Source organism: Actinosynnema sp. NPDC050436 (genome assembly GCF_040655415.1).
Taxonomy (GTDB): Bacteria; Actinomycetota; Actinomycetes; order Mycobacteriales; family Pseudonocardiaceae; genus Actinosynnema.
Window position 1 is genome coordinate 168,940 of the sequence record NZ_JBFAJV010000006.1, and the last position, 57,671, is coordinate 226,610.

Consider the following 57,671-nt stretch of genomic DNA (forward strand, 5'->3'; position numbering starts at 1 on the left):
AGGAAGTTCCGGTCGTAGCCGCTCCAGTTGGTGTAGTACCCGACGGTGCGCGGCTGGTGCCGGTCACCGTGGGCCTGCGCCACCTGGGGCGCGAGCGACACGGTGAGGGCCGAGGCGAGGAGTGCGGGGAGCACCCATCTCCTGCTTGACATGCTTCTCCTCGCGGTGGCAGGGACTGCGAAGTGTGGTCCAGACCACGGTAGGGGTGAGGTCTAGACCACCTCTACGGCCGAACGGCCGAATCCGCGCATACCGGCGAGTTCGCTGCGGACTCACTTTTCACAGAGGTTGCAAAAGTTTGCATGTGCGCCCAGCGGGGCGGTCGCGCTAACGTCACCTTGTTCAAGTTTGAATAAGCGTCTGACTAGGGGGAATCGTGACGATCCTGGTGACCGGGGCGACCGGCAACGTCGGCCGGCAGGTGGTCGGCCGACTGGTGACGGAGGGGGTGCCGTTCCGGGCGCTGACCCGCAACCCGGACAAAGCGGGGCTGCCCGCCGGCGTCGAGACTGTGAAAGGGGACCTCGCCCGCCCCTCGGAACTCCCGCTGGACGGCATCACGTCGGTGTTCCTGCTGGCCGTGCTCGACGCCGACGACGCGGCCGGCCTCGCGCGGCAGCTCCTGGCCGCCGCACCGGACCTGCGGCGGGTGGTGTTCCTGTCCAGCGACGCGGTGACCGCGCGACGACCCGGCAGCTACGAACTCCACCTGGCCGTCGAGCAGGCGGTCGAGGCCGCCGGCGTCGAGTGGACCCACCTGCGGCCCGGCGAGTTCATGGCCAACAAGATGATGTGGGCGGGGGACGTCCGCGCCCACGACGCGGTCCGGTGGGCGTTCCCGGACGCGCCGGGCTCGCCGGTGCACGAGGCCGACATCGCGGAGGTCGCGGTGCGCGCCCTGCTCGACGGCGGCCACGCGGGCCGCGCCTACTCGCTGACCGGGCCGGAGCTGCTCACCCACCGGCAGCAGGCCGAGGCGATCGGCCGGGGCCTCGGCCGCCCGATCCGGTTCGAGGCGCTGACCTACGGCCGGGCGCGCGCGGCGCTGATCCGGGACGTCGGCGTGCCGTCGGACGTCGCGGAGTACGTCCTCGGCTACGCGGCCCAGCACAACGAGGAGCCGCCGGCGGTCTCCCCCGACTTCGAACGGGTCGTGGGCAGGCGCGGCCGGACCCTCGCCGACTGGGCGCGGGACCACGCCGCCGAACTGTCCCCCGCGCGCCCGGACGAAGCCTGACGGGCGGCTAGACCGCGCCGTACTGGCGGTCGCCGGCGTCGCCGAGCCCCGGGACGATGAACCCCGAGTCGTTCAGGCGCTCGTCGACGCTGGCGGTCACCAGGCGCACCGGCAGCCCGGACTCCTCCAAGTGCCCGATGCCCTCGGGCGCGGCCAGCGCGCACACCGCCGTCACGTCCGTCGCGCCGCGATCGGTGAGCAACCGGATCGTGTGGACCATGGACCCACCGGTGGCCAGCATCGGGTCCAGCACCAGGACCGGCCGCCCGGCCAACGACTCGGGCAGCGACTCCATATAAGGCGTCGGCCGCAGCGTCTCCTCGTCGCGGGCGAGGCCGACGAACCCCATCTGCGCGTCCGGGATGAGCTTGTGCGCCTCGTCCGCCATGCCCAGGCCGGCGCGCAGCACCGGGACCAGCAGCGGCGGGTTCGCCAGCCGGTAGCCGGTCGTGCGCGCGACCGGCGTGTGCACCTTCTCCTCCGCGACCGGTGCCGCCCGGGTGGCCTCGTACACCAGCATCACGGTCAGCTCGTGCAGTGCCGCGCGGAACGCCGCGTTGTCGGTGCGCGCGTCGCGCATGGTCGTGAGCCGTGCCCTGGCCAGGGGGTGTTCGACGACGAGGACGTCCATGGTCGAACAGTATGTGGTACGAGTACGCGATGCCCGACGGCTCGTTACCGACCTCGGTGGTGCGTTTCACGGACAGCTCGGGCCGCACGGTCGGCGCGGGCGTGGTGACCGGTCCCACCCGGCTCGTGACCTGCGCGCACGTGGTCAACCTGGCGCTGGACCGCGAGCACCGCGAGGCGGCCCGGCCGACCGGTGCGGTGCGGGTCGAGTTCCCGGCGCTGCCCGGGGTCGCCGCGACCGCGAGCGTCCACCTGTGGCTGCCGCCCCCGGCGCGCGAGGGGGGCGCGGGCGAGGACGTGTGCGTGCTGCGGCTGGACGTGCCCGCCGGCGTCACCCCGGCGAAGCTGATCACCACGCCGCCGCGCCCCGGCCACCCGGTGGACGTGTTCGGCTTCCCGGCCACCCGCCCGGACGGCGCGTGGGTGCGGGCGGCGGTGCGCGGCCAGGTCGCCGGGCGGCTGCTCCAGCTCGACAGCGAGTCGGCGCTGCGGGTGCAGCCGGGCTACAGCGGGGCACCGGTCTGGGACGCCGAGACCGAGCGCGTGGTGGGCATCGTCGCCACCTCCGCCGCGCAGGACAGCTACGCCGTCCCGGCCGACCGGCTGCGCACGGCGTGGGAGCACCAGCGCGACCAGGTCACCGGCCGGGTCGACGTGCTGCACGTGGCCGGCACCCGGTTCGGCGACGGCGACCGGTGGTTCGGGCCGCTGCACCGCGCGCTGGGCGACGCCCGGCCGGACCTCGTGGTGTGCACCGGTGACCTGACCGCGAACGGCCGGCCCAGCGAGTGCGAGCGGGGCTTCCGGTTCCTGGCGCACCTGGCCGAGGCGGTGGAGCTGCCCCGCGACCGGGTCGTCGTGGTGCCGGGCGCGGCGGACGTGAACCTGCTCGCGTGCCGGGCCTACTTCGACCAGGAGGAGGCGCTGGAGCAGCGGCCGACACCGCCGTACTGGCCGAAGTGGGGACCGTTCGCGGCGGCCTTCGCCGAGTTCTACGGGGACCGGGCCACCTTCACGCCGGACGAGCCGTGGTCGCTGTTCGAGGTGCCCGACCTGGCGGTCGTGGTGGCCGGGCTGAACTCGACGTTCCACGACTCGCACGCGGAGTCCCGGGCCGACCTGGGGCAGCGGCAGGTGGAGCGGTTCGGCGCGCTGCTGCGCGACTACCAGCGGCGCGGGTGGTTCCGGCTGGGCGCGGTGCACCGCCGGGCCACCGGGTTCGACCCGCGCGCGCTGAACCTGTGCCTGTCCGGCGACCGCCGGGGCGGCCTGGGCGAGGAGCTGCCGCTGCTGCCCGTCGCGCCCGGCTCGTTCCAGCTCGTCACGGTGGACGTGTTCGGCTTCGGCCGCGCGGTGCACGCGTTCCGCGACGGCTGGACCGACCTGGGCACCGACCGCTCGCTGGTGCGGTGGGACGGCGCGCGGGCGACGTTCGGGTCGGTCGCGTCGGCGGAGCCCCGGCGCACCCCGGCCCGGGGCGCGTTCTTCGAGCGGGTGCACGAGGCGACCGTGGTGTCGCACCCGACCGCGACCGTCACGCCGCGCGCCGACCAGGCGTACCTGCGGGTGTCGAAACCGCGCGAGGGCGGCGGCTTCGAGCAGTGGCCGGTCGGCGTGGCCACCGGGGCGGCCCTGGCCGAGGACCTCGACCGGTTCGTGGAGCTGGTGCACTCGCCGTTCGCCTCGGCGGACCCGGCCGTGCCGTCGGAGCTGGTCTACGGCGGCCCGCCCGCCGCCTCGGACGTGGTGGCGAGCGCGCAGCGCCGGGGCGTGCGGCTGCGCAGCTTCGTGGAGTACCAGGGGTTGCTGGACCTGCGACCGCTGGTGGAGCGGCAGGCGCAGCGGCTCGCGCGCGACCAGGTGTACCCGCCGGAGCTGTACGTGCCGCAGCGGTTCACCGTCGTCGGCGCGCACGAGGTGCAGGACGACGTGCTGGGCCAGGTGGTCGAGTGGCTGGGCCGCGAGGCCGCCCGGTTCGTCATGGTGCTGGGCGACTTCGGGCGCGGCAAGTCGTTCCTGCTGCGCCAGCTCACCCGGCGCCTGCCCGAGCACCTGCCCGGCCTGCTGCCGGTGCTGGTCGAGCTGCGCAGCCTGGAGAAGGCACCGACGCTGGACGAGCTGCTGGCGCAGCACCTGGTCCGCGAGGGCGTCGACGTCGTCGACATCGCCAAGCTGCGGTACATGATCCGCAGCGGCCGGCTGGCGCTGCTGTTCGACGGCTTCGACGAGCTGGAGCTGCGGGTCGGCTACGACAATGCCACCGACTACCTGGGCACCCTGCTGCACGCCGTCACCGACCGCGCGAAGGTCGTGCTGACCAGCCGCACCCAGCACTTCCGGTCCGCGAACCAGGTGCTGACCGCGCTGGGGCAGCAGGTCTCCGCGCTCACCGCCGGCCGGGGCGTGGTGATCGAGGACTTCACCGACGGGCAGATCCGGGACTTCCTGACCCGCCACTACCAGGGCGACGTCGACCGCGCGGCGCGGCGGTTCGGGCTGATCGGCGCGATCAGCGACCTGCTCGGGCTTTCCCGCAACCCCCGGATGCTGTCGTTCATCGCCGACCTGGACGAGGACCGGCTGCTGGAGGTGCGCGGCGAGCGCGGCCGGATCAGCGCCGCCGAGCTGTACCGGGAGCTGGTGGACTACTGGCTGGTCCTGGAGGCGTCCCGGCAGGAGCACCGGTTCGGCACGCCGTCGTTCGACGCCGCCGAGCGGCTGGCCGCGTGCACGTCGCTGGCGCTGCGGCTGTGGGAGACCACCGCCGCCACCATCCAGACCTCCGACCTGGCGGAGGCGGTGGTCGCCACGCTGACCCGGCTCGCCGAGCGCGGCTACTCCATCGACCAGGCCGCGCAGGCGGTCGGCTCCGGGACGCTGCTGGTGCGCACGGAGGACGGCTTCGCGTTCGTCCACCAGTCGGTGATGGAGTGGCTGGTGGCCAAGGTCGCGGCGGACGACCTGGTCGCCGGCCGCTCCGACGTGCCGGTGGTGGCGCGCAAGATGTCCCGGCTGATGGTGGACTTCTTCTGCGACCTGGCCGGGCACGACGTCGTGGTGCCGTGGGCGCGGGCCGCGCTGGCCGACCCGGCCGCGAACGACGTGGTCAAGCAGAACGCGGCGGCCGTGGTGGAACGGCTCGACGCCGAGGTCAGCTGGGAGCTGTCCGGCGTCGACCTGCGCACCACCGACGTCGGCTCGCTCGACCTGAGCGGGGCCAACCTGACCGGGGTCGACCTGAGCGGGTTCCGCCTGGTGGACCAGGACTTCAGCGGTGCGAACCTGACCGGCGCCGACCTGGCCGGCGTGCGGATGTTCGGCGGCGACCTCACCGGCGCGGTGCTGACCGGGAGCCGGTGGGACGGCGCGGTGCTGCTCGGCGTGACCGGCGCGGACCACCCGGAGCTGGCCCGCGCGGCGGTCGGCGAGCGGGACCGCGCGGAGGTGGTGGTCCGGCCGGTCGGCGTGGACGTGACCGCGGTGGCGTTCGCGCCCGGCGGCGGGCTGGTGGCGCTGGCGCGCGAGCACGTGGTGGAGCTGGTCGACCTCCGGACGGGCCGGCCGGTCCGGGTGTGGCGGCGGCGGGACCGCCCCGTGGAGCAGGTCGCTTTCTCAGCCGACGGCGCGCTGCTGGCCACCGTGGAGTCGAACCGGTGCGCGTACGTGTGGGACGCCGCCACCGGCGAACTCCGCTACGCCGTGCCGGAACCGGTGCAGGCGCTCGCCTTCAGGTCCGCGACGCACGTGGTCGTGCTGGGCGCGGACGGCAGGTCCCGGGTGCACACCGCCGACGTCGGGCCGGTGCACGTGGTCCCGCACGACCCGGGCGACGTGGCCGCCCTGTCCCCCGGCGGTTCCTGGCTGGCCGTCGTGCGCGGCACCGACGTGTCGGTGTGGTCCACCGGCCCGTCGGAGAGCGGCGTGGTCGTGCGGGTCACCACCGCCGTCGACCGCCTGGCCGTGTCGCCGGACGGCGCGCGGGTCGCGGTCGGCCGGACCGACGGGGCGGTGGAGGTGGTCGAGGTCGGCACCGGGGAGGTGCTCCACCTGCTGCCGGTGGGCAGCCGGCCGGACGCCCTGGTGTTCTCCCCGGACGGGTCGCGGCTGGCCACCGTCGACCGGTCGCTGCGGATCACCGTCTGGGACGTCGGCGGCGGTGACGACGACGTGTCGTTCCCCGGCACCGCGCTCGGCCGGTCGACCCTGGTGTTCTCGCCGGACGGCACGCAACTCGCGGTGAGCTCCGAGGACGGCGAGGCCCACCTCCACGACGCCCGCACCGGGCAGTCGCTGACCCGCTTCTCCAGCGACTGGCAGCCCGTCACCGGGGTGGCGTTCACCGCCTGGGGCCTGGCGACCGCGCACGGGACGTCGTTGCGGCACTGGGACCTCGACCAGTGGGCGGTCGACTCCGAGCACCTCGACGACGCGGAGGTCACCGACGTCGCCGTGACGCCGGACGGCCGGCGGCTCGTGGTCGCCCGGTCGGACGGGGACTCCACGGCGCTGGTCCCGCTGCGCCGGGGACCGGAGCTGCGCATCCCGACCGGGGTGGCGTTCCGGTCCTCGTCGTTCAAGGCGGACGGCGCGACCCTGCTCGCGGTGACCGACGCCGGCCGGCTGGTCGAGTGGGCGACGGCCCGGCACGCGGTCCAGTCCCTGCCGCCGGCGGTGGACGGCGAGCGCGCGACGTGCGTGGCGTGCTCCCCGGTGGAGGACCGGTTCGCCGTCGGCTACGAGGACGGCACCGTGCGGATGTGGCACTGGCGCCGGCGCACCGAGCTGTTCCCGCACACGCTGGACGTGACGTCGGTGGCGTTCTCGCCGGACGGCCAACTGGTCGTCACCGGGTCGATGGACGGCACCGTCGCCCTGCTGACGGCCACGGGCGAGCTGCTGCGGACGATCAGCATCGGGCGCACGGTGTGGGCGGTGGAGTTCACGCCCGACGGCGACCGCTTCGCCACCGCCACGTCGGACGGCGTCGCCCGGACGTGGACCCGCGACGGGCGGCACCTGGTCACGTTCACCGGCCACACCGCGCTGGTCGGCGGCCTGTCGTTCACCGGGGACGGCACGCGGCTGGCCACGGCGTCCGACGACGGCACCGCCCGCATCTGGAACTCGTTCACCGGGGCGGAGCTGGCCACGCTCGTGCACGTCGACCCGGCGACCGACGTCGTGGTGCTGCCGGACGGCTGCTACACCGGCCGTGGCCAGACCGACGCCGTGTTCTGGGCGGTCCGGCAGTGCCGGTTCGAGGCGGGCGAGCTGGACCCGTACTACCCCGGCATCCGCCGGCTGGACACCGTGGCCCCGTGAGGCCGCGCGGAGGACCGGGGGCCGTTTCGCGCTCAAACGCGCGCGAACCTCCTAAACTCATCCGGGTGAGTGACGAGCTGGTGCCGGACCCCAGTCAGATGCGCGCCTCGGACGCCGACCGCGAGCAGGTCGCCCGGGTGCTCCAGCAGGCCCACGGCGAGGGCCGGTTGGACCTGCACGAGCTGGACGAGCGGCTCGGGGCGGTGTACGCCGCCAAGACCTACGGCGAGCTGGCCCCGCTGACCTCCGACCTGGGCCTGGCGCTGCCCGCCGCCGCCCTGCCGGCGCCGGCCGCGCAGAACCTGCCCGCGTCGCGGATCGGCAGCGGCGGGCTGAGCGGGCCGAGCACGTCCATCGCCTTCTGGTCGGGGGTCGACCGCAAGGGCGAGTGGGTCGTGCCGGCCAACCACACCGTGGTCGCGGTGATGGGCGGGGTCGTGCTCGACCTGTCCCGGGCGCGGTTCGAGTCCGCCGAGACGACGATCAACGTGTTCGCCTTCTGGGGCGGCGTGGAGATCTTCGTGCCGGAGGAGGTCACCGTGCGGGTGGACGGGGCCGGGATCATGGGCGCGTTCGACGACACCACCCACAAGACGCCGACCGTCCCGGGAGGCCCGGTGGTCCGGATCACCGGTGTCGCCATCATGGCCGGGGTGGACGTGCGCCGCCCCAAGCGCAAGAAGATCAAGGGCTCCAAGCACCCCGAGCTGGAGGACTGACCTGCGCGGACGGCTTCACTTGGGACGGTCGTCCCAGTCCGCCTAGACTCGGTCGCATGGCTGCCACATCGACTGCCGCGCCGACCGCGCTGCCGCCGGCGCTCGCGGACGCGGTGCGCGACGACGCGTCGTTGCGCCGCTTCCTGCACGGGCTTCCCGGCGTCGACCAGGTCGGGGTGGAGCAGCGCGCGGCCGGCCTCGCCACGCGCAGCATCAAGAAGGCCGCCAAGCTGTGGGCGATCGACACGGCGATCTCGATGGTCGACCTGACCACGCTGGAGGGTGCCGACACCGCCGGGAAGGTGCGCTCGCTGGCCGCCAAGGCCCGCCGGCCCGACCCGGAGCGGCCCGAGGTGCCCCGGGTCGCGGCGGTCTGCGTGTACCCGGACATGGTGGCCACCGCCGTCGGCGAGCTGGCCGGGACCGGCGTCGGCGTCGCGTCCGTGGCCACCGCGTTCCCGTCCGGTCGCTCGTCGCTCAAGGTCAAGCTGGAGGACACCGCGTTCGCGGTCGACGCCGGGGCCGGCGAGATCGACATGGTGATCGACCGGGGCGCGTTCCTGTCCGGCCGCTACGGCCAGGTCTTCGACGAGATCGCGCAGGTCAAGCGCGCCTGCGGGGACGCGCACCTGAAGGTGATCCTGGAGACCGGCGAGCTGGCGACCTACGACAACGTGCGGCGCGCGTCGTGGCTGGCGCTGCTCGCCGGCGGCGACTTCATCAAGACCTCCACCGGCAAGGTGACGCCCGCCGCCACCCTCCCGGTGACGCACGTGATGCTCCAGGCGGTGCGCGACTGGCACGCCCAGACCGGCGAGCTGCGCGGCGTGAAGCCCGCCGGCGGCATCCGCACCACCAAGGACGCCGTCAAGTACCTGGTGGCGGTGCACGAGGTGGCCGGGCCCGAATGGCTGACCCCGAGCCTGTTCCGGTTCGGCGCCTCGACGCTGCTCAACGACCTGCTGATGCAGCGGCGCACCCAGTTGGACGGCCACTACAGCGGCCCCGATTACGTGACGGTGGACTGAGCCATGTGGGAATACGCGCCCGCGCCCGAGTCGCGCGACATCGCCAACCTCAAGCCGAACTACCGGATGTTCGTGGACGGGCAGTTCGTCGAGGGCGGCGGCGAGCCGCTCAAGACGGTCAACCCCGGCACCGAGGAGGTCCTGGCCGAGGTCTCCACGGCCGCGCCCGCCGACGTGGACAAGGCGGTCAAGGCCGCCCGCCGGGCCTACGACCGGGTCTGGGGCCGGATGCCCGGCTCCGAGCGCGCCAAGTACCTCTTCCGCATCGCGCGGCTGGTCCAGGAGCGCGCGCGGGAACTGGCCGTGCTGGAGACGCTGGACAACGGCAAGCCGATCAAGGAGTCGCGGGACGTCGACGTGCCCACGGCCGCCGCGCACTTCTTCCACCACGCCGGGTGGGCCGACAAGCTCGGCTACGCGGGGTTCGGCCCGGACCCGAAACCGCTGGGCGTCGCGGGCCAGGTGATCCCGTGGAACTTCCCGCTGCTGATGGCCGCGTGGAAGATCGCGCCCGCGCTGGCGTGCGGCAACACCGTCGTGCTCAAGCCCGCCGAGACCACGCCGCTGACCGCGCTGGTGCTCGCCGAGATCGTCCAGCAGGCCGACCTGCCGCCGGGCGTGGTCAACATCCTCCCGGGCGCGGGTGACGTCGGCGCGGCCGTCGTGTCGCACCCGGACGTGGACAAGGTCGCGTTCACCGGCTCCACCGAGGTCGGCAAGACCATCCAGCGGCAGCTCGCGGGCACCGGCCGGAAGCTCACCCTGGAGCTGGGCGGCAAGGCGGCCAACGTCGTGTTCGACGACGCGCCGCTGGACCAGGCCGTCGAGGGCATCGTCAACGGCATCTTCTTCAACCAGGGCCACGTGTGCTGCGCGGGCTCCCGGCTGCTGGTGCAGGAGTCGGTGGCCGACGAGCTGCTGGACAAGCTGCGGGCCCGGATCTCGACGCTGCGGGTGGGCGACCCGCTGGACAAGAACACCGACGTCGGCGCGATCAACTCGCGCGAGCAGCTCGCGAAGATCCAGGAGCTGACCGCGTCCGGAGAGGCCGAGGGCGCGCAGCGCTGGACGTCGTCGTGCCCGCTGCCCGACAAGGGCTTCTACTTCGCGCCCACGGTGTTCTCCAACGTGTCGCAGGCGATGCGGATCGCCCGCGAGGAGATCTTCGGGCCGGTGCTGTCGGTGCTCACCTTCCGCACGCCGGACGAGGCCGTGGCGAAGGCGAACAACACGCCCTACGGGCTGTCGGCGGGCATCTGGACCGAGAAGGGCTCCCGGATCCTGTGGGCGGCGCAGAAGATGCGCGCCGGCGTGGTGTGGGCGAACACGTTCAACCGCTTCGACCCCACCGCCCCGTTCGGCGGCTACCAGGAGTCGGGTTTCGGCCGCGAGGGCGGTCGCACGGGGCTGGAGGCGTACCTCGATGTCTGAGAACCGGATCGCCGTGGCGAAGACGTACAAGCTCTACATCGGCGGGGCGTTCCCCCGGTCCGAGTCGGGCCGGTCGTACCCGGTGACCGACGCCAAGGGCGCGTTCCTGGCCAACGCCGCCCAGGGCTCGCGCAAGGACGCCCGGGACGCCGTCGCTGCGGCGCGCAAGGCGTTCGGCGGGTGGTCCGGCGCGACGGCCTACAACCGGGGACAGGTCCTGTACCGGGTGGCCGAGGTGCTGGAGGGCCGGCGCGAGCAGTTCGCGGCGGAGGTCGCCGCCGCCGAGGGCGTCGCGGTGAAGAAGGCCCAGTCCCTGGTGGACGCGGCGATCGACCGGTGGGTCTGGTACGCCGGGTGGACCGACAAGGTCGCCGCCGTGCTGGGCTCGTCGAACCCGGTGGCGGGCCCGTACTTCTCGTTCTCGGTGCCGGAGCCGACCGGCGTGGTCGCGGTGCTCGCGCCGCAGCAGTCCTCGCTGCTGGGCCTGGTCAGCGTGGTCGCGCCGGTGGTCGCGGGCGGGAACACGGCCGTGGTGGTGAGCTCCCAGGACCGGCCGCTGCCGGCGGTGACGCTGTCCGAGGTGCTGGCGACGTCCGACCTGCCGGGCGGGGTGGTCAACGTGCTGACCGGCCGCACGGCGGAGATCGCGCCCTGGCTGGCCTCGCACGCCGACGTGAACGCCCTGGACCTGACCGGTGCGCCGGAGTCGCTGCGCGCGGACCTGGAGCGGTCGGCGGCGGGCACGGTGAAGCGGGTGCCGCGCACGCGGCCGTCCGAGGACTTCACCCGCGAACCCGACCTCGCGCGGCTGCGCTCGTTCCTGGAGATGAAGACCGTCTGGCACCCCATAGGAGTCTGACCCAGTCGGAGTCTGACGCAGCAGGGGTCTGGCACGGGCGGACCGGCACCGTGGGGTTCAGGCCGGGGTGGTCACGGCGTCCAGGAGGACGCGCAGCGGCTCCGGGGAGCCGGTCATGCTCTCCCGGCACGCCCGCGCGTACTTCTCCGCGTCCACCAGCGCGAAGTCCACCTGCCAGCCCGCGTGCAACGCCAACTGCCGGAAGAACGCCCGTTGCGCGCGGCCGTTGCCCTCGCGGAACGGGTGCAGGGCGTTGGTCTCGGCGAAGTAGTGCGTGAACCGGTCGCCGAAGTCCTCGCGGCCCAGGCCCACCAGGTGCTGTTCCGCGCGCAGCCCGCCGAACAGGTCGGCCGAGTACGAGTCGATGTGCCGCCAGTGCGCGAACGCCGCCGTCCGCGCGATGTCCACCCGTCGCACCTCGCCCGCCCACGGGTAGAGGTCGCCGAAGATGTGCCGGTGAAACGCCCTCAGGTGCGCCAGGTCGTACAACCCGGGCAGCGGGCTCATCTCCAACTGCCCGATCCGCAGGGCGCTGAGCCGCGCCTCCGCCGCGTCGCACGCGTGCCGCTCGGTCAGGCCCAGGGTGTTGCGCAGGACGCCGGTGACCGGGTCCGCGTAGGGGTCTTCGGGGGTCACGACCGGCGCAGGGCCTCGATCTCCCGCGCGATCGCCTCGTCCATCGTCAGCTCGCCCGCCGCGACGGCCCGCATGGTGGCCCGGGTGTCCTCGGGGACCTCCAGGCCCTCCAGCCGCACGCTCGCCACCGCGTCCGCGAACGCCTCCTCGGGGGCGCTGGTCAACCGGCGGAAGTACCGGGCCATCACCCGGTTGGACAGCGGGGCGGTGCTGGGCTCGGTCTCCGGCAGGTCGCCGCGCGCGTCGCGCCACGGCTCCTCGGCGTGCGCCATGTCGCTGAGCTCGTGGCGGCTGAACCCGCCGTAGCGCCGCACCACGTCGTGCACCACCGAGCGCTCCCGGTCCGACAGCCGGGCCGGGTCGCCCTCGTCCCACGGGCCCACCTCGGTCTGGCCCCGGTGCCGCAGGTACACCTCGGGCACCACCGGGCCGCGCCGCCACGCCTCGATGCGCGCGGCGAACATCGGTTCGTCGTACCTGGCCAGGTGCCACGCCTGTGCGTAGTAGAGCAGCTTCTGCAGCTTCATCGGCGATTCGGGCCCCGTGGCGCCGAGCACCGCCGCGGCCACGTCGTGCACGTCCGCCATACCCGCTCCAAGACCGCTGACCTGCGACAACCCGTTGCCCCCAGGATACCGGAACGCCGCGCCCCCGTCTGCTCCGCGCGGCGACCAAGACCGCTCAGGTGGTCCGCCAGCCCAGGTGGCCGTCGGCGGTGACCAGGGGCTCGCAGTGCCCGATCCGGCTGCGGTGCTCCAGCGCGGTGGCGACCTCGTCGAGCATCTCGCCCAGGCCGGTCCACTCGGGCTTGAGCATCTCGCCGCGCTCGCGGTCCCACTCCACCACGCAGCCGGACAGCACGCCCGGCCGCAGGTCGACGGCGAGCGCGTCGCCGCAGCCGTCGAACGCGATCGGCAGCCACCTCGGGTGGAAACCGGCCGTCGGGGTGCCCGCCTCGGTGTCCACGTCGCGCGGCCAGAACCGCTCCTTGAGCCGCCACGAGCGCAGCGAGTCCCGGGGGCCCAGCGGCGTGTAGAACGGCGGCAGGACCTCCGCGAACGCGAGCGCGGCGGTGCCCCCGCACACGGCCCACCACGCGCGCAGGTCTTCGGGCGGCTCCAGGCCGCTCGCGACCGACAGTGCCTCCACCGCCGCGTCGTCCCCGTTGGGGATGAACGCCGAACCGGTCGAGGGGGCGTGGTGGTCGAGCCACGCCAGGATCCGCTCCCAATGGCGCACAACACCCACGTACCCATGATCACGTACGCGGCCGTCGCGGGGTACCGCCCATCAGGGGAGGATCTGCCCCAAAGGGCACACCTGCCGCCGTTGGATGGTGCAGGATCGCCCCCGGAAGGGCGTATCCGCAAGGGGGATGCAGTGGAACGGGGTTTCGGCGTCGACCTCGCCGCGCTGTCGACGTACAGCGGCACGGCGTCCGGGTTGGCCGGCGAGGTCGGCGAGGTCGGCACGTCGACGTTGTCCGGCACCTCGTCGCTCGCGGCGGGCAGTTTCGGCGTGATCGGCGACGAGGTCGGCCTGGGCGCGGCGTTCGGCCAGGCCGCGCGGACCCAAGTGGACGGTGTCGCGGCGGCGGCGAGCGGGCTGTCGGCGTTCGCCGGCGCGGTGTCGAAGACCGGCGAGGCGTACCGGGAGCAGGAGGCGCAGAACAGCGCCGACTTCGGCCGGGCGTACCGGGTCTGAGATGGACGTCGCGGGTTTCCTGGCGGGCCTCGTCGCCCCGATGAAGGCCGACCTGGCGAAGCTGGAGGGCGACACGGGCGGCGCGCAGCGCGCGGCCGACGCCTTCGGCCGGGCCTCCTCGGCGCTGACCGAGATCGACGGGCGGCACACCGGCGCGGCGAACGCCGTGCTCGGCACCTGGTACGGCGACCGCGCGAACGCGTTCCAGCAGCGGGTCGCGGCGTTCTCCGGTGGCGTGGGCACGCTGGCGCGCAACGCGACCGCCACGCAGTCGGCCGCCACCACGGCGGTGGAGTCGGTGCTCGGCGGCCGGAAGGCGATCCAGGGGCTGATCGACGAGTTCACCGGCTGGGCCGAACCGAGGCTCGCCGCCGCCGTCGCGGCGTCGCTGTTCGGCGGGGTCGGCGCGGTGCTCGCGGTGGCCGCCGACGTGACGGCGAAGGCCCGCGAGTACGAGGGCCGGTCGGCGCGGGAGCTGGACCGCGTCCGGACCGAGCTGACGGCGGTGGTCACCCGGCTCCAGGGCTTGGAGAAGCCGGACTTCGCCGGGCTCGGCGACCCCCTGGGCGCGGATTCCGGCGGCACCACGTCGACGTCGGGCGCGGACGACGGCGGCGGGCGCGACCCGTCCTCGCCCGGCGGCCCGTCGGGAGGGTCGGCCGGCTCGTCCGGCTCGTCCGGCGGCGGTGGCGGTTCCGGGAGCGGCGGTGGCGGTGGTGGTGGTGGCGCGACCGGGCCCCGGCTGCCGGTGGCGATCCCGCCGCAGCCCGGCACGGGCGTGGGCGTGAACCTGCCGGACGGCAGCTCCGCCGAAGCGCCCAACGAGACCGCCGCGCGGGCCGTGCGCAACGCGCTGTCCGCGCTGGGCACGCCGTACGTGTGGGGTGGCGCGAACCCGCCGCAGGGCACGGACTGCTCCGGCCTGACCCAGTGGGCGTACGGGGGTGCCGGGTTCGACATCCCGCGCCCGGCGTCGTCGCAGGCGATGGGCGCGTCCGTGCCGCCGGACCAGCTGCTGCCGGGCGACCTGGTGGTGTGGGACGGGCACGTGGCGATGGTGATCGGCAACGGCCAGATGGTGGAGGCGGGCGACCCGGTGCAGGTGAACCCGGTCCGCACCAGCAACATCGGCATGGGTTTCCTGGGCTTCTACCGACCGACGGGCTGAGGACGTGGACGAGACGACACGCGCGGCCCGGCGGGTCGCGGAGCTGGGGGCCCGGGTGTCCGGGCACGTGGCGGGCACCGGGCCGGTGCTCGGGCGGGCGTCCTCTTCGGACGGCGCGGTGACGGTGGTGACCGCGCCCGGCGCGGCGCCCGCCGAGATCCGGGTCTCGGCCGCCGCGCTGGCCATGGGCGCGGACGCGCTGGGCGCGGAGATCGTGCGGGTCGCCGAGCGCGCCGCGCGGGACGCCGCCGCCCGGATGCACCGGTCGCTGGCGCGGCTGGTGGACCCGGCGACCGCGCGGGCGCTGGCCGAGATCGGCTTCCCGGCGGACGCGCCCGGCGGCGAGTCCGAGGACGACTTCGGGACCACGTACCTGAGGGGGCCGCGATGAGCGCCCAGGAGGAGCGGGTCGCCGCCGCCGACCGGCTCGCCGACCTGCTGTCCCGGGTCACCGCCACGGCCGAGCACCCCTCGGGCCTGGTGACCGTGACGGCGTCCGCCGCGGGCGCGCTGCGGTCCGTGCGGCTGCACCCGGCGGCGCTCGGGCACGGCCCGGACGCGGTGGGCGGGCTGGTCGCCGAGACCGCCCGGCTGGCCACCGACGCGGCCGTGCAGACCGGCTACAACGAGCTGGCCAAGACGTTGGGCGACAGCATGGCGATGGCCGTCGAGGACTTCGCCGGCCCGCCCCCGCTGCACCGGCAGGCGGACCCCGCAGAAGCCTGGGGCGCAACGGCTTCCGACCGGCCCGCGCACCTCCGGGACACCTCCCGGCAGCCGGGCGCGGGAGACCCGCGCACCGCGCCCGGCCGGCCCGGTCACGGGCAGCCGGCGCACCGGCGGGACGAGCGCGACCCCGGGCAGCCGCCGGGCTCCCGGGACGCGTCGGGTTCCGGACAGGCGTCCGGAACCGGACCGCCGGCCCCGGCCGCGCCGCCGTGGTCCTCGGGACGCCCGCGAGGGCCCCGGCCTGCGCGTCCCCGCCCCGCCGCGCCCGTCGAGGACGACGACGACGACTTCTTCGCCGACCCATTCCGTGGTCAACGGCGGTAGGGCCGGCTCCACCCCGTACTCTTGCCCCCGCATGGCAACGGGGCTTGGCGTGACCGGGAGGCACGGATGGCACAGGACATCGTCCCGATCGAGCTGGGGCTCACCCAGGGTGATGTCGTCACCCTGTGGGCCCCGCGCTGGCGGGAAGAGGGCGAGGAGTGGGAGGCATTCCTCGGCCACGAGGAAGACCTGTACGCCTTCCCGGACGCGGCCCACCTGGCGGCGTTCGTGCGCAAGGCCGAGGAGCACGACCTGACCGACCACCCGGCGTGGCACGTGGTGCCCGGCCTGTCGGTGGGCGAGCTGTCGCCGGACGACAACCACCAGTTCGACCTGGTGGGCGTGCCGGAGCTGGTGGCCGAGGAGCCCGACACCTGGGTGATCGGCGAGCTGGCCGACGTGGTGTCGATCGTGCGCTCGCTGGCCGACGTGTGCGAGCTGGACAAGGTGCACGAGGTGCTGGACTCGGCGGAGGGCTTCGCGCTGCTGCCGCAGGGCACGCTGCCGTTCACCGGCCGCGAGGGCCAGGCGCTGTGGACCGAGCTGGCGCGGGTCGTCGCCGAGAAGTGGGACGAGGTGCTGGACGCGATCGACGAGGTGGTCGCCACCCCCGACGTCGAGGACGACGCCCTCAAGGTCGCGCAGGAGGAGCTGGCCGCCTTCGAGGAGGCCAACGCGGTCGCCGACGAGGACGACGCCGAGGAGGACGACGAGGACGGCACCGAGCCGGTCGGCTTCTGGAGCGAGGTCGGCATCGACCCGATCAAGATCATCACTGGCGCGGGCGAGTACTACACGCTGCGCTGCTACCTGGACGACCAGCCGCTGTTCCTGGGCCGCAAGGGCCGGATCGACGTGTTCGGCTCGCCGCGCGCGCTGTCCCGGTTCATCGTCGAGGCCGAGGGCAACGACCTGGCCGACGTGTCGACCTGGGGCGAGCTGGTGGTCAAGGCGACCGGCGGCGACCTGGACGTCGAGGTCGACCCGGACAACGTCTACGTGTTCACCGGCTTGGACGAGGACATCTCGGACGGCCCGGACGCGGTCGACCCGACGCAGCTCGACCTCGCGGTGGAGCTGCTGGAGGACACCGGCGAGTGGGCCGGCGACGACGGTGTGAAGGTCGCCCTCAACCAGTCCGAGTCGCTGGGCTGGCTGGTGTCCTACGTGCTCAAGCCGGACCCGACGCGGCTCGCGCCGAGCGCGCCGTACGAGGCCGAGGTCACCGCGTGGCGGGCGCTGGTCGCGTCGTTCGAGGACCGGCTGAACGTCCACTAGGCGGGCACGGCGGAGGGGGCGGGTTCCTCGGAACCCGCCCCCTCCGCCGTTGCGCGGCTACTGCGCGAGTGCCGCGTAGCCGGGCTCGATCACGTCCTGGATCAGCGCGCGGCGCTCGTCCAGCGGCAGGAACGCGGCCTTGGCGGCGTTGACCGCGAACCCGCGCAGGTCGTCCCAGCCGAAGCCGAACTGCCGCACCACGGCTTCCAGCTCGCCGGTGGCCGTGCAGTCGCTCATCAGCCGGTTGTCGGTGTTGACGGTGACCCGGAAACCCAGGTCGGCCAACCGCTTGATCGGGTGCTCGGCCAGCGAGGCGACCGCGCCGGTCTGCACGTTGGAGGTCGGGCACATCTCCAGCGCGATCCGGCGGTCGCGGACGTACGCCGCGAGGTGGCCGACCTCGTCGCCCCGGATGTCCTCGGTGATCCGCACGCCGTGGCCGAGCCGCTCGGCGCCGGCGAACTGCACGGCCTGGTGGATCGACTCGGCACCGTCCGCCTCGCCGGCGTGGATGGTGAAGTGCGCGTTCTGCCGGCGCAGGTACTCGAACGCGGACAGCTCGCGGGTGGCCGGGAAGCCCAGCTCGGGGCCGGCGATGTCGAACCCGACCACGCCCGCGTCCCGGTACCGGACGACCAGGTCGGCGATCCGCTGCCAGCCGTCGTTCTGCCGCATGGCGCACAGCAGCGTGCCGACCCGGATCCGGTTGCCGGACTCGGCCTCGCCCAGGCGGAAGCCCTCCTGCACGGCCTCGACGGCCTGCTCCAGGCTGAGCCCCTTGTCGGTGAACAGCTCGGGGGCGTAGCGGACCTCCGCGTACACGACGCCGTCGGCGGCGAGGTCCTGCGCGGCCTCGGACGCGACCCGGACGAGCGCGGCCTCGTCCTGCATCACCCCGCAGGTGTGCGCGAAGCCCTCCAGGTACCGGACCAGGGAGCCCGAGTTGGCGTTGTCGCGGAACCAGTCGGCCAGCGCGCCCGGGTCGGTGGTGGGCAGGCCCTGGTGACCGCACGCCTCGGCGAGCTCGATCACCGTCCGGGGGCGGAGGCCACCGTCGAGGTGGTCGTGCAGCAGCACCTTCGGCGCGCTGCGGATGGCCTCCGTGGTAAGCGGGGTAGGCATGTGGCTCACCGTATACCGGCGACACGCCGGGGCAGGTCCGCAACCGGTTGATCTTGAGCCGATATGATCACGCAGGAGTCGTCCGCTGTGGCCGGAACCACCCCTTCGGAGGGCCATTCTGCCGTTGTGCACTCGTGATGCAGAACTTTCCGCTACCGGGCGCTGAACTTGAGTCACCCGGCCGGCGGATCGTCACCGGACGCGCTCGGAGGTGCGCAGTCGGTTACCGTCGAGTAGGGTCGTTCGTCGTAACCCGAACGGCCTAGGCGCAAGGCCGAGACAGGGGGTGTGCGCCGGGGGGTGGTACAGCCCCGACCCCCGACGCCATTAGGCTCCCGGAGGTCTCCCCTCCCCTGGACGAAGGCATTCAACGCCGTGAACGAGAACAACAACTCCACGATGTCCTTCGATCGGATGCGCAACATGCTCACGCGCGCCGCGGAGATCCGTGAGAGCGAACAGCAGCAGATCTTCGATGCACTGGACGAGATCCACGCGCGGATGTCCCCGCTGGAGTCGCTGGGTTCCGTTCGCAAGCGCCTGTCCGAGCTGCCCGACCGGACCGAGGTCAGCGTGCTGGCCGAACGCCTGGACGAGGCGCTCGCGCGCCTGGAGGCGCAGGACAACGCGGTCCAGGGCATCACCCGCGCCGTGGACGGCCTGGTCGACAAGCTGGCCAAGCCGTTCGCCCAGCTCGACGGCCGGCTGGACGGCGTCGCCGGCCGGTTCGAGGGCGTCGCGGGCCGGATGGACGGGCTGGAGGACAAGCTCTCCCACATCCACAAGCGCCTGGACGACCTGGACCTCCACCTCGACAAGCAGGACAACAAGGTCGACACCGTGCCGGGGGCGGTGACCGGCCCGCTGCGCGAGCGCATCGAGGCGTTGGAGGCCGCGCTGCGCGGTCGCCTGGACGAGGTGGACGAGGGCGTGCACGAGCACCTCGACGGCACCCGCGAGGCGTTGCAGCGCTCGGTCACCGACTCGTCGACCTCGCTGCACGGCCGCATCGAGGAGACCCGCAACGACCTCGGCGCGACCCGCGACTCGCTGGCCGGCTCCCTCGCCGAGACCCGCGACAAGCTGGCCGCGTCCGTGGCCGAGACCCGCGAGAGCCTGGCGGGCTCGCTGCACGAGACGCGCGAGTCGCTCGCGGCGTCGCTGGACGACACCCGCAGCACCGTGCACGGCAAGCTGGACGAGGCCCGCGAGGCGCTGCACGCCGCGCTGGACGAGACCCGCGAGCAGGTCGACGCGACCGACCGCCTGGAGGCGCTGGCGCAGCGCCTGGAGGGCGTCACCTCGCGCCTGGACACGATGACCACCCGGCTGGACTCCGTGGAGGACGACTTCGCGGCCCGCCTGGGCGAGCTGTCCGGCGTCGTGGAGCAGGGCATCGCCAAGGTCGAGGGGACCGTGGCGGCCCGGCCCGACGCGGACTCGCTGGCGTCCATGGTGCGCAAGAGCAACCAGGAGTCGGAGCTGCGCATCGGCGGCCAGCTGGACGAGGCCATGGCGACCTTCGCCGAGCTGATCCTCGGTGGCGGCTCGCCCACCCCGCCCCCGCCGCCCACCGCGCTGCCCCGCCCGCAGCGGCGCACCCGCAAGAACGGCCCGAAGGGCCCGGACAACCGCGCCGTGGACGACGACGACCTGGCCGCCGAGGGCGCCTGACCGTCACGCCGAGAGCCCGGCTCCTCCTTCGGGGGGAGCCGGGCTCTTCCGCGTGCGGACCGGTCCGCCCGCTTCCCCGGCGCGGGCCTCGACCCGTCGACCCGGGCGGGCCGGGACGCCGGGCCGGGTGCGCGCGCACCGGCCCGACCGCGCGCTAGGGGCGCGGGCGGTGCGGGTACGAGCCGGGAGGGAGCGGGTCGTCCGCCCCTCCCGCGACCACGTGGTGGACCCCGCCGACCACTCCCCCGGACTGCCGCCCGTCCGCCGAAGCCGACGCGACGGGACCCGACAGCCCCAACAGCACCAGAACCAGAACACCGAGAGTTCGCATGTCTCGGTTCTACGCCCCGCCGGCGTTGTGCTCACCGGTTCGCCCGACACCGGACAAAAACGGGCAACAACCTGACGCCATCAGCCCCTCAGGACGTCGATCACCAGCGGCGGGCGGTCCGGCGCGGAGCCGCCGACCGCGTACCCGCCCTCCAGCGCGGCCAGCGCGCCGGCGACGGCGTCCGGCGTGTCGGTGCGCAGCTCCAGCAGCGGCTGCCCCCCGGTCACCCGGTCGCCGGGCTTGGCCAGGCACAGCACGCCGGCACCGGCCTGCACCGGGTCCTCCTTGCGCGCCCGGCCGGCGCCCAGCCGCCACGCCGCGACGCCCACGGCGTAGGCGTCCAGCGCGACCAGCACGCCGTCGGCCGGTGCCGTGACGACGTGCTTGTGCGCGCCGACCGGCAGCTCGGCCTCCGGGTCGCCGCCCTGCGCGCGGATCATCCGGGCCCACGTCTCGTACGCCTCGCCGGACGCCAGCACCGCCGCCGGGTCGGCGTCGACCCCGGCGCGGTCGAGCATCTCGCGGGCCAGCGCGACGGTCAGCTCCACCACGTCGGCGGGCCCGCCGCCGCGCAGCACCTCGACCGACTCGGCCACCTCGACGGCGTTGCCGACCGCGCGGCCCAGCGGCACCGACATGTCGGTCAGCAGGGCGGAGACCTGCAACCCGTGGTCCACGCCGATCGACACCAGGGCCCGCGCCAGGGCCCGCGCCTGCTCCTCGGTCTTCATGAACGCGCCGGACCCGACCTTCACGTCCAGCACCAGCGCCCCGGCACCCTCGGCGATCTTCTTGGACATGATCGAGCTGGCGATGAGCGGGATGGCCTCGACCGTCCCCGTCACGTCCCGCAGCGCGTAGAGCTTCCGGTCCGCCGGGGCCAGCCCGGTGGTCGCCGCGCAGATCACCGCGCCGACGTCCCGCAACTGGGCGGTGACCTCGTCCACGGACAGTTGCGCGCGCCAGCCGGGCACGGACTCCAGCTTGTCCAGCGTGCCGCCGGTGTGGCCGAGGCCGCGCCCGGAGAGCTGCGGCACCGCCGCGCCGCACGCCGCCACCAGCGGGGCCAGCGGGAGGGTGATCTTGTCCCCGACACCGCCGGTCGAGTGCTTGTCCACGGTCGGGCGGCCGACGTCGAGCGCGAGCGACTCGCCCGAGCGCACCATCGCGCGCGTCCAGCGGGCCGTCTCGCGGTCGTCCATGCCGTTGAGGTAGATCGCCATGGCGAGCGCCGACATCTGCTCGTCGGCGACCAGGCCCCTGGTGTAGGCGTCGACCACCCAGTCGATCTGGGCGTCGGACAGGGCTGCCCGGTCCCGCTTGGCCCGGATCACGTCGACTGCGGTGTGCGTCATGGCAGGTCCTCCGGTCCGAACGCGTCGGGCAGCACGCGGGTCATCGGCAGCACGCCGGCCGGCGTGTCGACCAGGCAGTCGGGACCGCCCAGCTCGTAGAGCACCTGCCGGCAGCGCCCGCACGGCATCAGCAGCTCGCCGGCACCGCTGCGGCACGCGACGGCCACGAACCGGCCGCCGCCGGTCAGCCGGAGCTGGCCCGCCATGGTGCACTCGGCGCACATGCCGACGCCGTACGACGCGTTCTCCACGTTGCAGCCCAGGACGACCCGGCCGTCGTCGCACACCGCCGCCGACCCGACCTGGAGCCCGGAGTACGGGCTGTAGGCCGAACGGGCGGCTTCGACGGCACGTGCGCGCAGGTCGTCCCAGTCGACGTCAACCACGGCGGTACACCACCCCGTCGGCCGCCGGCATCCGCAACCGCTGGGACGCGACGGCGAGCACGATCAGCGTGACCAGGTGCGGCGCGTAGGTGGTCAGCTCGCTCGGCACCTCGTCGACGCTGTAGTACACGGCGTAGAGCGCGACGGCGGCGACGATCCCGCCCGCAGCCGCGAACCAGCGCCGGCGCACCAACTGCCAGATCACCAGCACGCCGAGCAGCAGGACCGCGCCGTAGATCAGGGCGAGGAAGGTCTTGCCGCCGCTGCGGAGCTGGAGGCCGTCCGCGTAGCCGAACAGCGCCGCGCCGCCGAGCAGGCCGCCCGGCCGCCAGTTGCCGAAGATCATCGCGGCGAGGCCGATGAAGCCCCGGCCGTTGGTCTGGCCCTCCAGGTAGCCGGGCTGGCCGGGGTTGAGCACCAGGGCCGCGCCGCCGATGCCGGCCAGCGCGCCGGAGGCGATGACGGCGAGGTACTTGTGCCGGTAGACGTTGACGCCCAGCGACTCGGCGGCCACCGGGTTCTCTCCGCAGGAGCGCAGCCGCAGGCCGAACCGGGTCCGCCAGAGCAGCAGGTAGCTGCCGACCACCAGCGCGATGGCGAGCATGGTCAGCGGCGAGACGCCGGTGACCAGGCCGCGCAGGATGCCCGCCACGTCGGACAGCCCCACCCGCTGCTGCGCCTCCAGGTCGCCCAGCCAGTCGGAGATGCCGGGCGCGGAGTACGTGTCGAACTTCGGCACCGCCGGCGACTCGCGCGGGTTGTGCGACAGCGGGAAGAAGATCAGCGTGGACAGGTACTTGGTGACGCCCGCGCCGAGCAGGTTGATCGCCACACCGGACACGATGTGGTTGACGCCGAACGACACGGTGGCGATCGCGTGCAGCAGGCCGCCCAGCGCGCCGAACACGGCGGCGGACAGCAGCGCGGCCCACGGCCCCCACTGGTAGCCCGCCCAGGCGGCGCCCCACGTGCCCAGGATCATCATGCCTTCGAGGCCGATGTTCACCACGCCCGCGCGCTCCGCCCACAACCCGCCGAGGCCGGCCAGCAGGATCGGCAGCGCCAGCCGCACGGCGGTCTGGATGGTGCCGGTCGAGGTCAGCTGCGGGACGTCGGTCAGGTACGACGTCGTGGACAGCAGCACGACCGCGCCCGCGACCCCGATCACCCCGACCAGCCAGCCGGGGATCTTCCGGGCTTTCCGAGGCGGCGGAACGGTCGACGGCGCCTCGGACGGGTTCATCAACGACGTGCTCATGATGCCGCCTCGCCGGCGCTCGCCGTTTCAGGAGCACAGAACACTGTGTTCAATGGTTCGCTCGCAAGCTCGCTCACGCCGACACCGTCCCCAACTCCTTACCGACCCGGCGCTGCTCAGCGGCCAGCTCGAACCGCCGCACCACCTCGTACGCGACGACGACCGACAGCACGATCGCACCCTGCATGATCGTCACGATCTCCCTCGGCACGCCGACGTTGTCCAGCGCCAGGCCCGACTTGTCCAGGAACGCCCAGAGCAGCGCGCCGAACGCGATCCCGCCGGGGTGGTTGCGGCCCAGCAGGGCGATCGCGATGCCGGAGAAGCCCAGGCCCGCCGGGAAGTTCAGGTTGTAGGTGTGGTCGCGGCCGAGGATCTCCGGCATCGACACCAGACCCGCGATGCCGCCGGAGAGCAGCATGGCGATCAGCACCATCTTCTTCGCGCTCACGCCACCGGCGGCGGCGGCCGTCGCGGACTCGCCGGACGCCTTCAGCTCGAAGCCGAACCGGGTCCGGTTCATCATCACCCAGTAGCCGACGCCCAGCAGCGCGGCCAGGAAGACCAGGCCGAACACCGTGCCGGACGAGCCGAGCGGGATGCCCGGCACCCAGCCGCTCTCCGGGATCTCCGGCGTGCGGATGTTGTTGCCCCGCAGCTCACCGAAGACGTCCTCGCCGATCAGGTACGCGGCCAGGCCGAGCGCCAGGCCGTTCATCATGATCGTGGAGATGACCTCGTTCACGCCGCGCGTCACCTTGAGCACCGCCGGGACCGCGGCCCACAGCGCACCGACCAGCGCCGCCACCAGGATGATCACCAGCGCGTGCAGGCCGGGCGGCAGCGCGATCGAGCCGCCGACCACCGCCGCGACCACGGCCGCGACCCGGTACTGGCCCTCGACGCCGATGTTGAACAGGTTCATCTGGAACCCGATGGCCACCGCGAGCGCCGCGATGTAGTAGGTGCCGGTGCTGTTGACGATGTCGACGGCGGTCGTGCCCTCGCCGACCTGCGACACCATCGCGCCGAACGCCCTGGCCGGGTTCGCGCCGGACACCACCAGCGCGATGCCGCACAGCAGTGCGGAGAACAGGATCGCCAGTGCGGGCGGCAGCAGCTTGCCGCGCAGGATTCCCATTACTCGCCTTCCAGTTCCGCGACGGCGGCGCTCGTCGCGCCCGCGCCCGTCATCGCGCTGCCCAGGTCCTCCGGCGTGACCGAGGCCGGGTCCGCGTCGGCGACCAGCCGGCCGCGCAGCATCACCTTGATCGTGTCCGACAGGCCGATCAGCTCGTCCAGGTCGGCGGAGACGAGCAGCACGGCCAGGCCGCGCGCCCGCGCGTTCTTGATCTCGTCCCAGATCAGCGCCTGCGCGCCGACGTCCACGCCCCGCGTCGGGTGCGAGGCGATGAGCAGCACCGGGTCACCGGACAGCTCGCGGCCCACCACCAGCTTCTGCTGGTTGCCGCCGGACAGGGCGGCGGCGGGCACGTCGATGCCGGGCGTGCGGACGTCGAACTCCTCGACGATCCGGCGGGTGTCCTGCTTCGCGCCGGCCAGGTCCAGCCACGCGCCCTTCGCGACGGGCTCGCGGGTCTGGTGGCCCAGGATGCGGTTGGCCCACAGCGGCTGGGTCAGCAGCAGGCCCTGGCGGTGGCGGTCCTCCGGCACGTACCCGATGCCCGCCTCGCGCCGGGCCAGCGTGCCCAGCCTGGTCAGGTCGCGGCCGGCGAGCAGCACGTGGCCGTGGTGCGCCTTCCGCATCCCCATGATCGTCTCGACCAGTTCGGTCTGCCCGTTGCCCTCGACGCCCGCGATGCCGACCACCTCGCCGGACCGCACGACCAGGTCGATGCCGTCGAGCACCGGGCGGGTGCCCTCCTCGGCGACCAGGCCCAGCCCCTCCACGCGCAGCACGACCTCGTCGGTGACGGTGGACTCGCGGGTCTCCGGGTCGGGCAGCTCGCTGCCCACCATCATCTCCGCGAGCTGGCGGGAGCTGACCGCTCTCGGGTCGGCGGTGCCGACCGTGGTGCCGCGCCGGATCACGGTGACCGAGTCGGCGATCGCGCGCACCTCGTCCAGCTTGTGCGAGATGAACAGGAACGTGAAGCCCTGCTGCTGCATCCCGCGCAGGGTGGCGAACAGCTCGTCCACCTCCTGCGGCACCAGCACGGCCGTGGGCTCGTCCAGGATCACCACCCGGGCACCCCGGTAGAGCACCTTGAGGATCTCCACCCGCTGGCGGTCGGCCACGCCGAGGCGCTCGACCAGCACACCGGGGTCGACGGTGAGGCCGGTGGACGCGGCCAGGCCCTGGATGACCTTGCGGGCCCGGCCGCCGATGCCGTGCAGCGCTTCCGCGCCGAGCACGACGTTCTCCTGCACGGTCAGGTTGTCGGCCAGCATGAAGTGCTGGTGGACCATGCCGATGCCGGCCTTGATGGCGTCCGCCGGGGACTTGAACCGGACCTGCTCGCCGGCGACCTCGATGGTGCCCTCGTCGGGCTGCTGCATCCCGTAGAGGATCTTCATCAGCGTGGACTTGCCCGCGCCGTTCTCACCGCACAGCGCGTGCACCTCGCCGGCGCGCACGGTCAGGTGCACGTCGCTGTTGGCGACCACACCGGGGAAACGCTTCGTGATGCCCGACAGGACGACGGCGGGTGCCACGTCGTCGGCAGGGGTGTTGGTGCTCATGGGGGGCTCCGTACGGGGACCGGGGTCAAAAACCGCGCAAGGGCCTCGCGAGCAGCTCGCGAGGCCCAGTGCGGTGCGGCCGGATCAGCTGGTCGGCTTGTCCGAGACCGTGATCTTGCCCTCGATGATCTGCGCCTTGTAGCCGTCGAGCACGGCCTTCAGGTCGTTGTCGATCTTGCCGCCGGACGTGGCGTAGCCGACGCCGTCGACCTTCAGGTCGAACACCTTCGGCAGGTTGGCCAGGTCGTTCTTGGCGACCGCCCGGACGAAGTCGTACACCGCGACGTCGACGCGCTTGAGCATGGACGAGATGATCACGTCCTTGGACTCGGCGACGGTGGCCTGGTTGTACTGGTCGGAGTCGACGCCGATCGCCTTGACGTTCGCCGTCTTGGCGGCCGAGAACACGCCCTTGCCGGACGCGCCGGCGGCGTGGTAGAGCACGTCGGTACCGGCCTCGATCTGGCCCTGGGCGGCTTCCTGGCCCTTGGTCGGGTCCTGGAAACCGGTGAAGTCGCCGGCCGGGGTCAGGTACTTCTTCTCGATCTTGATGTCCGGCGCGGCGGCCTTGGCGCCCTGCTCGAAGCCGGCGTCGAACTTCTGGATCAGCGGGATCTTCACGCCGCCGACGAAGCCGACGTGGCAGTTCTTGGACTGGTAGGCGGCGATCACGCCCGCCAGGAAGGAGCCCTGCTCCTCGGCGAACACCAGCGGCGTCACGTTGGTCGCGCCCTCGACCGCGCCGTCCACGATGGCGAACTTGACGTTCGGGAACTCCGGCGCGACGACCTTCAAAGACTCCGCGTAGGCGAAGCCGACGCCGATGACCGGGTTGAAGCCCTCGCCGGCGAGCTGGCGCAACCGGGTCTGCTTGGCGTCCTCGGCCTCGTTCGGAGCGGCCGTGAGCTCCTTGACCTCGCTGATGCCGAGCTCGGCCTTCGCCTTGTCCAGGCCGGCGGCGGCGGAGTCGTTGAACGACGCGTCGCCGCGCCCACCGATGTCGTAGGCCAAGCCGACCTTGAGGGCGCTGCCGTCCACCTTGTCGCCGGCGGCGGAGCTGGTGGTGGTCCCGGCGGCGGCCGGCGGCTTGTCCGCCAGCTTGCAGCCACCGGAGGCGTTGCCGGTGCTGCCACCGGTGTTGCTGCCACCACCGCTGTCCTTGGCGCAGGCGGCCATCGACAGAACGCTGGTCAGCGCGATCGCGGCCACCGCGATGCCACGCATTCGACGACGCACGGCTCGTCTCCCTCCCTGCTCACAGAGCAGACAAACTCCCCGACCGCGTCGTCGGGGCTCCGAGGGGCGAACCGTACCCCGTGGTAACGACGACTGCGCGCGTACCGGCCCGCGCGTGACCGAATGGTGTCGATAGAGGTGCTGGTGGGGGCGCGAGATTCGTCACAAGGAGGCGGCTGGAGCACGGGATGTGACGGCAGGTGACGGGTCGGCTCGGCGGCGTGACGGAGGAGTTCGGGGGTCCGCACGGCGGACCGCCGGACGGGCGTGGCGTCGGCCGTGGTGGTGCGGGTCGGCCATTGGGGGGACGGGTCGCCCGTTGGTGGGGCGTTGGGCCGGCGTTGGCGACGTTCGGTGAACTCCAGGGTGCATCGGTATCCACCCCAGGAGGCAGCGTTGGACCCCCGGCAGTGGCTGGACGACTACGAGTCGCGCCTGGCCGACCTGAAGCAGAAGTCGGACGAGCTCCAGGAGGGCCTCGCCGCCGCCACCGGCACCGCCACCAGCCCGGACGGCGCGGTGAAGGTCACCGTCGGGCCGAACGGCGGGCTGCTCGGCCTGGAACTCGGCCACCGCGCGTGCGACCTGGGCCCGGCCCGGCTCACCGCGCTCATCCTGGGCACCGCCCGCGCCGCGCAGCAGGTCGCCTCGGCCAAGGTCGTGGAGGCGTTCGCCCCGATGGGTGACGGCACCGAGGCGATGCGGGTCGTCCTGGACTCGATCGCCCACGGCCAGGAGCCGGACGACGTGGACGACCACGACCCGGAGCCCGAGCCCGCGCCGCCGCGCCCGCCCGTCCGCCCCCAGCCCGTCGCCCAGCCGCGCCCGGCCGCCGCCCGGCCACCGCGCCGCGACGACGAGGACGACGACGACATCCAGCCCTGGTGACCTAGGAAGGCCACGTCATGACCGCCCCCGAAACGCCGATCGCGTCGCCTCCCGGGATGGAGATCACCGAGGAGAACAAGTTCAAGGGCTCGTTGTTCGTCGAGGCGTTCGACGGCCTGATCGACTCCATCGGCAAGGACGCCGAGTCCGAGACCGAGCGCGTCCTCGACATCACGTTCAACGCGATCGGCGCGGCGTCGTCGGTGGCGATGTTCGTGACGGACCCGTTCGGCAGCATCCTCGGCGCGGGCATCGGGTGGCTGATCGAGCACATCACGTTCATCCGCGAGGGACTGGACAAGCTGATGGGCGACCCGGACGACATCAACGCCAACGTCGAGGCCACCAAGAAGCAGGCCGTCGAGATGCGCGTGCTGGCCCAGGACCACAAGCAGGGCCTGGCCACGTTCGACGGGTGGACCGGGCAGGCGTCCGAGCGGTTCAAGGCCAGCATGGACGCGATGGGCAAAGAGCTCGACGACATGGCCGGCGCGATCGAGACCAAGGCCAAGATCGTCGCGGTGTGCGGGATGCTCGTGCAGGTCCTGCGCGACATCGTGCGCGACATGATCGCCCAGTTCCTCGGCTCGCTGCTGGCCGGCGCGCTGGCCGCCGCCGCGCTGGCCATCCCGACCATCGGCGCGTCCATCGCGGGCTTCATCAGCTACGCGGTCGGCCGGGGCATCGCGCTGGCCACCAACATCGCCTCGCGCATCGCGCGCCTGGTCGCGGCGCTGTCCCGGAACATGGTGCGGATCGGCAAGCTGGACGACGTCGTCAAGAAGATCGGCAAGGGCTGGGACCGGTTCGAGAACATCGCCGATGTCGGCGAGATCGGCTGGGAGGGCTACAAGGCCCAGGACGACGTGAACAAGAAGATCGACCAGGGCCTGAAGGACGACGACGCCCAGGACAAGCTGGACAAGGTCAACAAGGACGCCGAGGCGGCCAACAAGAAGTACGAGGACGCCAAGAAGGACGAGCAGAAGGAAGCCGACGAGCTCAAGACCGCCAACGAGCAGCTCAAGGAGAAGTCCGACCGGGCGGCCGAGGCGAACAAGAGGGCCAACGCGGCGGCCGACGAGGTGAACCGGGCGGCGGCGTCCGGCGACCAGGCGGCGTTCGACCAGGCCAAGGCGAAGTACGACGCGGCCAAGGCCGAAGCGGACGCGGCCCGCGCGGACGCGGCGAAGGCGGCCGAGCACTCGGCCAAGGAAGCCCGCGACCTGGCCGACGCGTCGAAGCGGTCGAACGACGCGCTGGACGCCACCAAGCCGACCGACGAGGCGTCCAAGAAGGCGTACGACGAGTACAAGAAGGACAACCCCGGCCCGAGCGACCCGGGGCGGACCGCCGCCGAGCAGGACCTGAGCGCCAAGAACGACGCGGCGAAGCAGGCGAACGCCAAGTACGAGCGGGCCAACGCCGACTTCACCGACGCCAACGCCAAGGCCGCCGAGGCCAACGCCCGGGCGTTCGCGTCCGGCAGCGAGGCCGACATCGCCGCCGCGAAGCGCGCCTCCGACGAGGCCGAGGCGGCGGGCAAGCGCGCCGAGGCCGCCGCCAACGAGGCGAAGGCGTCCGGCGAGGCGGCGAAGTCCTCGTACAACGACTACAAGGCCAAGTACGACAACAAGTCCGGCCAGTCACCCTCGACCGACTCGCCCAAGACGCACGCCTAGCCGCTCGCGTCGGCGTCCCAGCCGTCCGGAGAAACCCCCATGGCTCCCAAGAACCCCGGTGGACCGAACCCGGGCCCGTCGCCGTCCCCCGGCCCGACCCCCTCGCCGCCACCGCCCCCGGTGGGCGGGCCGACGGGCGGGTCCGGGTTCGGCATGACGGTGTCGACCATGGAGGGGCTCCAGGGCAAGGCGGGCGACTTCCAGTCCAGGCTCACCGCCATCACCGGTGGACTGCGGGGCCTCCAGCTCGGGCCGAACGCGCTGGGACCGATCGGGTTGTTCGCGGTGCCGGCGCTGAACAACTCGAACGACAACACGGTCTCCCAGGCGGAGCGGGCCGCGTCGACGTTCGGCAACGTCCGGTCGGGTCTCAAGGCGACCCAGGAGACCCACGTCCAGACGGACCGGAACAGCCAGAAGGAGTTCAACAAGTTCAACCCGGACGCGAACGCCCAGCGCCCGCCCGGCCAACCCGGCGGCGGCCCGTCCGGCGGACCGAAGACCGGCGGGCCGACGGTGTCCAAGAGCGACGGGCCCAAGGGCGGCGGTGGCACGGGACCGTCCGGCGGGCCGAAGGGCAGCGGCGGACCGGCGGTCAACCCCGCCGGCGGGCCGAAGGGCGGCGGCACCGGACCGTCCGGTGGGCCGAAGGGACCGGGTGGTCCCGGGGTTGGACCCGTCAGCGGGCCGAAGGGTGGTGCGGGCACTGGACCGTCCGGCGGGCCCAAGGGACCGGGTGGTCCCGGGGTTGGACCCGTCAGCGGGCCGAAGGGTGGTGCGGGTACCGGACCGTCCGGCGGGCCCAAGGGCGGCGGCCCGGCCGTCAACCCGGTCGGCGGGCCGAAAGGCGGCACGGGCACCGGGCCGTCCGGTGGGCCGAAGGGACCGGGCGGACCCGGCGTCGGTCCCATCAGCGGGCCGAAGGGCGGCGGGTCAGCGCCCGGCGGCGTGCCTGGCAGCGGTGTGCCTGGCAGCGGTGTGCCTGGCAGCGGTGTGCCTGGTGGTGTACCCGGTGGCGGGTCGGGCAAGGGTGGCGGCGTGCCCGGCGGCGGTGTCCCGGGTGGTGGCGTGCCCGGTGGTGTGCCCGGCGGTGGTGTGCCCGGTGGCGGGGCGAACCTGCCCCCGGGTGGGAAGACGGCGGTCGGCGGCACGCCGGTCGCCACGCCGCCCACCACCACGACCGGTCCGAAGGGCGACGCGACCCCGCCACCGCCGGCCGGCGGCGTGCCGCCGATGGGCGGCGCTCCCGGCGCACCGGGTGGCGCGGGCGCGTCCGAGCGTTCGAGCAAGTACGCGGGTGGCTCAGGCAAGGGCCTGTTCGACCCACCGTCCCCGAAGACCGGCGACGGCACGATCAGCAAGGCCCCGACCGGCACCTCCTCGACCCCGCCACCCGCTCCGAAACCGACCACCAGCCCGTCCACCAGCACCCCGGCGAGCAACGCACCGGCCGCCAACGCCCCAAGTGCCAACACTCCAGGTGCCAACACCCCGGGCGGCACACCCGGTGGTGCGCCGAAGCCCGCCGGCCCGTCCGGCACCCCGTCCCCTACTGGTCCGGCACCGACGGGTCCGGCACCGACCAGCGGGACGACACCGCCGACCAGCCCCACGTCGGCCGGCAACACCCCGCAGCCGGGCAAGTCCCCGGCGCCCGCGCCGACGTCCCCGGTCGCCGGCGGGGTGCCCCCGGTCGGCGCACCACCCGCCGGGGCGGCACCGGGTGCGGCAGGTGCGGCGGACCGGTCGAGCAAGTACGCGGGCGGCCCCGGCAAGGGCACCTTCGACGCGCCCCAGCCGAAGGCCGGCGACGGCACCATCAGCAAGGCACCCGCGACCTCACCGTCCACGCCCCCTCCGGCCCCGACGCCGACCACTACGCCGACACCGGCCCCGACACCGACGAAGACGCCGAACACCCCGTCGCTGCCGAACGCGCCGAAGTTCACGCTGCCGAAGTTCCTCGGCGGCGGCAAGGCCGAGGTCGACACCGAGATGACGCCGGTCGGCACCTCCGCCCAGGGCAACGCCAACCCGAACAACACCCCACCGAACAACACCGCCCCGCCGAGCAGCACCAACCCGGCGAGCAACACCGCACCGAACGACGCCAACCCGAACGACGACGGCCCCGCGCCCGACCCCAAGATCATCCCGTCGCGGAACCTCCCGGACTTCGTCCAGGGCGGGAAGGCCCTCGGCACGGTCGCCCCCACCGACGTGCAGGGCGGGGCGCAGGTCAGGGCGCGGGTCGACACCCTGCTGGGCAACCCGGACGGCAAGCGGACCCAGGGCCTCGACCAGATCGAGTCCGCGATCGACAACAACTTCGAGACCCTCCTCGGCGACGGCCGGAAGTTCCAGGTCCGGGTCGGCAACAAGTGGTTCGAGGCGACCGTGCGGGCGACGCTGGAACCCCAGCCGACCGGCACCCCCTCGGCCACCGGCGGTCCCAAGGTCGACTTCACCGCCAACAGCGGGATCACCGGCAACTCCACGAGCACCGTGGCGACCAACGCCGACATCGGCGCGAGCGCCACGGTCGGCGGCACGGGCGAGCTGGGCGGCCCGTACGGGTCGGTGGGCGGCAAGGTCGCGCTCGCCCGCCCCGGCGTGACCACCGTCGTGCAGACCACCGCGCTGGACCAGCGGGCGATCCGGTCGGGTGGCGGCTCGACCTCGACGAACGTACCGGTGAGCTTCGAGGTCACCGTCGTGGACTCGGCCGGCGACCTGGTCCGGCCGAAGGACGTGGCCGCGCCGGTCCCGGGTTCGGTGACGCTGAACATCCCGAGCGAGCTGTCGGTCACCCCGCCGGTCGTGCGGCCGAATCCCGCCACACCGCGCGCGGACTTCGGGGCCCTGATCGAGCACCCCGCGCCCGAGGCCGTCACCGACCTCGACTCCCAAAAGCTGTTCGACGACGTCCAGGCGCGGCTGCACCCGTCGGTCACCAAGATCGGCGCCCCGGGCCGGGCGGCGCTCCAGGACTTCCTCAGCCCCACCACGATCCGCGACAACCTCGGCTCGATGCTCACCGGCTGGGTCACCTCGCCGGACCTGTCGAGCCCGAACGCGAGCTACGCGGGCGTCGTGCAGATGAAAGCCACGCTCGACCCCGGGGGCATCGAGCTGGTCACCACCAACACCGGCGCCCAGCTCCGCCTGCACGACATCGCCACCACCGGTTCCGGCGTCACGACCAACTCGAAGACCGGGTTCGACGTGACCGGCGCGCTCGGCGGCGGCCTCCAGGTGCCGGGCAAGCTCGGCGGCACGGCCGGCCTGGTCGCGGGGTACTCCGGCAAGATCACCGAGACCTCGAACTCGGGCACCAACACCGGCAACCGGGCCGGTGTCCAGGTCAAGTCCGAGACGGGCCTGTACAAGGTGAACGCGACGCTGGAGGTGCGCACCCCGAACGGCGCGATCGAGCCGGTCAAGGTCACCACCTACCTGAGGATCGGCTCGCCCGAGGCCGCCGCGCACAACCTGCCGGTGCGCCAGGACGGGCCGACCGGGCTGATCACCGAGGGCACGGCGGGCACGAAGTTCGCGCCGCCCTACCTCGCCTCGGACATCGGCGGGGCGAACGTCAAGGTCGGCGAGTTCGCGGTGGCCGCGCAGGTGCAGGCGGAGGTCGAGGCGGCGCTGAAGAAGCTGCCGGGCATGGCGGACTTCCTGCCCGACTTCACCGACGTGCAGTCCGACCCGCGCAAGAACGGCAAGAACTTCGCCGGCCTGGTCGAGCAGCTCGACAACCAGCGCAAGCTGTCCGCCGAGCTGTCGCCGACCGCGCTGAAGACCCGGATGGACAGCCTGATCGGGCCGGGCATCGACGTCCAGCTCAAGAAGCAGGGCCGGTTCACCAACGACTTCATCAACGTCAAGGTGAAGGCGGAGCTGACCAACGGCCGCCACCTCGGCCAGGTCAACGACCACAACGTGCGCGGCTGGGCGGGCAGCGGGCCCCGGCTGGACGCCTCGACCACCACGCAGAAGGGCGTCAGCGCCGGCGTCGAGGCGAAGGTGACGATCCCGAAGACGTCGGGGTCGAGCAGCCTCACGCCCACGCCGACCGCCGGCGTGAAGTACACCGGCACCACGGCGGTGAAGACCACGGCCGGTCCGGCGGTCAACAGCTCCGGGCTCAACGTCGGCGCGTCGCACGCCCAGGTGTTCCGGCACGACGTGGAGATCTCGGTGGAGATCACCGAGTACAGCCGCAACCGCGCGTGGGTCAAGCGGGTCACGATCGGTTCGCCCGACGTCCAGGTCCCCACCCCGAAGGTGGTCGCGCAGACCGGCGCCACCGGGCCGAAGGTCGTGACCGTCCCTCCCATCCGGGGCAACGTCAACCTGTGGATGTCGGACAGCTCGACGTTCACCGCCGACCCGGCCGCGCACGCGCCCGGCGGCGCGACCAAGTCCACGCCGGACGGCCCGTCGCGCGACGTCAAGACCCTGCTCAGCACCCCGCCCGCCCGGCCCGCGCCGGAGATCCTGCACGTCGAGGCGGTCGCCCACAGCGCGGAGCTGAAGAAGGCGGCGATCGAGGCGATGACGGACGCGGCGGGCGGCGTCGACTCGTCGCTGACCGTCGAGGGCTCGCACTCGCGCAACCGGATCGACAAGCTGTTCAGCCCGGAGAACCTCAAGGCCAACCTGACCCGGCTGATCGACACCGGCGTGCAGGAAGGCGGCCTGAAGCACACCCGCCGGGTCAACGACCGGACCGGCGCGATCGGCGTGAAGTTCGAGCTCGGCAACGCCCAACTGGTGTCGATCTCGGACAAGACCGGCGCGGAGAGCACCGTCAGCGGCGGTTTCAAGGCGTCCGACAGCACGGGCAAGGGCGCGTCGTGGGACTTCACGGCGGGCGTGAACGTGCCGGCGAAGCCCTCGTCCCAGCCGACCGGCCAGGGCGCGGTGGGCGTCACGGGCAAGTGGACGCCGTGGTCGAAGCAGTCCACGACCGGCACGGAGGTCGCCGGCAACGTGGACCGGGTCAAGATCACCCCGGCGAACGCGCGCACCGTGCTGGTGCGGGTCGACGCGACGGCCACGATCGTCGCCGAGACGCGCAACGGCAACACCGCCGTGAAGGGCGAAGCGCGGTCGAGCACCCGGCAGGTGCAGTTGGACGGCGGCGTGTTCATGCGGGTGAGCGAGGACGTCGCCCGGCAGCTCGGCGCACTGCCCAACCCGGCGGCCAACCCGAACCCGGCGAACACCGACCCGGCGGCGAACACCAACCCCGCCCCGGCGGGCGTCGCGCCGGCGGCCGGGCCCCGGCCGGAGATGGCGCCGCCGAAGAACCTGGACCCGCGCGACCCGGGCTCGCTCGGGCTCGGGATGATCGAGTCGCTGCCGCCGGAGCTGGCGAACCTGGTGCCCAACCTCCAGGCGGACCTGGCCCGCCAGGGCTCGAAGGCCGCAAACCTGATCCCGAAGTCCGTGCTGGACGACTCGATGAACAACCTCCAGCGGCTGGTGGACCTGTCGTCGCCGACCAGCGTGAAGGCGCTGATGGACAGCGCGGTCGACGGCGGCGTCCCGCTGCTGGTGCACCAGCCCGGCACGTTCGGCACCGACACCTACCAGGTCACGCTCAAGGCGGTGCTCGGCGACGCCACCTTCACCGGCATGGCGCACGACGGCCTCGACGTCGAGCACATCATCGCCGGCAGCACCAAGAACTCCTCCGGCCTGGGCCGGACGACGGGGTGGGGCGCGGGCGTGAAGGTCCCGGGGACGGGCCTGCCGGCGACGGCGAGCCCGACCCTGTCCGGTTCGGCGGGCGCGGCGGTGGGTGCGAACGTGACCCACCAGACGGCCACGTCCGTCTCCGACTCCACGTCCTCGCAGGTGGGCCACAAGCGGGTCGGCACGGGCCCGGCCGCCCGGTACTCGGTGCCGGTGCAGTTCCAGCTCGTCGTGGAGCGGGGCGACCGCCAGGTCGCCACCGCCACCAGCGGCGACCCGGCGCCGATGACCGTCCGGCTGCACGCGGACAACCACAAGTTCGCGCCCCCGGCCACGAACACCGGCCCGACCACCGCCGCGGGACCGGCCCCGAACGCGGGACCGACCACCACCGACGTGACCGCCCCGGCCCCGAACACCGCCGCGCCGGCCGTGCCGTCCCCGACGTCCCTGCCCGGCCGGACCCCGGCGCAGGTCGAGGCGTGGCAGGCCGGACCGGACGGCGCGACGCTGCCGCCGTCCGCGTCCGTGGAGTCGCTGCGCGGTGCCGCGAAGCTCCGGGAGGCCGCGATCCGGGCGCTGCTGGACGCGGACCCGAAGACGCCGCTGGCCACCAAGGGCACCGGCTCGCTGAACTCGCTGCTGTCGTCGCTCAGCTCGGAGACCCTCCAGCCGCAGCTGCCGGGGATGCTCACCGGGCCGCTGAGCGTGCCCGGCCTGCACGAGGCCGCGCTGACGTTCAGCAAGCACGCCGACGTCAAGGTCTACGCGAAGATGACCAACCCGTCGCTGGCCGGCCTCAGCGACGGCGTGAAGCTGGAGAACCCCCGGTCCACGACCTCCGCGACCTCCCACGACGCCAAGAAGTCCGAGGTGAACGACGTCGTCGTCGGCGTGGCCGGCGGCGGGCTGACCGACAAGGGCCCGAACGTCCTGCTCAGCACGCCCGGCGCGGAGTTCCGGCACGGCGGCGAGGTGGCCGACGGCACCAGCACCGGCACCACGCACAACCAGGTCAACGACCTCAAGCGCGAGGGCCGCACCGGCCTGGTGGAGTTCGACGTCGAGTACCAGGTCGTCGCGGACACGGGCAAGGGCAAGGTCTCCGTCGTCGAGCTGAAGGTGCCCGGCGCGGCGCAGGTGCGGATGCCGGCGGCGGACGCGCAGACCGTGCTGGGCAAGCGGTTCGACGACCTCGCCGCCGCGCAGGACGCGGTGAAGAGCACCGCGAGCGCGTGGCGGGAGGCGGAGGTCGCGCTCGACAAGGTCGCACCCGCCGTCACCGCGCGGGTGAACGGCCTCGCCACCGACATCGCCAACGCCCGGACCGCCGCGAACACCGCCGCGACCGACGTGGACACGGCGCGCGGTGCCCACGAGGCGGCGGGCGCACGGGTCCCCGACCTCGCCGAGCGGGTCGACGCGGCGAAGTCCGCGCTCGACAACGCCGGGTACGTGCTCGACCACCGGGTCGCCGAGCTGCAACTCGCCGACCAGCGGCTCGAGGACGCCCACGCCGCCCGGCCCGGCGCGAAGGCGGACGTCGACGCGCGGAACCAGGCCGTCGCGGACCTGGAGTCGGAGGTCGACAGCGCCACCAAGGACGTCGAGACCGCCGAACGGGCGGCGCAGGCGGCGCAGCAGGAGCTGGACGACCACCTCGCGAACCGCCCGCAGCCCGAAGCGGGCCAGGTCCCCGCGCCGGACCAGGTGGCGGACCGGCTGACCGGGGAGGCCGAGGCGGCGAACCAGGACCTGGCCGCGAAGCGCGCGGAGCTGGACCGGCTGTCCGGCCGGCTCCCCGACGCGCGGCAGCGGGCCGAGCAGGCCACCGACCGGCTGGCCGGCGTCGACCAGGAGGTCGCCGACGCGGCAGCCCGCCTGGCCGACGCGCGGAGCCGGGTCGAGGACGCGCGGACCAACCTGGACGGCAAGACCTCGGCGGTCGAGACGGCCGAGCGGGACCTCGCGGACGCCACCGCCGAGGTCGAGCGGACCAAGGCCGCGCTGGACGAGGCCGGGGCGAAGCGCCAGGAGGCCGCCGAGACCCTGGCCGAGCTGGAGAACGACCTCGCGCAGGCCGAGCAGCAGCTCGCCGGCAGCCGGGCGGACGCGGCGGCCAGGCAGCAGGCGTGGTGGGACGCCAAGCAGGCGATCGACCAGCGCATCGACGCCTTCAACACCCGGCCCGCCGCCGCACCCCAGGTCGCGCCGCACCAGCAGGCCCCGCAGCCCCCGCCCCCGCCCGCGAACCAGGGCGGCTCAAGCAGCCAGGGCACCACTCGCGAGTCGAGCGGCCAAGGCAAGCCGGGCGGTTCGAGCCGGGTTCCGGCACCGCCGCCCGCGCCGTCCGCCGACCACCGGGCCCCGCGCCCGACCTCGCCCGCCACCGCACCCCCGGCCACGCCGGGCGTCGACCGGACCGCCCCACCCGCGTCCCCGGGTCCGAGGCCGGAGAAGTCGTTCACGTTCGAGGACGGCTCGACCGCGCTCACCGGTCCGCAGCAGGCCGAGCTGGACTCGCTCGTGCACGACCTCGCCGACACCACAGCCCGGCGCGAGGGCCACTACCGGCCGCCGGTCGTGGAGGTCTCCGGCCCGAACGCCCAAGACGTCGTGGGCGCGCTGGCCGCCAGGGGCGTCGACGCGACGGTGACGCCGGGCCGCGCGGACGGCCTGGACGTCAAGGTCGACTGGGACCTCAAGCGCCCCGAGGGCTGGACGCCGCCGGCCGCGCCGGTCGGTGCCAAGGTCACCGACACGGTGATCACCTCGCCCGCCCCGCAGGGCCCGCACCCGGTGTTGGACGACCCGTCGTGGCGGCACAGCACCGAGCCGCGCGCCGACTGGTTCGACCCGAAGAGCCCGGTCCCGAACGCGGCCATCGAGCGGGCGCGGGTCGACGCGCCGATCACCGGCCGGGTGCGCGGCGAGGACGGCGGCGTGCTGTCGAACTCGACCGTCGGCCCGGACGGCGTCGACCTGAAGTCGTGGCGCGGCCCGATCGCCTACGACATCCGCACCCTCGACGTCGGTGGCGTGCCGGTGCGGGACTTCACCGTCAAGCTGCACCTCAAGGGCGACCCGGACGCCGTGGCGGGCATCCGGGAGCGCACCCGCGCCGGTGTCGACGAGCTGTTCAACCAGGGCAACCGGCTGCCCACCGACAGCCAGTTCCACGTCACCGTCGAGTTCACCGACAACCCGGCCGACGCGCACGGCACCGTCGACGTCACCGACCCCGACGGCCGCGCCAACCAGCTCGCCTGGCCCGCCGACACCGACCCGCGCCGGCTCGCGCACGAGGTCGGCCACTTCCTCGGCCTGCACGACGAGTACTTCGAGACCGACGACGTCAAGCCGGTCTTCCAGCACCGCGACGGCCACGGGCGGGTGGTCGGCGACAACGGGCCGATGACCGCCGGCATCGACCAGGACAACGCCTCGCTCAAGCCGCGCAACCTGTGGCTGATCGAGAACCGCGCCACCGCGCTCGTGTCGTCCAATGACCTGGACGCCCGCGCCGAGGTGGGCCCGGACGTCCGGCCGCCGAACGCGCCGGGCTTCTTCACCCGCACGCCGCCGCAGGCCGCCCCCGCGCCGCCGCTGCCGGTCGCGCACCCGCTCCCGGCCGTGCTGCCGGGCACGGCGCTGCCGCCGTTCTTCCAGGGCAACCAGGCCCTGGGCAGCGTCGCCACCACGGGCGTGCACGGCGTCGACCACCTCACCTCGGCGATCACCGCCCTGGTCCCGCCGGTCGCCGGCGCGACGCCGGTCGGCGTCGAGCACATCGGCCACGAGCTGGACGCGGACTTCGAGTCGTTCCTGGGCAACGGCCGCACGTTCCAGGTCAAGGTCGGCGGGAACTGGTACGACACGCGCGTCACGGCGGTGCTGGGCCCGGCCACCGGCTCGGCCACGGCCTCGCCGGCCAAGGTCGACAGCCGGGTGGACAGCGGCGCGACCTCGACCACGACCACGAACCTGAGCACCGGCAACGACCTCTCGCTCGCCGCGACCGCGAGCCAGGGCGCGGGCGCGTACGGGGCGCTGGGCGTGAAGGCCCCGCTGTCCACGCCCGTCACCGCGTCGACCAGCACGACCAGCGCGGTGGACGACCGCGAGATCCGGGGCGGCGACACGTCGAAGAAGTACGACGTGCCGGTCTCCTACCGGGTCACGCTGACCGACGCGCGCGACGTCGTGGTGGTCGACCGGGTGGTCGAGGGCGACGCGGCGAACCCGATGGGCGTGTCCCTCCAGGTGCCCGACGACCTGGCCACCCTGGCGAACACCGACCACGCGCTGCCCAAGGCCGAGCCGGACGCCGGGGTCGGCGCGAGGATCGAGCACCTGGTGCCCGAGGCGGTCGGCGACTTCGACGCCGACGCCGCGTTCCGGCAGGTCGCCGCCCAGCTCCACCCGTCGGTGGTCAAGCCGGGCGCGGACGGCCGCACCGCGCTGCGCGACTTCCTCAGCGCCACCACCATCCGCGACAACCTGCACGTGATGCTCGAAGGCTGGGTCACCTCGCCGAACCTGGCCAGCCCGCACTCCAGCTACGGGTCGGCCGTGCAGATGAAGGCCACGCTGGTCGACGCGGAGCTGGTCGGCACGCACGGCGGCGCGCAGTTCCGGATGCACCACACCTCGACCACCGCCACCTCCGTGACCACGTCCGTCAGCTCCGGCGTCGAGGTCACCGCGGCGGTGGGCGGCGGCGTCGGCACGCCCGGCGTCCCGATCGGCACGGCCGGCGTGACCGGCTCGGTGTCCTCGAAGACCTCGGAGAGCTCGACGGCGGGCGGCACGGCGGTCACCCGCTCGGGCATCCAGGTCGGCGGGCAGACGGGCCTGTACAAGGTGACCGTCGCCGTAGAGGTGCGCACCCCCCACGGGGACCCGGTCTCGGTGCCCGCGACCGCGTACGTGCGGGTGGGCCTGGGCGAGGCGAAGGCGCAGGGCCTGCCCACGCCGGACGGCACCCCGGACGGGATCACCCCGCCGACGCCCGGGAACCGCCGCTTCGAGGCGCCCTACCTGGCCGCCGGCCTCGCCGCCGGCAACATCCGGGTCGGCGCGCTGAGCACCACGGGCACCGACGTGCGGGCCGAGGTGGAGGCCGCGCTCAAGGGCCTGGACGGCTTCGCGGACTTCCTGCCCACGTGGGGCCGGGAGGGTCGCCCGCAGGCGGACGGCAAGAACGCCGCGACCGTCGACCGGCAGGTGGAGAACCAGCGCCGGCTGGACGCCGAGCTGTCCCCGACCGCGCTGAAGGCCCGGATGGACAGCCTCCTCGGCCCCGGCGTGCAGGTGCAGCTCAAGCGCGAGGGCAGGTTCGCCGACGACTACGTGAACGTGACCGTGCGCGCCCGGCTGGGCGAGGGCGACCACCTCGGCGCGGCGGACGGGCGCACCGTGCGCGGGCTGCACTCGGCCGGACCGAGGCTGGACAGCGCCACCACCACGACCAAGGGCTGGAGCGCCGGGCTGGAGGGGCGCGGCGGCGCGAACGTCAAACCGGGCAGCGCGAGCCTCGCGCCGACCGCGACCGCCGCCGCGAAGTACAGCCGGTCCACCACGGCCAAGACCACGGCCGGCCCGGCGGTCACCGACGTGGCGCTCAACGTCGGCAGTTCGAAGGCCCAGGTCTTCGCGCACGACGTCGAGTTCGAGATCGAGATCACCGAGTTCAGCCGGCGCCCCGCGTGGGTCAGGCGGGTCACGCCCGGCTCGCCGCTCCTCCAGGTGCCGCAGCCCAGGACGGTCGCGCGCCCGCCGGACCCGGACCGCCCGCTCGACCCGACCGCCCGGGGCAACCCGAAGATCATCGACAAGGTGCGGGGCACGGTCCGCCTGTGGGCGTCCGACGGCTCGACGCTCACCTACGACCCGGAGGGCCTCGCGCCCCGGGACGCGGTGGTCGCCCCGCTGCCCGCGAGCACCACGATCACCTCGGTGATCAACCCCGGCGTGCCGCGACCGCAGCACCTGCCGACCCGGCCGGGAGCCCCGGACACGCCGGGCCGGGTCCCGCCGAGGAACGAGTGGCTGCACGTCGAGGCGGTCGCCAACGCCGGGCAGCTGCGGGCCGAGGCCCTCAAGCTGCTCGACGCGGCAGCCGGGCCGGACACCGCGCTGACCGTCCCCGGCACCGAGGCGCGCAACCAGGTCGACCGGCTGTTCAGCCCGGAGAACCTGAAGGCGAACCTGCGCCGGATGGCGGAGACCGGCCTGGTCGAGGACACCCTGCGCTACGACCGGCGGGTCACCGACCGAACCGGTGCGCTGGGCGTGTCGGTGACCTTCGCGCAGCCGAAGCTGGTGTCGATCTCGGACACCACGCCGACCGAGGTGTGGACCGGCGGCGGGTTCAAGGCGGCGGGGAGCGGTGCCACGGCCAGGTCCGTCGAGGGTTCCTTCGGCGTGGGCCTGGGCGGCAAGCCGAACGACGCCACCCCGCAGGGCGGCAGCACGGTGGGCGCCACCGGCAAGGTCACGCCGTGGTCGCGCACCGCGACGACGTCCACCGAGGTCGGCGGCAACGTCGACCGCAAGCTGGTCCGGCACGCCGGCGAGCGGACCGTCCTGGTGCAGTTGGACGCCGCGTTCACGGTGGTCGGCGAGAGCCGGTCGGGCAACGCCCTGCACGGCGGCACGCCCCGGTCGAAGGCCGCGACGGTGACGCTGCCCGGCGGCGTGTTCGTCCGGGTGGGCGAGCAGGTGGCGCGGGACATGGGACTGCTGGAGGACGTGCCGCCGCACACCTCCCCGGACTTCGGCGCGATGAAGGCACCCAAGCGGCTCGACGCCGGTCAGCCGTCGTCGCTGGGGCTGGGCACCGTGGACGACGTGCCCGACCTGTCCCGGGTGGTCGGCGACCTCACCAAGGCGCTGCACGACAGGACGTCGGGCCGGACGTCCGCCGGGCTCGTCCCGGACAGCGTCCTCAAGGACTCGATGCGCAACCTGCGCCGCCTGGTCGACCTCACCTCGCCGACCAGCGTCAAGGGCCTGGTCGACAGCGCCATGGACGGCGGTGTGCCGCTGCTGCTGCACAAGCCGGGCGCGGTGTTCGGCAAGGACACCTACCAGGTCACGCTGCGGGCGAAGACCGGCACGCCCGCGTTCCTCGGCGCGGTCAACGACGGCTACGACATCGAGCACATCACCACCGGCTCGCGGAAGGACTCGGCGGGCCTGACGAAGGGCACCTCGGCCGGCCTCTCGGCCAAGGCAGCCGGCCTGCACCTGCCCGACGTGAAGGACGGGATGTCGCCGTCGGTCGGCGGCGCGGTCGGCGCGGGGCTCGGCTGGTCGCAGAGCAGGACCACCACCGACACCACCGCCGAGCAGTCCGGCCACAAGCACACCGCCACCGGGCCGGCCGTGCGGTACGCGGTACCGGTGGAGTTCGAGCTGGTGGTGCACAAGGGCGGCGAGGAGATCGCCTCGGCCTCCCTCGCCACCGAGGGCATGACCCCGCCGCCCGCCGGCGCGGCGCCCGGCACCGCGCCGAAGCCGATGACCGTCCGGCTGCACGCCGACAACGTGCGCGCCGACGTCGCGGGCGTCACCGGCACCCGCCGCGACTACCACGCGGAGGCGACCACGCGGCCCGCCGCCGAGGCGCGGCCCGACCGGGTGGCGGCTTGGCAGGCGGCCGGCACGCCGACCACGCCGCCGGCGGGCTCGTCGGTCGAGGGGATGCGCGGCGCGCAAGACGTGCGGCTGGCCGCGATCGAGGCGCTGCGCCGGGCGGGCGCGGGCGACGGCATCACCGGCCGGGGCACCGGCTCGCGCAACGCCCTGCTGTCCGCGCTCAGCTCGGAGACCCTCCAGTCGGCGCTGCCCGGCATGACGTCCGGGCCGCTGACCGTGCCGGGCCTGCACCAGGCGGCGCTGGGCCGCTCGCAGCACGCGGACCTCAAGGTGTACGCGAAGCTGGTCAACCCCCGGCTCGACTCGCTCAGCGACGGCGTGAAGCTGGAGAACCCCTCGTCCACCACGCGCACCACCACCGCCGAGGCGAAGCGCGCGCAGACCGGCGACGTCGTCGTCGGCGTGCCGGTCGGCGGGTTCGGCAGGAAGGCCGTCGACGGGCAGGGGGCGACCGACCTGCCGAACTCGGCGAACTTCTCCGGCACGGGCGTCGAGCTGAAGCACTCGGGCGAGGACAGCACCACCGGCTCCGGTGCGCCGCTGAGCGGCACCGCGCAGAACCTCAAGCCGTCCGGCCGCAGCGGTCTGGTCGAGTTCGACGTGGAGTACCGGTTCGTCGCCGAGGTGGACGGCAAGGTCGGCGTCTACGACCTGGTCGTGCCGGGCTCGGCGGACCTGCGGATGGCACTGGCCGACGTCGAGGGGGTGCTCGACCGCCCGATCCCGCCCGAGGTCGCCACGGCCCAGAACGGCGTGCGCGACACCGCGCGGACGTGGCGGACCGCGCAGGCGGCGGTGGAGACCGCCCGCCACACCGCGCAGGACCTGCTCGCCGAGCGGACCGGGGCGCGCACCGACGTGCCCGGCCTGGAGACGGCCGTGGAGACCCGGCTGGGCGCGGTGGACGCGGCGTTCGAGGTGCTCGGCACGCGCGAGCGGGAGTCCCGCGCCGCGCGCGACCAGCGGGACGCGGCGGTCGCCCTGGTGGAGTCCCGCGCGGAGGCGTCGGCCGACCTCGACCTGGCGTCCCGGCGGGCCGACCTCGCGGTGCGCACCGCCGACGGCGCCGCGCGGCTGGGCCACGAGCAGGTCGAGGGCCTGGAACTCCAGGTCGAGACGGTGGACGGCCTGTTCGCCAAGGCGGACGCCGACCTGCGCGCCGCCGAAAGCGCGCTGGCCGAGTTCGACCGCGCCCACCCGCCGGTGGTCGACCCGGCAGGCGTCACCCCGCCCCGCGTCGACCCGGGGCGGGGGCGCCTGGCCGACGCCGTGGAGCTGAACACCCGGCTGCGGGACGGCTGGCGGACCGAGCGGGCCGGGCTGGCGGAACGGCTGGACGCCGCGAGGCACTCCCGTGACGAGGCGGTCCGGCGGCAGGAGGCCGCGACCCGCGAGGCCGGCCCGGCCCGGGACGCGGCGGCGCAGGCCCGCGCCGACCTGGCGACGGCCGAGGCGGCGGTGGGACCGGCGCAGGAGCGGCTGGACGCGGCGACCGGTGCGGTGCGCGAGGCGCGGCAGCGGGCGCGGCTGGCCGACGAGGCCCGGATCGACGCGGAACGGGCCCACCAGGACGCCGTGCGGAAGGTCGCGGACCTCGACGCGAGGATCGCGGAGGCCAACGCCGAGCTGGGGCGGCGCCACACGGCGGCCGACACCGCGCAGGCCGCGTGGTGGGCGGCGAAGATCCAGGCGGACACCGCGATGAGCACGTTCACCGCGCCACCGTCCGACACCACACCCCCGACGGCCCCCCAGCAGCCGAACGCGCAACCGGTGATCGCCCCGCAGCAGGCGTTCGGCAGCGCGCCGACCACCTCGGAGCGGGGTTTCGGCGCCCCGGCCGACGGCACGCCGAGCCCTCAGCCGCCGAGCAACCCACCGCCGACCACGACCACCGCCCCCGCCCAGGCGCTCACGCCCGAGCAGCGGAAGGCGGCGCGGGACAAGGCGGTCGGCGACCTGGCGGCCCGGCAGGCGGCCGAGCGGACCGCCGAGCGCACCGCGTTGCAGGTCCGCCAGGCGCAGGAGAAGCAGAAGGCATCCACCGACCTGGCCGCCGCGCAGGCCGCCGAGTACCAGCGGGAGAGCCGGGCGCTGACCGCCAAGCTCGACGCGGAGGGCAGGAAGGTCGTCGCCGACACGCTGGCCCGGCAGCAGACCGAGCGGACCGGCGCGAGCACCCGGTTCGCCGAGCGGATGCGGGCCGAGCAGGCGCGGGCGGCGCAGCAGATCACCGAGCGCCACGCGGCCGAGCGGCAGCGCGTGGTGAACGACGTGCTCCAGCGCGAGGCGGTGGAGAACCAGCAGTTCGTCCAGCACGTCACCGCGCAGCCCGGGGCCGCGCCGGCGGCCGTCGAGCAGGTGCGGCAGCAGTTGCTCGCCCACCAGCAGGTGGCGCGGCAGAACGCCGACCAGCAGGTGGCCGCCGCGCAGCAGGCCGAGCGGCAGCAGGCGGACCAGCAGTTCACCACCTGGCAGGAGGGGCAGCGCCAGGTTGCAGAGCAGCAGTTCGAGAACCAGGCGCTGGCCGAGCGGCAGAAGGTCGAGCAGGACCTCGAGGTCCGGCAGGAGCAGGAGCGCAAGCAGGCCGAGCAGGACCTGAAGAACCGCCAGCAGACCGAGCGCGAGCAGGTGGAGCGGCAGCTCGACACCCGCCAGGCCGAGGAGCGCAAGCAGCTGGAGGAACGCCTGCACGGCCGCCAGGCACCGGCCTACCAGGCCGAGGTCGCGAAGTGGCTGCCGCCGGGGACCAAGCACCACGGCGCGTTCGCCGACGACGCGGAGGCCGGCAGGTGGGCCGACGCCCGGTACCCCGGCCTGGCCGGCATCAACCGGGACAACTTCCGCAACAACGTCGCCGGCCACAACGTCAACTGCACCAACTGCGTGATCGCCACCCACGAGGCGCTGCACGGCCGGCCGGTCGCCGCGCCGCCGCTGCCCGCGCCCCAGCACGGCGACTACCTGGAGAACCACTTCGGCGCGAAGTTCCAGGACGCGGCGAACTACCATCAGGTGGCCGACTACCTCGGCGACCGGCCGGGCCGGCACGTCAGCATCGGCATCAGCCGCGACGACGGCACCGGCCACGTCTTCAACGGCTGGAACGACGGCGGGCACCTGACGTTCTACGACGCGCAGGCGCACCTCCCGGCCAAGCTGGAGCACACCGCGACGCGCATCCAGTTCATCCCGCTGCCGGACCTGCCGGCCGGCGGGAACCTGCCGGCGCAGCAGTCACCGGGCGCCGCACCACCCCCGACCGGCTCCGCGCCGCCGCCACCACCGGCGGCACCGGCGCGGGTGCCCTAGCGCCGGCCGGACCCCGACCGATGAGACGACCAACCGACGAGGTGCGTGTGACCCCACCACGAGGCACTGCCGAACAGTGGCTCGACCGGGTGTACGGCGGTGCGGCCGAACCCACCCGGTACGCGCTGCTGGAGACCGACCGGGTCGCGGTCTTCGGCTGCCGGTTCCGCGACGGGTCGTCGCCGATGCTGGCGGCGGCGATCGCCGTGCCGACCACCGGCGACGCGCCCTACCCGCTGCCCAACGACCGGCCGTTCGCCGACCTCGGCGTCGGCGAGGACGGCGCGGGCGGGTGGCGGGCGCCGGCCGAGCGCGACTGGGTGTGGCGGGTCAACGCGCGCAACTGCGTCGTCGCGGTGGGCGCGGTGGTCGGCGGAACGCCGGCCTCGGCCCTGCCGTGGCGGCCGTGGGACGAGCGGCCGGGCTGGTGGGACCGGCTGCGCGCGCAGCACTTCCCGCGCTCCGAGGTGGCGGCCTGCCGGGACTGGTCGGAGGTCGTCTCGGCGGTCCGCGACGGCGGCCCGGGCACCGGGGGCGTGGTGTGGGTCCGGCGCGAGCTGGCGGGCGTCGAGGTGACCGGCCACCTGGTCCACGCGCACCACGACGGCGACGAGGTCGTCGTGCTGGACGGCCTGCGCGGCGGCCCGGCCGACCTGGAGGTGGCGACGGTGAAGGAACTGGTGCTGGCCCGCTTCCCCCGGCCGCGCCCGGTGCCGTGGCACGAGCCCCGCACCCTGGGCGAGGCCGTGCGGGCGGCGGAGCGGCACCTCGCCGACACCTACGGCGGGCAGGTCGTGCTGGTCGACCCGGACCCGGCCGACGAGCTGGCCCGGGGCTGGCTGTTCGCGTGCACGACCCGGGCTTTCCTGGCCTCCGGCGACGCCCGGGACCAGATGCTCGACGCGGCGCTGGTGGTGCCCAAGGACGCCCGGCGCAGCCCGTTCGGCCTGCCCAACTCCGACCCGTGGCCGTGGCTGGCGCGCTGGGACGCGGGCGACGACGACCCGGGCGCGACGCCCGCGCCCGGCCCGGTCGCCTGGTTCGGGCCGACGACGAGCCGGCTGGGCGAGGTGACCGGCACCAGCGCGCACACCCGGTGGGGTGACGTGCTGGCCGAGTTCGCCGGCCTGCCGCCGGGCGCGGCGGGCCTGGTCTGGGTCCGCAGGATGGACCGGCGCGGCCGGGAGTCGGTCGGCCTGGTGGTGAACGCGCGGCGCGTCGAAGGCGGCTTGGAGCTGGTCGACGGGATGCGCGCGGAGCCCGTCGAGCTGTCCGAGGAGGGCGTCCTCGGGCTGCACGTGATCCATTACCGGTAGTCCCCGGCGTCTCAAGTGGACGCCTGCCGCGCAGTAGGGCAGGTCACACCGTCGGGTGAGGTGGTCCGGGGCGCGGTGGATGTCTCGTCGCTCACAGACGGCGGCGGCCGTTGGGTCGCGCAGAGCACCCGGGACTAGCATCCGGGGGTCAAGGTCCCCTTTACCACGGGGAGACCAGTCCACCACTGACGCTGGAGGCCGTTGCGCATGGCCGGCACCACCGCAACAGAGCGGTCGGGCACCTCCAAAGGAGGCGGCACGCTCTACCGTGGCGACCTGGGCATGTGGTCCTGGGTCGCCCACCGCATCACCGGTGTGTTGACGTTCTTCTTCCTGTTCGCGCACGTCCTGGACACCGCCCTGGTACGGGTGTCGCCGGACGCGTACGACAAGGTCATCGAGACCTACAAGAACCCGGTGGTCAACCTGTTCGAGGTCGGCCTGGTCGGCGCGGTGCTCTACCACGCGCTCAACGGCATCCGGGTGATGCTCGTCGACTTCTGGGCCAAGGGCCCGAAGTACCAGCGGCCGATGCTGTGGACGGTCCTCGTCGTGTGGGTGGCCGTGATGATCCCGGGCACCTACTTCATGGTGGTCCGCACCGTGTCCGAGATGTTCGGGGGTCACTGACCATGAGCGACCTGACCCTGGACAAGCCGCGCTCCCCGCGCCGCCCCGCCGCCCGCCGGAGCAACGGCGAGCTGTACAGCTGGCTGTTCATGCGCGTGTCCGGCATCGCGCTGGTCGTGCTGGTGCTCGGCCACCTGTTCATCATGAACATCCTCGACGGCGGCGTGCACCGGATCAACTTCGGTTTCGTGGCGGGCCGCTGGGCCTCCCCGTTCTGGCAGTTCTGGGACCTGGCGATGCTGTGGCTGGCGCAGATCCACGGCGGCAACGGCCTGCGCACCGTGATCAACGACTACGCCCGCAAGGACGCCACCCGGTTCTGGCTCAAGGTGCTGCTCTACGTGTCGATGGTGCTGATCATCGCCCTCGGCTCGTACGTGATCTTCACCTTCGACCCGAACATCACCTCCTGACCCGCCGCGGGGAGTCTTCGACATGCAGTTCCACAAGTACGACGTCGTGATCATCGGCGCGGGCGGTGCCGGTATGCGCGCGGCGATCGAGTCCGGCCAGCGCGCCCGCACGGCCGTGCTCACCAAGCTCTACCCCACCCGCTCCCACACCGGCGCGGCGCAGGGCGGCATGTGCGCCGCGCTGGCCAACGTCGAGGAGGACAACTGGGAGTGGCACACCTTCGACACGATCAAGGGCGGTGACTACCTGGTCGACCAGGACGCCGCCGAGATCATGGCGAAGGAGGCCATCGACGCGGTCCTGGACCTGGAGAAGATGGGCCTGCCGTTCAACCGCACGCCCGAGGGCCGGATCGACCAGCGGCGCTTCGGCGGGCACACCCGCAACCACGGCGAGGCCGCCGTGCGCCGGGCGTGCTACGCGGCCGACCGCACCGGCCACATGATCCTCCAGACGCTGTACCAGAACTGCGTCAAGCACGGCATCGAGTTCTTCAACGAGTTCTACGTGCTCGACATCTGCCTGACCGAGACCGAGGACGGCCCGGTCTGCACCGGCGCGGTTGCCTACGAGCTGGCGACCGGCGAGATCCACGTCTTCCAGGCCAAGTCCGTCGTGTTCGCGACCGGCGGCTTCGGCAAGGTCTTCAAGACCACGTCGAACGCCCACACGCTGACCGGTGACGGCATGGGCATCGTGTTCCGCAAGGGCCTGCCGCTGGAGGACATGGAGTTCTACCAGTTCCACCCGACCGGCCTGGCGGGCCTGGGCATCCTGCTCACGGAGGGCGCGCGCGGCGAGGGCGCGATCCTGCGCAACGCGTCCGGCGAGCGGTTCATGGAGCGCTACGCCCCCACCATCAAGGACCTGGCGCCGCGCGACATCGTGGCCCGGTCGATGGCGCTGGAGGTGCTCGAAGGCCGGGGCGCGGGCCCGAACAAGGACTACGTGCTGCTGGACTGCACGCACCTCGGCGCCGAGGTGCTGGAGACGAAGCTGCCCGACATCACCGAGTTCGCCCGCACCTACCTCGCGGTCGACCCGGTGAAGGAGCCGGTGCCGGTCTACCCGACCGCGCACTACGCCATGGGCGGCATCCCGACCAACATCCACGGCGAAGTGCTGCGGGACAACGACCACGTGATCCCCGGCCTGTACGCGGCGGGCGAGTGCGCGTGCGTCTCGGTGCACGGCGCGAACCGCCTGGGCACGAACTCGCTGCTGGACATCAACGTGTTCGGCCGGCGCGCGGGCATCGCCGCCGCCGAGTACGCGAACGCGCACGAGCACGTGGAGCTGCCGGAGAACCCGGCCGCCCAGGTCGAGGCGCAGGTGGCGCTGGCGCTGTCGGAGCACGGCCACGAGCGGGTCGCGGACATCCGCACCGAACTCCAGGCCACGATGGACGCGAACGCGTCGGTGTACCGCACCGAGGACACGCTCAAGACCGCGCTGCACGACGTGCAGGCGCTCAAGGAGCGCTACCAGCGGATCACCGTGCAGGACAAGGGGAAGCGGTTCAACACCGACCTCCTCGAAGCCGTGGAGCTGGGTTTCCTGCTGGAGCTGGCCGAAGTGCTGGTCGTCGGCGCGCTGGCGCGCAAGGAGTCCCGGGGCGGCCACGCCCGCGAGGACTACCCGAACCGCGACGACACGAACTTCATGCGCCACAGCATGTACTACAAGCAGGGTGAGGGCCTGTCGGCGGACATCCGCCTGGACTACAAGCCCGTGACGTTCACCCGGTACCAGCCGATGGAGCGCAAGTACTGATGACCGCTACCGCTGAAGTGTCGACGGGTTCGCGCGGCTCCCAGCCGCCGGTCCCGGACGGCGCGATCACCGTCACCCTGAAGATCCGCCGGTTCAACCCCGAGGTGGACGACGAGCCGCGCTGGGACTCGTTCGAGATCCCGGCGCTCGCGTCGGACCGCGTGCTGAACCTGCTGCACTACGTCAAGTGGTACCTCGACGGCACGCTGACCTTCCGCCGGTCGTGCGCGCACGGCATCTGCGGCTCGGACGCGATGCGGATCAACGGCGTGAACCGCCTGGCGTGCAAGGTGCTGCTCAAGGACCTGCTCGCGGGCGGCGGCAAGCAGACCACGATCACCGTCGAGCCCATCAAGGGCCTGCCGGTGCACAAGGACCTGCTGGTCGACATGGAGCCGTTCTTCGAGGCGTTCCGGGCGGTCAAGCCGTACCTGATCACCTACGGCAACGAGCCGACCCGCGAGCGGGTGCAGTCCGTGGCGGACCGGGAGCGGTTCGACGACACCACGAAGTGCATCCTGTGCGCCTGCTGCACCACCTCGTGCCCGGTGTACTGGACCGAGGGCTCGTACTTCGGCCCGGCGGCGATCGTGAACGCCCACCGCTTCATCTTCGACTCGCGCGACGAGGGCGCGGAGGAGCGGCTGGACATCCTGAACGACGTGGACGGCGTGTGGCGCTGCCGGACGACGTTCAACTGCACGGACGCCTGCCCGCGCGGCATCCAGGTGACCAAGGCGATCCAGGAAGTGAAGCGCGCGCTGCTGTTCAAGCGCACCTGAGCGGTACTCACGCGAAGAGGGGCGGAGCCGGTCGGCTCCGCCCCTCTTCCGCACTCGGGCTCGTGCAGCCCCGCCGGACCCGGCTCGGCCGTCCGGCCACGTGCCGCCCGCCGGACCCGGCAGAGCGGCTCCTCGCCCGCTCAGCCGGACTGCTGCTGCGCGGCGGCACGGGCCGCGCGGGCGGCCTTGGCCTTCTTGTTGCGCAGGTACATCAACAACCCCAGCACGAGGCCCAGGCCCGCGACCGCCGTGATCGGGCCGCCGACGTTGCCGAACGCCTTGAACATCGCCGTGTTGGTGGTGTGCGACTCCGCGACCGGCCCCACGTTCGCGCTGGTGGGCGACGGCTTGGCGTCCTGGGTCTTCTTCTTGGTCTGCGGTGCGCCGTCCACCAGCCGCCCCACCGGTTCGCCGGCGGGCAGCTCGAAGCCGTAGTCCAGCAGCTCCGCCGCCTGGTCGGTCATCTTGATCGGCGTCTGCTGCCCGCGCAGCAGGACCACGACGAGCCGGCGCCCGTTGCGCTCCGCCGCGCCGACGTAGGTGTGCTGGGCGTCGTCGGTGAAGCCGGAACGGCCTCCGAGGGCACCCTCGTAGGAGGTCAGCATCTTGTTGTCGTTGAGCACCGGCACGGTCCCGACGCCGTTGGGCGCGGGGAAGTCGATCCGCTGGGTGAGCACGGCCTGGGCGAAGTCCGGGTACCCCATCGCGGCGCGGAAGATCAGCGCCACGTCGTAGGCCGAGGTGCTGGTGCCCGGCGCGTCCAGGCCGGACGGGGTGACCGCGCGGGTGTCGAGCGCGCCCAGCTCCATGGCCAGCGCGTTCATCTTGCGGATGGCGCTGGGCAGGCCGCCGAGCCTGCGGGCCAGCGCGTGCGCGACGTCATTGCCCGACGCCATGACCAGCGCCTGCAGGAGCTGCTCGACGGTGTACTCCGCGCCGTTGCGCAGGCCGATGCAGGTGCACTCCTGGGCGATGTCGTCGGCGTTGGCGGCGACCGTGGACCCCGGCGACAGCTCCTTGGCCACGACCATCGCCAGCAGCACCTTCATCACCGACGCCGGGCGCTGGCGGCCGTGCGGGTCGTAGCCCGCGAGCACCGCGCCCGAGTCGAGGTCGGCGATCAGCCAGCCCTTGGCGGTGATGCGGTCCGGCGGCTTCTCGGCGTTGGCGGGCAGCACGATGCCGCACTCGCCCATCCGCTCGCCCCCGACCGGGTTCTCCGGCACCTCCAACGGGGGAGGCGGCTTGGTACCCGGAGCCACCTGTTCGGAGGTATCGACCGCAGGGGGTGGTGACACCCTGTTGTCGCACGGGGCGGGCTGCGCCTGCGCGGTCGAGGCGCCGAACACTGCGGTGGCCATCAGCGCGCAGGCAGCCAGCACCAGGGCAACGGGGCGTCGGGACGCGGGTGAACGCACCCGTCCAGGCTATCCACCCCGGTGAGGTGCTGCGCACCCGCCACGTCGGATACTGCACCCGTGAAGCTCTCCCGCCGCGCGTCCGTCTTCCTGGTGGCCTTCGGGGCGTGGTCGTGGGTGATCTGGCCCACGTTCCTGCGCAACATCTGGAAGGACCCCCGTTCGTGGGATGACGGCCCGACCGGGTTCTTCACCGTGCACCTCGTGCTGGTCGTCGCTTCACTCACGTTCGGCACGGTGATCGGCGTGCTGGGCGTGCGCGGTCTCCGGGCCGCCCGCAAGTAACCCACCACACCCCCTTGGAGGCTCCGCCGTGGAGTTCGTGCGCCTGCTGCTGGTGTTCCTGCACCTGCTGGGCATGGGAATGCTCGTCGCCATGTTCTTCGTCCAGAACCGGACCGGCAAGGACGGACCGCTCAACAAGGGCTGGCTGCACGGTGCGGCGCTGCAACTGCTCACCGGCGTGGCGCTGGTCGGCCTCGCCCCGCTGACCGACAAGGAGTACGACCACGTCAAGATCGGGGTGAAGCTCCTGGTCGTGGTCGTCATCGCGGGCCTGGTCGCGGTGAACCTGAACAAGCAGAAGGTCGCGTCGTGGCTCACCCCGGCCCTGGCGGGCCTGGTCGTGCTCAACGTCGGCGTCGCCGTCTTCTGGACCTGATCCACCCGCGCCCGATCCGGCGGCGCACCACCCGGGCCGGCTCACCCGCGCCGGCTCACCTGCGCGTGATCACCTGCGCCGGAACAGCGCGCCCAGCAGCCACCCCGCGCCGACCAGACCGGCGGCGGCGCGGGGGCTGGGCGCGCGGCGCACCTCCACCACCGGCCGGATCACCGCCGGCGGGGGCGGGGTCGGCGGGTCCTTGATCAGGTTCTCCCGGGCGGTGGCCGTCCACGCCGTGATGAACAGCAGGAACTGCGCCACCAGGTTCGCGAACACCAGCACACCGATCACCGGGCCGAACGCCGCACCGGCCGGCGACGCCGTCACCGTGGACAGGTAGATCGTCCCGACCTGCTTGAGCACCTCGAACCCGACCGCGGCGGCGGCAGCGCCTTTGAACGCGCTGGTCCAGCCCACGGGCTTGCGCGGCAGCTTCGCCAGCACCCACAGGAACACCAGCCAGTTCGCGGCCAGCGCCAGCACGATCGTGGCGACCTTGAGCACCGCCTCGGCCCACCACACGCCGTCCAGGCCGACGAACTCCAGCACCAGGTGCGCGAACCCGCTGCCCACCGCCGTGAGGCCGAACGAGACCACCAGGGCGACGCCCAGGCTGATCAGCGCCAGCAGGTCCTTGAAAGCGGTCTTGAGGAACGGCAGGTCTTCCTTCGCGTGCCCCCACTGGGCGGTCAGCGCGTCGCGCAGGTTGCTCATCCAGCCGAGCCCGGAGTAGGCCGCGCCGAGCAGGCCGAACACGCCGACCGTGCCCTTGGAGTCGATCGCCTGGTTGACCACCTTGTTCACGGTGTCGCCCAGCGCGCCGGGCACCGCCTCGGCGATGCCGCCCTTCAGCTCGTCCAGCAGGTCCGGCTGCGAGGCCAGCACGAAACCGGCGACGGCGAAGCCGATCATCAGCATCGGCACCAGCGACAGCACGCTGAAGTAGGTGACGGCAGCGGCGTAGTGTGCCCCGTACCGCTCGGTGTAGCGCTGGGCCGCGCGGAACAGGTGGTCCAACCAGGGGCGCTCCCGGCGCAGCCTGTCGAGCTTCGACTCTTCCGCCACGGTTGCACGGTAAGCGTTCGGATGATCACCCGCATCTCGGACGCGCCGACCACCCGGACGGCGTCAGCCCGCCAGGAAGCCGATCCGGTCGTAGGCGCGGGCCAGCGTCCGGGCGGCCACCTCGCGCGCCCGCTCCGCGCCCCGCGCCAGCACCTTGTCCAGCTCGGGCAGGTCGCCCAGGTACTCGGCGACGCGCGCCTGCACGGGCGTGACGAACTCGGTGTAGACCTCGCCGAGGTCCTTCTTGAGGTCCCCGTAGCCCTTCCCCGCGTACGCCGCGACCAGCTCGTCCACCGGGCGGCCGGACAGCGCCGAGTAGATCACCAGCAGGTTGCTCACGCCGGCCTTGCCCGCCGGGTCGTAGACGACCTCGCGCCCGGTGTCGGTCACCGCCGAGCGGATCTTCTTCGCGCCCCGCTTCGGGTCCTCCAGCAGCTCGACCACGCCGGCCGGCACCGACTTGCTCATCTTCGACGTCGGGTCCTGCAGGTCGAAGATCTTGGCGGTGTCCTTGACGATGTACGCCTCGGGCAGCCGGAACGTCCTGCCGTACCGGGTGTTGAACCGCTGCGCGAGGTCGCGGGTCAGTTCGAGGTGCTGGCGCTGGTCCTCGCCGACCGGCACGTGGTGCGCCTGGTAGAGCAGGATGTCGGCGGCCTGGAGGATCGGGTAGGTGAACAGGCCGACGCCGACCTGGTTCTCCTGGCGGGCGGACTTGTCCTTGAACTGGGTCATCCGGGACGCCTCGCCGAACCCGGTGATGCACTGCATGACCCAGGCGAGCTGGGCGTGCTCGGGGACGTGGCTCTGCACGAACAGCGTGGCGTTCTCGGGGTCGATGCCCAGCGCGAGCAGCTGCGCGGCGGAGACCCGGGTGTTCTGCCGCAGCACCTTCGGGTCCTGCTCGACGGTGATCGCGTGCAGGTCCACCACGCAGTAGAAGGCGTCGTGGGTCTCCTGGAGCGCCACCCACTGGCGGATCGCGCCGAGGTAGTTGCCGAGGTGGAACGACCCGGCGGTCGGCTGGATGCCGGACAGCACGCGGGGGCGGCCCGCCGGGGCGGCCTGACCGGCCTCGGGTGCGTTCCCGGCGGTGTTCTCGGGGGCGGGGTTCTCAGGGGCCACCACGTGATTCTCCCAGGGCCGCCCGGCGGCGCGGGAGCGGGCCGGCACTCGGCACCCGCGTGCACGCGGACCGGCACCCGGGCGCGGCGGCCCGGCACCCCGGACCCGCTGGGCTCCGGGCGGGTGGGTCAGGCGCTGGTGGGCGGCGCGGTGGCCGTGGCGGGCAGCGCGACCGCCGGAGCGGCCGGCGGCACGATCGCGGGCAGGACCGGTGCCACGAGCGGGGTGGCGAACTCCTCGGACTTCGCCCGCACCACGGCGGCCCGGCGTCGGCGGACCAGGCCCGCGACCAGGCCGACCACCCCGGCGGCCACCGCGATGACGCCGACCGGCGTGTTCACCGACGACGCGCCCAGGGCGGCCGTGCTCGTGCCCGCCAGGGCGACGCCCGCCGTGACCAGGGGCGACACCGCGCCCAGGACCACACCCAGTGCTGCACTGCGTCCGCGCACCGCCGAGCCTCCTCACCACCACCGCGTCACCGCTACGGGTGAACCCTGTTGACGGACGGCCGCGAACCTACCGAAGCTGTGGGGCTCCGGCGGGGAGAACGGTGGAAAAGGCGGCCGGCCGCAGACTAACCACGACACTCCCCGTGATCATCCCCGGGGCCTCACCCGGGGGTGCCGACCCGCCCGTACGTCGTGGTGCGCTGCCGGGCCGGACGGCCGGCCAGCGCGGCGGTGTCGTGCAGTTGCCGGGCGGTCCGGGCCGAGCCGTGCTCGGAGCCGGCCATCCGGCTGATCGTCTCCTCCATGAGCGTGCCGCCGAGGTCGTTCGCGCCGCCCCGGAGCACCTCGGCGGTCCCCTCGTCGCCGAGCTTGACCCACGAGCACTGGACGTTGTCGACCCGCCCGTGCAGCGCGAGCCGGGCGAACGCGTGGACGGCCCGGTTGTCCCGGCGCGTCGGGCCCGGCCGGGCGACGCCCGCCAGGTAGATCGGCGCGTTGCGGTGCACGAACGGCAGGCCGACGAACTCGGTCAGGCCACCGGTCCGGTCCTGGAGCCGCGCCAGGGTCCGGAAGTGCCCCAGCCAGTGGCCGGGGTGGTCGACGTGGCCGTACATCATCGTGGACGACGACCGCAGGCCCACCTCGTGCGCCGTGGCGACGACCTCCAGCCAGGTGGCGGCGGGCAGCTTGCCCTTGGTGAGCACCCAGCGCACGTCGTCGTCGAGGATCTCGGCGGCCGTGCCCGGGATCGAGTCCAGGCCGGCCGCGCGCAGCTCGGTGAGCCACTCGCGGACGCTCACGCCCGCCTTGGCCGCCGCGCTGACGATCTCCATCGGGCTGAACGCGTGGACGTGCATCCCGGGCACTTCGGCCTTGATCGCCCGGACGACGTCCGCGTAGTAGGTGACCGGCAGCTTGGGGTCGATGCCGCCCTGCATGCAGACCTCGGTCGCGCCCTGGTCCCACGCCTCGCCCGCACGGGCGGCGACCTCGTCCACGCTGAGCCGGAACGCGTCCGCGTCGCGCTCGCGCTGGGCGAACGCGCAGAACCGGCAGCCGACGTAGCAGACGTTGGAGAAGTTGATGTTGCGGTTGACCACGTAGGTCACGTCGTCGCCCACGACGTCGCGGCGCAGCTCGTCGGCCAGCCGGGCCATCGCCTCCAGCGCCTCGCCGTCGGCGGTCAGCAGCGCCATGGCCGCGTCGGTGTCCTCCAGCAGCCCGGCGGGGTCGTCGGCGGCCAGCCTGAGTGCGCGGGAGGTGTCCTCGGGCAGCCTGGACGCGGCCACCGGCACGCTCAGCGAGCCCCAGTCGCCGTAGACGGAGTCGAAGTCGCCGCGCCGGTCCCCGGTGCGGCCCTCGGTGTCGATGGCGGTGTGCAGGTCGGCGCGGCCGTAGGTGTCCAGGCCGCCGTCGGGCTCCTGCCACTCGCGGCCGACCACGGGCGCGTCCGGGTCCGCCAGGCCGTCGTCGCCGGCCAGCGCGCGGACGTGCCCGGTGAGCCGGGTGTCGATCCACTGGCCGGGTGCGGAGCGCACGTAGCGCGGGTAGACCGCGAGGCGCTCGCGCAGCTCGAACCCGGCGGCGCGGGTGAGGTCGGCGAGCGCGTCGACCTGCGGCCACGGGCGCTCGGGGTTGACGTGGTCGGGCGT

Annotated in this window: 39 protein-coding genes (2 of these 39 only partly in view); 22 read left to right on the top strand and 17 right to left on the bottom strand. The window is 73.5% G+C overall.

Annotation, left to right across the window (positions count from 1 at the left end):
- On the bottom strand, positions 1–152 hold the 5' portion of the coding sequence (locus tag AB0I60_RS17635) for a glycoside hydrolase family 18 protein (protein WP_360731043.1). 1,132 nt of this gene lie to the left of the window's left edge; only the first 152 of its 1,284 coding nucleotides appear in the window; it begins with the start codon at positions 150–152; its stop codon lies beyond the left edge, outside the window.
- A gap of 224 nt (positions 153–376) precedes the next feature.
- Here AB0I60_RS17635 and AB0I60_RS17640 point away from each other — a divergent pair, with 224 nt between their 5' ends.
- Positions 377–1,237: an NAD(P)H-binding protein gene (locus AB0I60_RS17640; protein WP_360731044.1), complete on the top strand. Its 861-nt coding sequence runs from the start codon at positions 377–379 to the stop codon at positions 1,235–1,237.
- Positions 1,238–1,244: 7 nt separating this feature from the next.
- On the opposite strand, the gene upp is transcribed toward AB0I60_RS17640, so the two are convergent.
- Positions 1,245–1,868, bottom strand: a complete 624-nt coding sequence (gene upp, locus AB0I60_RS17645; protein WP_360731046.1) for a uracil phosphoribosyltransferase — start codon at positions 1,866–1,868, stop codon at positions 1,245–1,247.
- A gap of 11 nt (positions 1,869–1,879) precedes the next feature.
- Here upp and AB0I60_RS17650 point away from each other — a divergent pair, with 11 nt between their 5' ends.
- From AB0I60_RS17650 to AB0I60_RS17670, 5 genes are all read left to right on the top strand, one after another.
- Positions 1,880–7,189, top strand: coding sequence for a trypsin-like peptidase domain-containing protein (locus AB0I60_RS17650; protein WP_360731047.1), 5,310 nt, complete (start codon positions 1,880–1,882; stop codon positions 7,187–7,189).
- A gap of 65 nt (positions 7,190–7,254) precedes the next feature.
- Positions 7,255–7,908 carry a DUF1707 domain-containing protein gene (locus AB0I60_RS17655; RefSeq protein ID WP_360731049.1) on the top strand — a complete coding sequence of 218 codons (654 nt, stop codon included), beginning with the start codon at positions 7,255–7,257 and terminating at the stop codon, positions 7,906–7,908.
- 56 nt (positions 7,909–7,964) lie between these two features.
- Entirely contained in the window at positions 7,965–8,936 is a 972-nt protein-coding gene (gene deoC / locus AB0I60_RS17660) for a deoxyribose-phosphate aldolase (protein WP_360731051.1), read from the top strand.
- Between the two features lie 3 nt (positions 8,937–8,939).
- A complete protein-coding gene (locus AB0I60_RS17665; protein ID WP_360731053.1) occupies positions 8,940–10,367 on the top strand; it encodes an aldehyde dehydrogenase family protein in 1,428 nt (475 codons plus the stop codon).
- Complete coding sequence (locus tag AB0I60_RS17670) at positions 10,360–11,226, top strand: aldehyde dehydrogenase family protein (RefSeq protein ID WP_360731055.1); 867 nt, start codon at positions 10,360–10,362, stop codon at positions 11,224–11,226. Before AB0I60_RS17665 ends, AB0I60_RS17670 begins: the two co-directional genes overlap by 8 nt.
- 57 nt (positions 11,227–11,283) lie before the next feature.
- Here AB0I60_RS17670 and AB0I60_RS17675 read toward each other — a convergent pair whose 3' ends face one another.
- From AB0I60_RS17675 to AB0I60_RS17685, 3 genes are all read right to left on the bottom strand, one after another.
- Entirely contained in the window at positions 11,284–11,862 is a 579-nt protein-coding gene (locus AB0I60_RS17675; RefSeq protein WP_360731056.1) for a Fic family protein, read from the bottom strand.
- A complete protein-coding gene (locus tag AB0I60_RS17680) occupies positions 11,859–12,449 on the bottom strand; it encodes a type II toxin-antitoxin system antitoxin SocA domain-containing protein (RefSeq protein ID WP_360731057.1) in 591 nt (196 codons plus the stop codon). The genes AB0I60_RS17675 and AB0I60_RS17680 overlap by 4 nt, the downstream gene beginning before the upstream one ends.
- A 94-nt stretch (positions 12,450–12,543) precedes the next feature.
- Complete coding sequence (locus tag AB0I60_RS17685; RefSeq protein ID WP_360731059.1) at positions 12,544–13,110, bottom strand: SMI1/KNR4 family protein; 567 nt, start codon at positions 13,108–13,110, stop codon at positions 12,544–12,546.
- A gap of 132 nt (positions 13,111–13,242) precedes the next feature.
- Here AB0I60_RS17685 and AB0I60_RS17690 point away from each other — a divergent pair, with 132 nt between their 5' ends.
- The 5 genes from AB0I60_RS17690 (at position 13,243) to AB0I60_RS17710 (ending at position 17,065) form a co-directional block, all read left to right on the top strand.
- Positions 13,243–13,566 carry a hypothetical protein gene (locus tag AB0I60_RS17690; RefSeq protein ID WP_360731060.1) on the top strand — a complete coding sequence of 108 codons (324 nt, stop codon included), beginning with the start codon at positions 13,243–13,245 and terminating at the stop codon, positions 13,564–13,566.
- A gap of 1 nt (position 13,567) precedes the next feature.
- Positions 13,568–14,734: a C40 family peptidase gene (locus AB0I60_RS17695; RefSeq protein WP_360731062.1), complete on the top strand. Its 1,167-nt coding sequence runs from the start codon at positions 13,568–13,570 to the stop codon at positions 14,732–14,734.
- A gap of 4 nt (positions 14,735–14,738) precedes the next feature.
- Positions 14,739–15,125: a hypothetical protein gene (locus AB0I60_RS17700; RefSeq protein WP_360731064.1), complete on the top strand. Its 387-nt coding sequence runs from the start codon at positions 14,739–14,741 to the stop codon at positions 15,123–15,125.
- Positions 15,122–15,787: a YbaB/EbfC family nucleoid-associated protein gene (locus tag AB0I60_RS17705; RefSeq protein ID WP_360731065.1), complete on the top strand. Its 666-nt coding sequence runs from the start codon at positions 15,122–15,124 to the stop codon at positions 15,785–15,787. The genes AB0I60_RS17700 and AB0I60_RS17705 overlap by 4 nt, the downstream gene beginning before the upstream one ends.
- A 66-nt stretch (positions 15,788–15,853) precedes the next feature.
- The gene (locus tag AB0I60_RS17710; RefSeq protein ID WP_360731067.1) at positions 15,854–17,065 is read left to right on the top strand and encodes a primosomal protein; all 1,212 of its coding nucleotides are present in this window, start codon (positions 15,854–15,856) and stop codon (positions 17,063–17,065) included.
- Between the two features lie 57 nt (positions 17,066–17,122).
- On the opposite strand, the gene AB0I60_RS17715 is transcribed toward AB0I60_RS17710, so the two are convergent.
- A complete protein-coding gene (locus tag AB0I60_RS17715) occupies positions 17,123–18,187 on the bottom strand; it encodes an adenosine deaminase (protein ID WP_360731069.1) in 1,065 nt (354 codons plus the stop codon).
- A 399-nt stretch (positions 18,188–18,586) separates the two neighbouring features.
- On the opposite strand from AB0I60_RS17715, the gene AB0I60_RS17720 reads away from it, so the two are divergent.
- A complete protein-coding gene (locus tag AB0I60_RS17720; RefSeq protein WP_360731071.1) occupies positions 18,587–19,861 on the top strand; it encodes a hypothetical protein in 1,275 nt (424 codons plus the stop codon).
- Positions 19,862–20,272: 411 nt separating this feature from the next.
- On the opposite strand, the gene AB0I60_RS17725 is transcribed toward AB0I60_RS17720, so the two are convergent.
- The 6 genes from AB0I60_RS17725 to AB0I60_RS17750 form a co-directional block, all read right to left on the bottom strand.
- The gene (locus AB0I60_RS17725; protein WP_360731073.1) at positions 20,273–21,547 is read right to left on the bottom strand and encodes a thymidine phosphorylase; all 1,275 of its coding nucleotides are present in this window, start codon (positions 21,545–21,547) and stop codon (positions 20,273–20,275) included.
- Complete coding sequence (locus AB0I60_RS17730) at positions 21,544–21,933, bottom strand: cytidine deaminase (protein ID WP_360731074.1); 390 nt, start codon at positions 21,931–21,933, stop codon at positions 21,544–21,546. The genes AB0I60_RS17725 and AB0I60_RS17730 overlap by 4 nt, the downstream gene beginning before the upstream one ends.
- The gene (locus tag AB0I60_RS17735) at positions 21,926–23,191 is read right to left on the bottom strand and encodes an ABC transporter permease (RefSeq protein WP_360731076.1); all 1,266 of its coding nucleotides are present in this window, start codon (positions 23,189–23,191) and stop codon (positions 21,926–21,928) included. The genes AB0I60_RS17730 and AB0I60_RS17735 overlap by 8 nt, the downstream gene beginning before the upstream one ends.
- Before the next feature lie 73 nt (positions 23,192–23,264).
- Positions 23,265–24,332, bottom strand: a complete 1,068-nt coding sequence (locus AB0I60_RS17740; protein WP_360731077.1) for an ABC transporter permease — start codon at positions 24,330–24,332, stop codon at positions 23,265–23,267.
- Positions 24,332–25,894: an ABC transporter ATP-binding protein gene (locus AB0I60_RS17745; RefSeq protein ID WP_360731079.1), complete on the bottom strand. Its 1,563-nt coding sequence runs from the start codon at positions 25,892–25,894 to the stop codon at positions 24,332–24,334. Before AB0I60_RS17745 ends, AB0I60_RS17740 begins: the two co-directional genes overlap by 1 nt.
- Positions 25,895–25,978: 84 nt before the next feature.
- Positions 25,979–27,118, bottom strand: coding sequence for a BMP family ABC transporter substrate-binding protein (locus AB0I60_RS17750; protein WP_360731353.1), 1,140 nt, complete (start codon positions 27,116–27,118; stop codon positions 25,979–25,981).
- Between the two features lie 408 nt (positions 27,119–27,526).
- On the opposite strand from AB0I60_RS17750, the gene AB0I60_RS17755 reads away from it, so the two are divergent.
- The 8 genes from AB0I60_RS17755 (at position 27,527) to AB0I60_RS17790 (ending at position 51,295) form a co-directional block, all read left to right on the top strand.
- On the top strand, positions 27,527–28,018 hold the full coding sequence (locus AB0I60_RS17755) for a YbaB/EbfC family nucleoid-associated protein (protein ID WP_360731081.1): 492 nt from the start codon (positions 27,527–27,529) through the stop codon (positions 28,016–28,018).
- Positions 28,019–28,035: 17 nt separating this feature from the next.
- On the top strand, positions 28,036–29,700 hold the full coding sequence (locus AB0I60_RS17760; protein WP_360731083.1) for a hypothetical protein: 1,665 nt from the start codon (positions 28,036–28,038) through the stop codon (positions 29,698–29,700).
- A 153-nt stretch (positions 29,701–29,853) separates the two neighbouring features.
- Positions 29,854–46,380 carry a toxin glutamine deamidase domain-containing protein gene (locus tag AB0I60_RS17765; protein ID WP_360731085.1) on the top strand — a complete coding sequence of 5,509 codons (16,527 nt, stop codon included), beginning with the start codon at positions 29,854–29,856 and terminating at the stop codon, positions 46,378–46,380.
- A 47-nt stretch (positions 46,381–46,427) separates the two neighbouring features.
- The gene (locus AB0I60_RS17770) at positions 46,428–47,696 is read left to right on the top strand and encodes a YrhB domain-containing protein (RefSeq protein WP_360731086.1); all 1,269 of its coding nucleotides are present in this window, start codon (positions 46,428–46,430) and stop codon (positions 47,694–47,696) included.
- 207 nt (positions 47,697–47,903) lie between these two features.
- Positions 47,904–48,326 carry a succinate dehydrogenase, cytochrome b556 subunit gene (gene sdhC, locus AB0I60_RS17775; protein ID WP_360731088.1) on the top strand — a complete coding sequence of 141 codons (423 nt, stop codon included), beginning with the start codon at positions 47,904–47,906 and terminating at the stop codon, positions 48,324–48,326.
- Between the two features lie 2 nt (positions 48,327–48,328).
- Complete coding sequence (locus AB0I60_RS17780; RefSeq protein WP_015105078.1) at positions 48,329–48,739, top strand: succinate dehydrogenase hydrophobic membrane anchor subunit; 411 nt, start codon at positions 48,329–48,331, stop codon at positions 48,737–48,739.
- A gap of 22 nt (positions 48,740–48,761) precedes the next feature.
- Complete coding sequence (gene sdhA / locus AB0I60_RS17785) at positions 48,762–50,513, top strand: succinate dehydrogenase flavoprotein subunit (RefSeq protein ID WP_360731090.1); 1,752 nt, start codon at positions 48,762–48,764, stop codon at positions 50,511–50,513.
- Positions 50,513–51,295 (top strand): succinate dehydrogenase iron-sulfur subunit, encoded by a 783-nt coding sequence (locus AB0I60_RS17790; protein ID WP_360731092.1) that lies wholly within the window; start codon positions 50,513–50,515, stop codon positions 51,293–51,295. Before sdhA ends, AB0I60_RS17790 begins: the two co-directional genes overlap by 1 nt.
- Before the next feature lie 140 nt (positions 51,296–51,435).
- Here AB0I60_RS17790 and AB0I60_RS17795 read toward each other — a convergent pair whose 3' ends face one another.
- Positions 51,436–52,713 carry a serine hydrolase gene (locus tag AB0I60_RS17795; RefSeq protein WP_360731094.1) on the bottom strand — a complete coding sequence of 426 codons (1,278 nt, stop codon included), beginning with the start codon at positions 52,711–52,713 and terminating at the stop codon, positions 51,436–51,438.
- 60 nt (positions 52,714–52,773) lie between these two features.
- Between AB0I60_RS17795 and AB0I60_RS17800 the strand changes: the two genes are divergently transcribed.
- On the top strand, positions 52,774–52,998 hold the full coding sequence (locus AB0I60_RS17800) for a hypothetical protein (protein WP_360731095.1): 225 nt from the start codon (positions 52,774–52,776) through the stop codon (positions 52,996–52,998).
- Positions 52,999–53,026: 28 nt separating this feature from the next.
- Complete coding sequence (locus tag AB0I60_RS17805) at positions 53,027–53,374, top strand: hypothetical protein (protein WP_360731097.1); 348 nt, start codon at positions 53,027–53,029, stop codon at positions 53,372–53,374.
- Positions 53,375–53,443: 69 nt separating this feature from the next.
- Here AB0I60_RS17805 and yhjD read toward each other — a convergent pair whose 3' ends face one another.
- The 4 genes from yhjD to AB0I60_RS17825 form a co-directional block, all read right to left on the bottom strand.
- A complete protein-coding gene (yhjD, locus tag AB0I60_RS17810) occupies positions 53,444–54,442 on the bottom strand; it encodes an inner membrane protein YhjD (RefSeq protein ID WP_360731098.1) in 999 nt (332 codons plus the stop codon).
- A gap of 63 nt (positions 54,443–54,505) precedes the next feature.
- Positions 54,506–55,483: a tryptophan--tRNA ligase gene (gene trpS / locus AB0I60_RS17815; protein WP_360731355.1), complete on the bottom strand. Its 978-nt coding sequence runs from the start codon at positions 55,481–55,483 to the stop codon at positions 54,506–54,508.
- Between the two features lie 212 nt (positions 55,484–55,695).
- Positions 55,696–56,019 carry a hypothetical protein gene (locus AB0I60_RS17820; protein WP_360731099.1) on the bottom strand — a complete coding sequence of 108 codons (324 nt, stop codon included), beginning with the start codon at positions 56,017–56,019 and terminating at the stop codon, positions 55,696–55,698.
- 161 nt (positions 56,020–56,180) lie between these two features.
- A protein-coding gene (locus AB0I60_RS17825) for a bifunctional FO biosynthesis protein CofGH (RefSeq protein ID WP_360731101.1) crosses the window boundary here: on the bottom strand, positions 56,181–57,671 show its 3' portion. 1,029 nt of this gene lie beyond the right edge of the window; 1,491 of the gene's 2,520 nt are visible here — the last part of the coding sequence; the start codon falls outside the window, past its right edge — the gene reads right to left on this strand; the stop codon is at positions 56,181–56,183.

Bases quoted from the DNA above. Each gene is read 5' to 3' on its own strand.
- AB0I60_RS17750 (WP_360731353.1), bottom strand. From the start codon at position 27,118: ATGCGTGGCATCGCGGTGGCCGCGATCGCGCTGACCAGCGTTCTGTCG.
- AB0I60_RS17710 (WP_360731067.1), top strand. From the start codon at position 15,854: ATGGCACAGGACATCGTCCCGATCGAGCTGGGGCTCACCCAGGGTGAT.
- AB0I60_RS17650 (WP_360731047.1), top strand. From the start codon at position 1,880: ATGTGGTACGAGTACGCGATGCCCGACGGCTCGTTACCGACCTCGGTG.
- AB0I60_RS17745 (WP_360731079.1), bottom strand. From the start codon at position 25,894: ATGAGCACCAACACCCCTGCCGACGACGTGGCACCCGCCGTCGTCCTG.
- AB0I60_RS17780 (WP_015105078.1), top strand. From the start codon at position 48,329: ATGAGCGACCTGACCCTGGACAAGCCGCGCTCCCCGCGCCGCCCCGCC.
- sdhA (WP_360731090.1), top strand. From the start codon at position 48,762: ATGCAGTTCCACAAGTACGACGTCGTGATCATCGGCGCGGGCGGTGCC.
- AB0I60_RS17735 (WP_360731076.1), bottom strand. From the start codon at position 23,191: ATGAGCACGTCGTTGATGAACCCGTCCGAGGCGCCGTCGACCGTTCCG.
- AB0I60_RS17695 (WP_360731062.1), top strand. From the start codon at position 13,568: ATGGACGTCGCGGGTTTCCTGGCGGGCCTCGTCGCCCCGATGAAGGCC.
- AB0I60_RS17790 (WP_360731092.1), top strand. From the start codon at position 50,513: ATGACCGCTACCGCTGAAGTGTCGACGGGTTCGCGCGGCTCCCAGCCG.
- AB0I60_RS17670 (WP_360731055.1), top strand. From the start codon at position 10,360: ATGTCTGAGAACCGGATCGCCGTGGCGAAGACGTACAAGCTCTACATC.
- AB0I60_RS17715 (WP_360731069.1), bottom strand. From the start codon at position 18,187: ATGCCTACCCCGCTTACCACGGAGGCCATCCGCAGCGCGCCGAAGGTG.
- AB0I60_RS17665 (WP_360731053.1), top strand. From the start codon at position 8,940: ATGTGGGAATACGCGCCCGCGCCCGAGTCGCGCGACATCGCCAACCTC.
- upp (WP_360731046.1), bottom strand. From the start codon at position 1,868: ATGGACGTCCTCGTCGTCGAACACCCCCTGGCCAGGGCACGGCTCACG.
- deoC (WP_360731051.1), top strand. From the start codon at position 7,965: ATGGCTGCCACATCGACTGCCGCGCCGACCGCGCTGCCGCCGGCGCTC.
- AB0I60_RS17725 (WP_360731073.1), bottom strand. From the start codon at position 21,547: ATGACGCACACCGCAGTCGACGTGATCCGGGCCAAGCGGGACCGGGCA.
- AB0I60_RS17680 (WP_360731057.1), bottom strand. From the start codon at position 12,449: ATGGCGGACGTGCACGACGTGGCCGCGGCGGTGCTCGGCGCCACGGGG.
- sdhC (WP_360731088.1), top strand. From the start codon at position 47,904: ATGGCCGGCACCACCGCAACAGAGCGGTCGGGCACCTCCAAAGGAGGC.
- AB0I60_RS17760 (WP_360731083.1), top strand. From the start codon at position 28,036: ATGACCGCCCCCGAAACGCCGATCGCGTCGCCTCCCGGGATGGAGATC.
- AB0I60_RS17720 (WP_360731071.1), top strand. From the start codon at position 18,587: ATGTCCTTCGATCGGATGCGCAACATGCTCACGCGCGCCGCGGAGATC.
- AB0I60_RS17765 (WP_360731085.1), top strand. From the start codon at position 29,854: ATGACGGTGTCGACCATGGAGGGGCTCCAGGGCAAGGCGGGCGACTTC.
- AB0I60_RS17740 (WP_360731077.1), bottom strand. From the start codon at position 24,332: ATGGGAATCCTGCGCGGCAAGCTGCTGCCGCCCGCACTGGCGATCCTG.
- AB0I60_RS17705 (WP_360731065.1), top strand. From the start codon at position 15,122: ATGAGCGCCCAGGAGGAGCGGGTCGCCGCCGCCGACCGGCTCGCCGAC.